At 72.4% G+C, this 56,091-nt stretch carries 49 protein-coding genes and 1 pseudogene; 25 read left to right on the top strand and 25 right to left on the bottom strand.

Annotation, left to right across the window (positions count from 1 at the left end):
- Nucleotides 1-646, bottom strand: a 646-nt coding sequence (locus tag JCO01S_RS07815) for a methyltransferase domain-containing protein (protein ID WP_068253362.1), incomplete at its 3' end; no start/stop codon positions are given.
- Nucleotides 647-728: 82 nt separating this feature from the next.
- Between JCO01S_RS07815 and JCO01S_RS07810 the strand changes: the two genes are divergently transcribed.
- Genes JCO01S_RS07810 through JCO01S_RS07800 form a run of 3 tightly spaced genes read left to right on the top strand, consistent with a single transcriptional unit; the run spans nucleotide 729 to nucleotide 5,263 of the window.
- Nucleotides 729-2,615, top strand: coding sequence for a Na+/H+ antiporter (locus JCO01S_RS07810; protein WP_068253360.1), 1,887 nt, complete (start codon nucleotides 729-731; stop codon nucleotides 2,613-2,615).
- Between the two features lie 46 nt (nucleotides 2,616-2,661).
- Nucleotides 2,662-4,350, top strand: a complete 1,689-nt coding sequence (locus tag JCO01S_RS07805) for a DUF885 domain-containing protein (protein WP_068253354.1) — start codon at nucleotides 2,662-2,664, stop codon at nucleotides 4,348-4,350.
- 43 nt (nucleotides 4,351-4,393) lie between these two features.
- Complete coding sequence (locus JCO01S_RS07800; protein WP_157074516.1) at nucleotides 4,394-5,263, top strand: hypothetical protein; 870 nt, start codon at nucleotides 4,394-4,396, stop codon at nucleotides 5,261-5,263.
- Between the two features lie 27 nt (nucleotides 5,264-5,290).
- On the opposite strand, the gene JCO01S_RS07795 is transcribed toward JCO01S_RS07800, so the two are convergent.
- The gene (locus tag JCO01S_RS07795; protein WP_068253348.1) at nucleotides 5,291-6,565 is read right to left on the bottom strand and encodes a lipase family protein; all 1,275 of its coding nucleotides are present in this window, start codon (nucleotides 6,563-6,565) and stop codon (nucleotides 5,291-5,293) included.
- Between the two features lie 98 nt (nucleotides 6,566-6,663).
- On the opposite strand from JCO01S_RS07795, the gene JCO01S_RS07790 reads away from it, so the two are divergent.
- Nucleotides 6,664-7,296, top strand: coding sequence for a Maf family protein (locus tag JCO01S_RS07790; protein WP_369407285.1), 633 nt, complete (start codon nucleotides 6,664-6,666; stop codon nucleotides 7,294-7,296).
- Nucleotides 7,297-7,304: 8 nt separating this feature from the next.
- Here JCO01S_RS07790 and JCO01S_RS07785 read toward each other — a convergent pair whose 3' ends face one another.
- The 3 genes from JCO01S_RS07785 to JCO01S_RS07775 form a co-directional block, all read right to left on the bottom strand.
- Nucleotides 7,305-8,375 (bottom strand): S8 family serine peptidase, encoded by a 1,071-nt coding sequence (locus JCO01S_RS07785; protein WP_068253341.1) that lies wholly within the window; start codon nucleotides 8,373-8,375, stop codon nucleotides 7,305-7,307.
- Between the two features lie 84 nt (nucleotides 8,376-8,459).
- Complete coding sequence (locus JCO01S_RS07780) at nucleotides 8,460-10,076, bottom strand: acyl-CoA carboxylase subunit beta (protein WP_084342738.1); 1,617 nt, start codon at nucleotides 10,074-10,076, stop codon at nucleotides 8,460-8,462.
- A 14-nt stretch (nucleotides 10,077-10,090) separates the two neighbouring features.
- Nucleotides 10,091-11,287 (bottom strand): acyl-CoA dehydrogenase family protein, encoded by a 1,197-nt coding sequence (locus JCO01S_RS07775; RefSeq protein ID WP_068253339.1) that lies wholly within the window; start codon nucleotides 11,285-11,287, stop codon nucleotides 10,091-10,093.
- Nucleotides 11,288-11,374: 87 nt separating this feature from the next.
- Here JCO01S_RS07775 and JCO01S_RS07770 point away from each other — a divergent pair, with 87 nt between their 5' ends.
- The 3 genes from JCO01S_RS07770 (at nucleotide 11,375) to JCO01S_RS07760 (ending at nucleotide 15,436) form a co-directional block, all read left to right on the top strand.
- The gene (locus JCO01S_RS07770; RefSeq protein WP_068253336.1) at nucleotides 11,375-11,797 is read left to right on the top strand and encodes a MerR family transcriptional regulator; all 423 of its coding nucleotides are present in this window, start codon (nucleotides 11,375-11,377) and stop codon (nucleotides 11,795-11,797) included.
- 90 nt (nucleotides 11,798-11,887) lie between these two features.
- On the top strand, nucleotides 11,888-13,894 hold the full coding sequence (locus JCO01S_RS07765) for a vWA domain-containing protein (protein ID WP_068253334.1): 2,007 nt from the start codon (nucleotides 11,888-11,890) through the stop codon (nucleotides 13,892-13,894).
- 267 nt (nucleotides 13,895-14,161) lie between these two features.
- Nucleotides 14,162-15,436 (top strand): hypothetical protein, encoded by a 1,275-nt coding sequence (locus JCO01S_RS07760; protein WP_068253330.1) that lies wholly within the window; start codon nucleotides 14,162-14,164, stop codon nucleotides 15,434-15,436.
- Here the strand turns inward: JCO01S_RS07760 and JCO01S_RS07755 are convergent.
- On the bottom strand, nucleotides 15,433-16,725 hold the full coding sequence (locus JCO01S_RS07755; RefSeq protein WP_068253328.1) for a serine/threonine-protein kinase: 1,293 nt from the start codon (nucleotides 16,723-16,725) through the stop codon (nucleotides 15,433-15,435). The genes JCO01S_RS07760 and JCO01S_RS07755 overlap by 4 nt on opposite strands.
- Entirely contained in the window at nucleotides 16,718-17,182 is a 465-nt protein-coding gene (locus JCO01S_RS07750; RefSeq protein ID WP_157074515.1) for a hypothetical protein, read from the bottom strand. Before JCO01S_RS07750 ends, JCO01S_RS07755 begins: the two co-directional genes overlap by 8 nt.
- Before the next feature lie 116 nt (nucleotides 17,183-17,298).
- Here JCO01S_RS07750 and JCO01S_RS07745 point away from each other — a divergent pair, with 116 nt between their 5' ends.
- The 5 genes from JCO01S_RS07745 (at nucleotide 17,299) to JCO01S_RS07725 (ending at nucleotide 24,878) form a co-directional block, all read left to right on the top strand.
- Nucleotides 17,299-18,219 (top strand): AAA family ATPase, encoded by a 921-nt coding sequence (locus JCO01S_RS07745; RefSeq protein ID WP_068253321.1) that lies wholly within the window; start codon nucleotides 17,299-17,301, stop codon nucleotides 18,217-18,219.
- Nucleotides 18,206-19,717 carry a VWA domain-containing protein gene (locus tag JCO01S_RS07740; protein ID WP_068253313.1) on the top strand — a complete coding sequence of 504 codons (1,512 nt, stop codon included), beginning with the start codon at nucleotides 18,206-18,208 and terminating at the stop codon, nucleotides 19,715-19,717. The genes JCO01S_RS07745 and JCO01S_RS07740 overlap by 14 nt, the downstream gene beginning before the upstream one ends.
- 82 nt (nucleotides 19,718-19,799) lie before the next feature.
- Nucleotides 19,800-20,513, top strand: coding sequence for a response regulator transcription factor (locus JCO01S_RS07735; protein ID WP_068253310.1), 714 nt, complete (start codon nucleotides 19,800-19,802; stop codon nucleotides 20,511-20,513).
- Nucleotides 20,510-23,041, top strand: a complete 2,532-nt coding sequence (locus tag JCO01S_RS07730) for a DUF4153 domain-containing protein (RefSeq protein ID WP_068253307.1) — start codon at nucleotides 20,510-20,512, stop codon at nucleotides 23,039-23,041. The genes JCO01S_RS07735 and JCO01S_RS07730 overlap by 4 nt, the downstream gene beginning before the upstream one ends.
- 73 nt (nucleotides 23,042-23,114) lie before the next feature.
- Nucleotides 23,115-24,878, top strand: a complete 1,764-nt coding sequence (locus tag JCO01S_RS07725) for an acetyl/propionyl/methylcrotonyl-CoA carboxylase subunit alpha (RefSeq protein ID WP_068253304.1) — start codon at nucleotides 23,115-23,117, stop codon at nucleotides 24,876-24,878.
- 43 nt (nucleotides 24,879-24,921) lie between these two features.
- Here JCO01S_RS07725 and JCO01S_RS07720 read toward each other — a convergent pair whose 3' ends face one another.
- Complete coding sequence (locus JCO01S_RS07720) at nucleotides 24,922-26,304, bottom strand: NAD(P)H-quinone dehydrogenase (RefSeq protein WP_068253302.1); 1,383 nt, start codon at nucleotides 26,302-26,304, stop codon at nucleotides 24,922-24,924.
- 51 nt (nucleotides 26,305-26,355) lie between these two features.
- On the opposite strand from JCO01S_RS07720, the gene JCO01S_RS07715 reads away from it, so the two are divergent.
- The 7 genes from JCO01S_RS07715 (at nucleotide 26,356) to deoC (ending at nucleotide 32,847) form a co-directional block, all read left to right on the top strand.
- Nucleotides 26,356-27,174, top strand: a complete 819-nt coding sequence (locus JCO01S_RS07715; RefSeq protein ID WP_068253300.1) for a purine-nucleoside phosphorylase — start codon at nucleotides 26,356-26,358, stop codon at nucleotides 27,172-27,174.
- Nucleotides 27,174-28,907: a phospho-sugar mutase gene (locus JCO01S_RS07710; protein WP_068253295.1), complete on the top strand. Its 1,734-nt coding sequence runs from the start codon at nucleotides 27,174-27,176 to the stop codon at nucleotides 28,905-28,907. Before JCO01S_RS07715 ends, JCO01S_RS07710 begins: the two co-directional genes overlap by 1 nt.
- A gap of 25 nt (nucleotides 28,908-28,932) precedes the next feature.
- Nucleotides 28,933-29,556, top strand: a complete 624-nt coding sequence (locus tag JCO01S_RS07705; RefSeq protein WP_245634366.1) for a uridine kinase family protein — start codon at nucleotides 28,933-28,935, stop codon at nucleotides 29,554-29,556.
- 87 nt (nucleotides 29,557-29,643) lie between these two features.
- On the top strand, nucleotides 29,644-30,327 hold the full coding sequence (locus JCO01S_RS07700; protein ID WP_068253290.1) for a hypothetical protein: 684 nt from the start codon (nucleotides 29,644-29,646) through the stop codon (nucleotides 30,325-30,327).
- A gap of 25 nt (nucleotides 30,328-30,352) precedes the next feature.
- On the top strand, nucleotides 30,353-31,438 hold the full coding sequence (locus tag JCO01S_RS07695; protein ID WP_068253287.1) for a DUF5937 family protein: 1,086 nt from the start codon (nucleotides 30,353-30,355) through the stop codon (nucleotides 31,436-31,438).
- Complete coding sequence (locus JCO01S_RS07690) at nucleotides 31,431-32,060, top strand: YigZ family protein (protein ID WP_068253284.1); 630 nt, start codon at nucleotides 31,431-31,433, stop codon at nucleotides 32,058-32,060. Before JCO01S_RS07695 ends, JCO01S_RS07690 begins: the two co-directional genes overlap by 8 nt.
- 10 nt (nucleotides 32,061-32,070) lie before the next feature.
- The gene (deoC, locus tag JCO01S_RS07685) at nucleotides 32,071-32,847 is read left to right on the top strand and encodes a deoxyribose-phosphate aldolase (protein ID WP_068253367.1); all 777 of its coding nucleotides are present in this window, start codon (nucleotides 32,071-32,073) and stop codon (nucleotides 32,845-32,847) included.
- 82 nt (nucleotides 32,848-32,929) lie between these two features.
- On the opposite strand, the gene JCO01S_RS07680 is transcribed toward deoC, so the two are convergent.
- The 10 genes from JCO01S_RS07680 to JCO01S_RS07635 all read right to left on the bottom strand — a co-directional run bounded on the left by JCO01S_RS07680 (nucleotide 32,930) and on the right by JCO01S_RS07635 (nucleotide 43,671).
- Nucleotides 32,930-34,084, bottom strand: coding sequence for an adenosine deaminase (locus tag JCO01S_RS07680; protein WP_068253277.1), 1,155 nt, complete (start codon nucleotides 34,082-34,084; stop codon nucleotides 32,930-32,932).
- Nucleotides 34,081-34,437 (bottom strand): cupin domain-containing protein, encoded by a 357-nt coding sequence (locus JCO01S_RS07675; protein WP_068253272.1) that lies wholly within the window; start codon nucleotides 34,435-34,437, stop codon nucleotides 34,081-34,083. Before JCO01S_RS07675 ends, JCO01S_RS07680 begins: the two co-directional genes overlap by 4 nt.
- A 1-nt stretch (nucleotide 34,438) precedes the next feature.
- Nucleotides 34,439-35,740: a thymidine phosphorylase gene (locus JCO01S_RS07670; protein WP_068253270.1), complete on the bottom strand. Its 1,302-nt coding sequence runs from the start codon at nucleotides 35,738-35,740 to the stop codon at nucleotides 34,439-34,441.
- Nucleotides 35,737-36,162, bottom strand: a complete 426-nt coding sequence (locus JCO01S_RS07665) for a cytidine deaminase (protein WP_068253268.1) — start codon at nucleotides 36,160-36,162, stop codon at nucleotides 35,737-35,739. The genes JCO01S_RS07670 and JCO01S_RS07665 overlap by 4 nt, the downstream gene beginning before the upstream one ends.
- A complete protein-coding gene (locus tag JCO01S_RS07660) occupies nucleotides 36,152-37,420 on the bottom strand; it encodes an ABC transporter permease (protein ID WP_068253266.1) in 1,269 nt (422 codons plus the stop codon). The genes JCO01S_RS07665 and JCO01S_RS07660 overlap by 11 nt, the downstream gene beginning before the upstream one ends.
- A complete protein-coding gene (locus JCO01S_RS07655; RefSeq protein ID WP_068253262.1) occupies nucleotides 37,417-38,520 on the bottom strand; it encodes an ABC transporter permease in 1,104 nt (367 codons plus the stop codon). Before JCO01S_RS07655 ends, JCO01S_RS07660 begins: the two co-directional genes overlap by 4 nt.
- Entirely contained in the window at nucleotides 38,517-40,043 is a 1,527-nt protein-coding gene (locus JCO01S_RS07650) for an ABC transporter ATP-binding protein (RefSeq protein WP_068253260.1), read from the bottom strand. The genes JCO01S_RS07655 and JCO01S_RS07650 overlap by 4 nt, the downstream gene beginning before the upstream one ends.
- Nucleotides 40,044-40,086: 43 nt before the next feature.
- Nucleotides 40,087-41,124 carry a BMP family lipoprotein gene (locus tag JCO01S_RS07645; protein WP_068253258.1) on the bottom strand — a complete coding sequence of 346 codons (1,038 nt, stop codon included), beginning with the start codon at nucleotides 41,122-41,124 and terminating at the stop codon, nucleotides 40,087-40,089.
- Nucleotides 41,125-41,334: 210 nt separating this feature from the next.
- Entirely contained in the window at nucleotides 41,335-42,531 is a 1,197-nt protein-coding gene (locus JCO01S_RS07640) for an amidohydrolase (protein ID WP_068253256.1), read from the bottom strand.
- Between the two features lie 48 nt (nucleotides 42,532-42,579).
- Complete coding sequence (locus tag JCO01S_RS07635) at nucleotides 42,580-43,671, bottom strand: mannose-1-phosphate guanylyltransferase (protein ID WP_068253250.1); 1,092 nt, start codon at nucleotides 43,669-43,671, stop codon at nucleotides 42,580-42,582.
- A 98-nt stretch (nucleotides 43,672-43,769) separates the two neighbouring features.
- Here JCO01S_RS07635 and JCO01S_RS07630 point away from each other — a divergent pair, with 98 nt between their 5' ends.
- Together JCO01S_RS07630 and JCO01S_RS07625 are read left to right on the top strand one after the other, a co-directional pair.
- Nucleotides 43,770-44,957 (top strand): glycosyltransferase family 4 protein, encoded by a 1,188-nt coding sequence (locus JCO01S_RS07630; RefSeq protein WP_068253240.1) that lies wholly within the window; start codon nucleotides 43,770-43,772, stop codon nucleotides 44,955-44,957.
- A 25-nt stretch (nucleotides 44,958-44,982) separates the two neighbouring features.
- Nucleotides 44,983-45,948 (top strand): UDP-glucuronic acid decarboxylase family protein, encoded by a 966-nt coding sequence (locus JCO01S_RS07625; RefSeq protein ID WP_245634365.1) that lies wholly within the window; start codon nucleotides 44,983-44,985, stop codon nucleotides 45,946-45,948.
- Here JCO01S_RS07625 and JCO01S_RS07620 read toward each other — a convergent pair.
- The 4 genes from JCO01S_RS07620 to JCO01S_RS07605 all read right to left on the bottom strand — a co-directional run bounded on the left by JCO01S_RS07620 (nucleotide 45,922) and on the right by JCO01S_RS07605 (nucleotide 49,366).
- The gene (locus JCO01S_RS07620) at nucleotides 45,922-46,461 is read right to left on the bottom strand and encodes a 2'-5' RNA ligase family protein (RefSeq protein WP_068253235.1); all 540 of its coding nucleotides are present in this window, start codon (nucleotides 46,459-46,461) and stop codon (nucleotides 45,922-45,924) included. The two genes, JCO01S_RS07625 and JCO01S_RS07620, sit on opposite strands and share 27 nt — an antisense overlap.
- A gap of 3 nt (nucleotides 46,462-46,464) precedes the next feature.
- The gene (gene trpS / locus JCO01S_RS07615; RefSeq protein WP_068253232.1) at nucleotides 46,465-47,478 is read right to left on the bottom strand and encodes a tryptophan--tRNA ligase; all 1,014 of its coding nucleotides are present in this window, start codon (nucleotides 47,476-47,478) and stop codon (nucleotides 46,465-46,467) included.
- 97 nt (nucleotides 47,479-47,575) lie between these two features.
- On the bottom strand, nucleotides 47,576-49,012 hold the full coding sequence (locus JCO01S_RS07610; protein ID WP_169796911.1) for a sugar transferase: 1,437 nt from the start codon (nucleotides 49,010-49,012) through the stop codon (nucleotides 47,576-47,578).
- 102 nt (nucleotides 49,013-49,114) lie between these two features.
- Nucleotides 49,115-49,366 carry a hypothetical protein gene (locus JCO01S_RS07605; RefSeq protein ID WP_068253226.1) on the bottom strand — a complete coding sequence of 84 codons (252 nt, stop codon included), beginning with the start codon at nucleotides 49,364-49,366 and terminating at the stop codon, nucleotides 49,115-49,117.
- A gap of 200 nt (nucleotides 49,367-49,566) precedes the next feature.
- Here JCO01S_RS07605 and JCO01S_RS07600 point away from each other — a divergent pair, with 200 nt between their 5' ends.
- From JCO01S_RS07600 to JCO01S_RS07585, 4 genes are all read left to right on the top strand, one after another.
- Nucleotides 49,567-51,786 carry an NADP-dependent isocitrate dehydrogenase gene (locus tag JCO01S_RS07600; protein WP_068253222.1) on the top strand — a complete coding sequence of 740 codons (2,220 nt, stop codon included), beginning with the start codon at nucleotides 49,567-49,569 and terminating at the stop codon, nucleotides 51,784-51,786.
- 100 nt (nucleotides 51,787-51,886) lie between these two features.
- A complete protein-coding gene (sigK, locus tag JCO01S_RS07595; RefSeq protein WP_068253363.1) occupies nucleotides 51,887-52,495 on the top strand; it encodes an ECF RNA polymerase sigma factor SigK in 609 nt (202 codons plus the stop codon).
- Nucleotides 52,492-53,208 (top strand): anti-sigma factor, encoded by a 717-nt coding sequence (locus JCO01S_RS07590; RefSeq protein ID WP_068253219.1) that lies wholly within the window; start codon nucleotides 52,492-52,494, stop codon nucleotides 53,206-53,208. The genes sigK and JCO01S_RS07590 overlap by 4 nt, the downstream gene beginning before the upstream one ends.
- A gap of 93 nt (nucleotides 53,209-53,301) precedes the next feature.
- On the top strand, nucleotides 53,302-54,297 hold the full coding sequence (locus tag JCO01S_RS07585) for a malate dehydrogenase (RefSeq protein ID WP_068253216.1): 996 nt from the start codon (nucleotides 53,302-53,304) through the stop codon (nucleotides 54,295-54,297).
- Between the two features lie 119 nt (nucleotides 54,298-54,416).
- Here JCO01S_RS07585 and JCO01S_RS07580 read toward each other — a convergent pair whose 3' ends face one another.
- The 3 genes and pseudogenes from JCO01S_RS07580 to JCO01S_RS07570 form a co-directional block, all read right to left on the bottom strand.
- The gene (locus tag JCO01S_RS07580) at nucleotides 54,417-54,737 is read right to left on the bottom strand and encodes a DUF3017 domain-containing protein (RefSeq protein ID WP_068253213.1); all 321 of its coding nucleotides are present in this window, start codon (nucleotides 54,735-54,737) and stop codon (nucleotides 54,417-54,419) included.
- Nucleotides 54,738-54,837: 100 nt separating this feature from the next.
- On the bottom strand, nucleotides 54,838-55,389 hold the full coding sequence (locus JCO01S_RS07575; protein WP_068253210.1) for a hypothetical protein: 552 nt from the start codon (nucleotides 55,387-55,389) through the stop codon (nucleotides 54,838-54,840).
- 223 nt (nucleotides 55,390-55,612) lie between these two features.
- Nucleotides 55,613-56,091 (bottom strand): annotated as a pseudogene (locus tag JCO01S_RS07570) (bifunctional methylenetetrahydrofolate dehydrogenase/methenyltetrahydrofolate cyclohydrolase); the annotation flags it as partial.

Genomic DNA, 56,091 nt, shown 5'->3' with positions numbered 1-56,091 from the left:
CCCGCCGCTGCCACTGCCCGCCCCACCACCGGCGGGCCTCGTCGTCCGCGTAGCACCACACCGAGGCGCTCGCCGCGACATCGGTCAGGCCGGCCTCGTGCGCCCAGCCAAGCAGGTACCGGCCGGCATCGGGCTCGGCGCCGGTCCCGCGTGCGGCCGCGCGGTAGAGCTCGAGCCAACGGGTCAGCCCCGGGTGCGCCGGGGCCCAGGTCATTGCCTCGTAGTCGGCGTCGCGGGCGGCGACGATCCCGCCGGGACGGGTCACCCGCGCCATCTCGCGCAGCAACCCGACCGGGTCGGCGACGTGCTGGAGCACCTGGTGCGCGTGCACGACGTCGAAGGAGTCGTCGTCGTGGGGCAGATGCATCGCGTCCGCCACCTCGAAGGTCACCTGCCCGATCCCCGCCTCCCGGGCGGCTGCCCGCGCCTGCTCGACCACCTCTTCCGAGGCGTCGACGCCGACGACCTCGCCCGGGGCGACGCGCCGGGCCAGGTCGAGCGTGACCGAGCCCGGGCCGCACCCGACGTCGAGGACCCGCTGCCCCGGCTGCAGGTGCGGGAGGAGGTAGCCGGCGGAGGTCTCGGCGGTGCGGGCCGCGTGCGCGGCGACGACCGGGGCGGCATGGCCGTGGAGGTAGCGCGTCACCCCTCGATCGTGGCACCGGGCGGCCACCGCCCACACCCGCCGTCGCATCCCGAGACGCCCCGGAGGAGAGGACAATGGGCCCGTGCAGCTCGCCCTCACCCTGCTCGCCATCGCCCTCGCCTCGCTGCTCGTCCACGGCATCGCGTCGCGACTGGGCCTGCTCACGCCCCTGCTCCTCCTGGCGGCCGGGGCCGCGATCTCCTTCGTCCCGTGGGTCCCCGACATCACGCTCTCCTCGGAGGTCGTCCTCATCGGGCTGCTGCCGCCCCTCCTCTACGCCACCGCGATCTCGACCTCGCTCGTCGACCTCAAGGCCCAGCGCGTGGCCATCGCCGGGCTGTCGATCGCGCTCGTGCTCGTCACGGCCCTCGGCGTCGCGGTCGTCGCGAGCGCGTTGCTGCCGATCTCCTTCGCCCTGGCCTTCGCCCTCGGCGCGATCGTCGCGCCGCCGGACGCGGTGGCCGCCACCGCCGTCGCCCGGGCCATCGGGCTGCCGCGCCGGGCGGTCACCCTCCTCGAGGGCGAGTCCCTCCTCAACGACGCCACCGCGCTCGTCTCGCTGCGCACCGCCATGGCTGCCGCGGGGCTGGCCGCCGGCCACGCCGGCGTCGGGGACACCGAGGTGACGATCGCCTCCGTCGGCCGGGACTTCGTGCGCGCCGCCCTCGGCGGCGTGCTCATCGGGTACCTCGCCTACAAGGCGCTGGCCGTGCTGCGCACGCACACCCACTCCCCGGTGGTCGACACGACGATCAGCTTCATCGCCCCCTTCGCCTCCTACCTGCCGGCCGAGCTGGTCCACTCCTCCGGCGTGCTCGCGGTCGTCACCACGGGGCTGCTCCTCGGCCACCGTGCGCCGGTCCTGCAGAACGCCCGCTCCCGGCTGTCGGAGCGGTCCAACTGGGCGAGCATCCAGTTCATCCTCGAAAACGCCGTCTTCCTCGTCATCGGGCTGCAGCTGAGCTCGCTCGTCGACGACGTCCGCGCCTCCGTGCTCGGTCTCGGCTCCACCCTGCTCATCGGCCTGGCGGTCCTCGTGACCGTGCTCGCGCTGCGCCCGGCGTGGATCTTCCCCCTGCGCTGGCTGCGCGCCCGCCTCTCCCGTCGGGAGCGGGACCGGCTGCGGCCGTGGCAGGAGAGCCTCGTCGTCAGCTGGGCGGGCATGCGAGGTGTCGTGACGCTCGCCGCGGCGCTGCTGCTGCCGCACGACACCCCGCACCGCCCGACCCTCGTCCTCGTCGCGATGACGGTGACGATCGGCACCCTGCTCATCCAGGGCACGACGCTGCCGCTGCTCGCCCGCACCCTCGGCGTCCACGGGCCGGACCCGCGCGAGGACGCCCTCCAGGAGGCCACGGTCACCCAGGCCGCCGTCGTCGCCGGGCTGCGCCGCCTCGAGGAGCTGCCCGACGTCGACGAGGACGCCGCCGCCCGACTGCGCCAGCAGGCTCGCCAACGTGTCAACCGGGTGTGGGAACGCTTGGGACGCAGCGAGACCGAGTCACCGAGCGATGCCTACCGCCGCATCCGGCTACCGGTCCTGCAGGCCGAGCGCGCCGAGCTGCTGCGCATCCGCGACTCAGGGCTGGTCGACCACCAGGTCCTCGCCCAGGTCCTCGGGGCGCTCGACGCCGAGGAGTCCACGCTCGAGTCGATCGGCGCCCGCACCGACGCGGTGCGCAGTGCGCCGCTGCTGGCCCCGGAGCGGATCACCGGCGAGTGCGAGCACCAGCGCGACCTTCCCGAGTCGGTCGTCCCCCGCGAACCCGACGGCTGCGAGGAGTGCCTCGCGAAGGAGCTCACCTGGCTGCACCTGCGCGTCTGCCTCAGCTGCGGTCACGTCGGCTGCTGCGACTCCTCCCACGGCCACGCGACCGCCCACCACGAGCAGACCGGGCACCCCGTGATGCGCTCCCTCGAGCCGGGTGAGGCGTGGCGCTGGTGCTTCGTCGACGAGACCCTCGTCTGAGGATCCCGCGGCGCATCGGGGCCGCGACGCGGGTACCGTCCACTGCGTGATCAGTGAGCAGAGCCGCCCGCAGACCGACGTCGACCGCATCGCCGAGGCACACTTCGACGCCGAGGTCGACCTCTCCCCCCTCGCCGCCACGTACCTGGGGATCCCCGGTCACGACACCGAGGTCGACGACTTCTCCCCGGACGGGTACGCCGCCGCCTCCCGGCTGCGACGCTCGACCCTCGCCTCGCTGGAGCAGGCGAGCCCCGTCGACGACGTGGACCGGGTGACGCTCGCGGCGATGCGCGAGCGTCTCGGCCTCGCCGAGGAGATCCACGAGGCGGGTCTGGACCTGGCCACGATCAACGTGCTCGCCTCCCCCATGCAGGAGGTGCGCGACGTCCTGGATCTGATGCCCACGGCGACGTCGGAGGACTGGGGGCGGATCGCCGGCCGCCTGGAGCGGATCCCGACCGCCCTGGAGCAGTGGACCGAGTCCCTCTCCGCCGCCGCGGCGAAGGGGGAGATCGCCCCCCTTCGTCAGTACGACCGGTGCATCGACCAGTGCGGTGACCTCACCGCCCCGGACGGCTACTTCGCGGCGCTGCTCTCCGGTGCCGCGCTCGAGGGCGGGGGCGCACTCCCCGACTCCGTCGCGGCGGACCTGCGGCGCGGTGTCGAGACCGCGGCAGCCGGTTACCGCGACCTCGCCGGACGGCTGGGGACGTTGCGGGAGAAGGCTCCGCAGGCCGATGGCTGCGGGATCGAGAACTACCGGCTGCACTCGCGCGCCTTCCTCGGCGCCGAGGTCGACCTCGAGGAGACGTACGCGTGGGGGCAGGAGGAGCTGGCCCGGATCACCGCGCAGATGCAGGAGGTCGCCGAGCAGATCCTCCCCGGCGCGGGCGTCGAGGAGGCCGTCGCCGCGCTCGACCGCGACCCGCGCTACCGGCTGCAGGGCACCGAGGCGCTGCAGGAGTGGATGCAGCGCACCGCCGACGAGGCCGTCGAGCTGCTCGGGTCCGGGCACTTCGCCATCCCCGAGCCGGTGCGCACCATCGAGTGCATGATCGCCCCGACCCAGACCGGCGGGATCTACTACACCGGGCCGAGCGACGACTTCAGCCGGCCCGGTCGGATGTGGTGGTCGGTGCCGAAGGGGGTCACGGAGTTCGGCACGTGGCGCGAGCTGACGACCGTGTACCACGAGGGCGTGCCCGGTCACCACCTGCAGATCGGGCAGACCGTGCACCGGCGCGAGCTGCTCAACCGGTGGCGGCGGCACTCCTCCTTCACCTCCGGCCACGCCGAGGGGTGGGCGCTGTACGCCGAGTGGCTCATGGCCGAGCTGGGCCACATGGACGACCCGGGCAACCGGATGGGACTCCTCGACGGGCAGAGTCTGCGCGCGGCGCGGGTCGTGCTCGACATCGGCGTGCACTGCGGCTTCGAGGCCCCGGCCGAGGTCGGCGGCGGCCACTGGGACCACGACAAGGCCTGGTCCTTCCTCAGCGCCCACGCGAACATGGAGGAGGGCTTCCTGCGCTTCGAGCTGGACCGCTACCTCGGCTGGCCGGGGCAGGCGCCCTCGTACAAGGTCGGCGAGCGACTCTGGCTGCAGCTGCGCGAGGAGGCCCGCCGCCGTGCCGGTGCGGCCTTCGACCTGGCCGACTTCCACCGGCGGGCGCTCGACCTCGGTGGGATGGGCCTGGACACGCTGCGGGGTGCCGTCCTCGGCGAGATCTGAGACCGCCGTTGTCCCGATCGCACGCCGGTCGTAACCTGCAGCCATGGGGACACCACGGATGGTGAGGGGATCCGCCGCGCTCGCCGCGATGCTCGCGCTCGGCATGTCGGGCTGCTCGTCCGACGCCGGCGCGTCGGAGGGCGGCGGGACGGTCACGGTGACGGAGACGTCCAGCCCGGCGGAGTCGAGCAGCTCGAGCACCTCCTCCGAGGAGAGCGAGGAGCCGGAGTCGAGCAGCACGAGCAGTACGAGCGAGACCTCCCAGGAGACCTCCGACGAGGGCTCGTCGGTCTCCGGGCTGCCGGGCGATCCGGGTGACTACGCGGACGCCTTCGTGCGCGCCTGGGGCATCGGGGACCGCCCCGCCGCGACCCGGTACGCGACCCCGGAGGCGGTCTCGGCACTCTTCGCCTACGACCCACGCGGCGGCTCGACCTGGCAGCGCGCCGGCAGCACCACGCAGGGCGAGCGGACCCAGGTGCGCTACACCGACGGCAACGGCAGCACGCTCTACGTGCTGCTCGACACCGCGACGGCGGGAGCGGGCAAGGGCGGCGCGATCGTCGCCGGCAACGTGGAGTGGACCGGCGACGTCGCCCCGGAGCCGGCCCCCGAGCCGACCGAGGAGGAGGCCCGCGGGCTGCCCAGCACCGTGGGTCCCTACTGCGACGCGCTCGTGCGCGCCTGGGGCGCGGACAACCGCACCTCGGCCGCGGACTACGCGACGAGCGGCGCGACGAGCACGCTCTTCGACTCCCTCACCCCGGGGCAGAGCGACTGGGCCCGCACCGGCAGCACGGACAGCTCGGCGACCTACGAGAACGGCGCCGGGGACCGGATCACGATCTTCGTCGACCCGGCCACCGTCTCCGCCGGGGTGGGCGACGCGGCCTACTACGTGGCCACGTCCTGACCACCGGGTGCACACACCCGGTGACCCTCAGAGGCGCCAGCAGCTGTTCGCGGTGCTCTTCCCGGCGAAGCGCTTCTCGAAGAAGTACATCGACTTCTCCACGTGCGGGACCATGCCGCCGACGTGCGTCGGGGTCAGGCCGGGGTTGAGGGTGACCCGGGCCCCCTTCGCGCACCAGTCGCGGCCCAGCTGCTTGCCGACCTCGTAGGGGATCACGTCGTCGGCGACAGCATGGTTGATCTCGACCGGGGCGTTCGGCGTCAACCTGCCGATGCGCTGCTCCTCGACGGCGGAGGCGAAGGGCTCCTCCTTCAGCAGCTCGGTGAGCTTCTTCCCGCTCTCGGTGTACTGCCCGCTGTCCTTGAAGGCGTAGTCGAAGAGGTTGTAGACGCAGGAGCCCTCGACCGAGGCGGCGAGCTCCTCCCCCTTGTCGTTGAGCACCGGCCCGGGGTCGATGTGCTCGGCCTGGGCCAGGCCGAGGGTGGCGAAGAGGGCGAAGGCGTTGTACAGGCCCCCCTCGATGTTCTGGGCCACCTTGCCCAGGTCGGCCGGCGGGGCGCCGATGGCCGACCCCTTGATCGGCAGCTCGGGCGCGTAGCTCTCGGCCAGCTCCGCGGCTGCCGCCGCGGCACCCCCACCCTGGGAGTAGCCCATGAGGCCGATCGGGTTCGAGGTGTCGACGTCGTCACCCGTCAGCTGCCGGGCGGCACGGGCCATGTCCAGGCTCGCGTGCCCCTGGGCCTCACGGACCATGTAGGTGTGGGAGCCGGGGGTCCCGAGGCCCTGGTAGTCGGACATGGCCACCGCGTAGCCACGGCTGACCGTCCGGGCGATGCCGATGCCCTCGTACTCCACGAGCTCGGACATCTGCCGGGACGGTGCACACGCGTCCGCCATTCCCTGGGTGCCGGCGGTGTAGGAGATCAGCGGGCGCTCCGAGGCCCCGATGTACTTCGTCTTCGGCACGAAGACGGTGCCGGTGACCGCGATCGGGTTGCCGTCGACGTCCGTCGAGGAGTACATGACCCGGGTGGCGGTGACGACATTCGAGGAGAGGCCCAGCGGGTCGAGCAGGAAGGTCGCCGGCTCCGTGCGGATGATCGTGCCCGGCGTGCTCGGGATCTGCTCCGGCGGTTCGTAGAAGTCAGGGCGCTCCGGCTCCGGGGTGTCGGTGAGCGTGGCGGCCCCTGCGGTCCCGGGGATGTCGTCCGGTCCGGCGGAGGCGGTGCCGGCCATGGGGATGACCAGTGCAAGGCTGAGGGCCCCGGCGAGGGCCACCCGCTTCGTCGTCGCTGACTTCATCGTCGCTGACATGGTGTTCCTGTCTGTGGTGTGGCGTGGGCTGCGCCTCGCAACCTACTCGCCGGTCACAACTTCGCAACCGGAAAGGAACTGTGCGCGTGCACACACTCACCCTCGCCTCGGCCTCCCCCGCCCGCCTGGGACTGCTCCGCGCCTGCGGGATCGAGCCCGCGGTGCTCGTCAGCGACGTCGACGAGACCGCCGTGGAGGCCCGGGCGCGGGAGGGGGACCCGGCGATCACCCCGGGCGAGGTCGCGCAGCTGCTCGCGGAGGCGAAGGGGGCGGACGTCGCCCCCCGCGCCGGGTCACCGGGGCCGGTCCTGGCCTGCGACTCGGTGCTCGAGCTGGACGGGGAGATCTTCGGCAAGCCCCACACGGCCGGGCGGGCGCGCGAGCGGTGGGCCCGGATGCGCGGCCGCACCGGCGTGCTGCACACCGGGCACTGGCTCACGATGACCGACGGCGCCGGTGGTGTCAGCCCCGCGGTGGGTCGCTCCGCCTCGGCCCGGGTGACCTTCGCCGACGTCGGCGACGCGGAGATCGAGGGCTACATCGCCACCGGCGAGCCGCTGCACGTCGCGGGCGGGTTCACGATCGACGGGCGGGGAGCCCCCTTCGTCGAGGGCATCGAGGGCCACCCGAGCACGGTGGTCGGGGTCTGCCTGCCGCTGCTGCGCACGATGCTCGCCGAGCTCGGCACGGCCTGGTGGGACCTGGCCGTGCCGAGCTGAGCGCGAGGTCAGCCCACCTTCGTGGCGACGGCCGCCTTGGCGTCGACGATGCCGCGACCGTAGAGGACGCTGAGGCCGCCACGGACCCCCGTCAGCGGGTTGCGTGCGGTCTCCAGCAGCGTCTGCTCGACCTGCTCGGCGTCCCGCCCCTGGGCGGCCAGCAGTGCGGCCACGCCCGCCACGTGCGGGGTCGCCATCGAGGTGCCGGCGTACGCGTCGTAGTCCTTGCCGTAGCACTCCCCGCTGCCGGTGCCCCGCGGCACCGTGGAGACGATGTCGTCGCTGCAGGGGCCGCCGAGGAGGCGCCCCGAGCCGCCCGGAGCGGCGACCCCGAGCTTGCCCAGCTGCACCGGCAACTCGGAGAAGTAGGACTTCAGCTCGTTGCGGTCGGTCGCCCCGACGCACAGCGAGTCGCTGCTGAAGGCGGGATCGTTGCACAGCAGGGTCGAGGTGTTGCCGGCCGCGGCGACGGTGAGGGTGCCCTTGTCACTGGCGTACTGGATCGCGTCCTTCATCGCCGTGTCCGAGCCGAGGATGGTGAAGATCTGGGTGCCCGGCAGGCCGCCGAGGCTGAGGTTGACGACATCGGCGCCGTGGTCGGCCGCGTACCGGATGCCCTCGGCGATGTCCTCGCTCGTGCCCTGGCCGTCCTCGAGGACCTTGACCGGCATGACCTTCGCGTCCGGCGCGACACCGGCGACCCCGGTGCCGTTGCCGGCCGCGGCGGCGATGGTGCCCGCGACGTGGGTGCCGTGGGAGTCGCTCTCCTGGCCCTTGCCGTCCTTGCCCTTCCAGCCCCCGTCGCCGCAGGAGCCGGCCTGCTCGCCGCAGACGAAGTCGGCCCCGGGCACGAGCTGGCCCTGCAGGTCCGGGTGGCCCAGGTCGACACCGGTGTCGACGACCGCGACGACGGCCCCCTCACCGGTGGAGGTGGACCACGCCTGCTCGGCATGGGTCTGGTCCAGGCCCCACAGGTCCTTGCGGAGCGGGTCGTCGGTCGCGGCACCTGCCGTGCCCGCGGTGGCCACGAGGCCGATCGCGCAGGCAGCAGCGGCGACGGGGGCAGTCCAGCACTTCATGGGGAATCCTTCGTCGGGAACGTGGTTACCCCACGGTAAGGATGAAGTGCTCCGCGTGCAGGACGAAGGGGGATCCGCCCCCGGTCACACCGGCGGGATGTCCCGTCGGCGGGTGGAGAAGGCGCGCTCCCGACCGCGGGCGTGGCGCAGCCGGGCGAGCAGCTCGCCGCGCAGGTCCTCGGGCTCGGTCACCTGGTCGATGACGAGGTCGCTCGCGAGGCGCTCGAGGTCGACGTCCTCGAGGTACTCCGCGCGCTTGGCGGCGATGAACTCCTCGCGTGCCTCCTCGCCCTGCTCGGCCTCGATCTGCGCGATCGTGTTGGCGTAGACCGCGTTGACCGCCGCCTCGGGACCCATGACGGCGATCCGCGCGGTGGGCAGCGCGATCGTCGCGTCCGGGGCGAAGCCGGGCCCGCCCATCGCGTAGAGGCCGGCGCCGTAGGCCTTGCGCACGACGACGCAGAACTGCGGGACGGTCGCCGAGGAGACCGCGGAGACCATCTTCGCGCCGTGGCGGATGATGCCGCCGCGCTCGACCTCGGAGCCGATCATGAAGCCGGGCACGTCCGCGAGGTAGATCAGCGGGATGGAGTAGGCGTCGCACAGCCAGATGAAGCGGGCCGCCTTGTCCGCGCTGTCGGTGAAGAGCACCCCACCCTTGGCCATCGAGTTGTTGGCGACGATGCCGACGGTCTCGCCGTCCATCCGGCCGAGGCCGACGACGAGCTCGGGGGCGAAGAGCTCCTTGACCTCGAAGAAGGAGTCCTCGTCGACGAGGCCGTCGATGACGTCGTGCACGTCGAAGGGCTCGGACTCCCGCTCCGGGACGGTCGCCTCCGTGAGGGGTACGGCAGGCGGCTCCGGCTGGTACGTCGGCAGCTCCGAGTGCCAGTTCTGCGGGAGGTAGCTCAGCCACAGTCGGGCGACCTCGATCGCCTCGGAGTCGTCCTCGACGAGGACGTCCCCGACGCCGCTCACGGTGCAGTGCATCCGGGCACCGCCCATCTCCTCGAGCGAGACCTTCTCCCCCACGACCATCTCGGCCATGCGGGGGCTGCCCAGGTACATCGAGGCATTGCCGTCGACCATGATGACCAGGTCGGTGAAGGAGGGGATGTAGGCACCGCCCGCCGCGCTCGGGCCGAAGAGGCAGCAGACCTGGGGGACCTTGCCGGAGAGGGCGACCTGGTTGTGGAAGATGTGCCCGGCGCCGCGGCGGCCGGGGAACATCTCGACCTGGTCCGTGATCCGCGCCCCCGCGGAGTCCACCAGCCAGCAGACCGGCAGCTCCTCCCGGAGCGCCATCTCGGTGGCGCGCACGATCTTCTCGACCGTCCGCTTGCCCCAGGAGCCGGCCTTGACGGTCGGGTCGTTGGCGATGACGATCACGGGCCGCTCGTCGAGCAGGCCCCGGCCGGTGACGACGCCGTCCGCGGGCAGGTTGCCTGCGGTGGAGTTCGCGTAGCGCCCGTCCTCGACGAAGCTGCCCTCGTCGAGCAGCAGCGCGATCCGGTCCCGCACGTAGAGCTTGTTCTGCGACTCCAGCTTCGCCGCGCCCCGCTCGGTGGGTCGCTCGGAGAGGGCGTGGGCGTTGCGCAGTCGCTGGCGCAGGTCCGCGACGCCGGAGTCCCCCTTCGAGGTGCCCACGCCGAACGTGGGACCCGCGTCGTCGCGCCTCGGGGATCGTGCATCGGTGGTCATGGCGCTCCCTTCGCTCAGGCCGGCAGGCCCAGGTGACGGGCGATGACCATCCGCTGGACCTCGGAGGTGCCCTCGCCGATCTCGAGGATCTTGGCGTCACGGTAGAAGCGTGCCACGGGGTACTCCTCCATGAAGCCGTTGCCGCCGAAGACCTGGGTGGCGATGCGGGTCGCGCTCACGGCGGCCTCGGAGGTGTAGAGCTTGGCGACGGAGGCGGCCCGGGCGACCTCCGCGCTCGAGCGCTGCCCGCGGTCGGCCTGGTCCTTCAGCCACGCGGCCTTGTAGGTGAGCAGCCGCGAGGTCTCGGCCATGACGGCCAGGTCGGAGACCTGGAAGGAGATCCCCTGGTTGGCCCCGATCGGCCTGCCGAAGGCGGTGCGGGTGCTCGCGTAGTCGGTCGCGAGCTCGAGCATCCGCTGGGTCAGGCCGGTGGCGAGCGCGGAGATCGCGATGCGACCGTCGTCGAGGGTCTTGAGGAACTGGCGGAAGCCCTCCCCCTCGCCGCCGAGGAGGTTGCTCGCGGGCACGCGGCAGTCGGCGAAGCTGAGCCCGTGGGTGTCGGAGATGTTCCAGCCGAGCTTGTCGTAGGGCTCCTCGACGGTGAAGCCGGGGGTACCGCTCGGGACCAGGATCGCTGAGATCAGCGGCCGGCCGGAGTCGCTCGTGCCGGTGCGGGCGGTCACGGTCACCACGGAGGTGATGTCGGTGCCGGAGTTGGTGATGAAGGACTTGGCGCCGTTGATGACCCACTCGTCGCCCTCGCGCTTGGCGCTCGTGCGCGTGCCGCCCGCGTCGGAGCCGGCGTCCGGCTCGGTGAGGCCGAAGCCGGCCAGGCGCCTGCCGGCCACGAGGTCGGGCAGCCAGGCGTCGCGCTGCTCGTCGCTGCCGAAGATGAGGATCGGGTTGATGCCCAGGCCGACGCCGGCGGAGAGGGTGATGCCGATCGACTGGTCGATCCGGCCGAGCTCCTCGATCGCGACGCACAGCGCGGTGAAGTCGGACTGCACGACCCCGTCGACGGTCTCGGCGGAGCCGCCCCAGGCCTCGGGGACGACGAGGCCGAAGAAGCCCATCTCGCCCATCTTCGCCACGACGTCGAGCGGCAGGTGGTGGTCCTTGTCCCACTGCGCGACGTGGGGGTCGACCTCCTTCTCGGCGAAGTCGCGGACCGCGGCGCGGAAGTCCTCGTGGTCCTTCGAGAGCTCGAACATGTGGGGCCTTCCCGGTGCCGCCGGGCGGTGGCCCGCGCCAGCACCTGTGCTTGACGTTGACGTCAACGTAAAGCATGATCCCGTGCCATGACAAGCCCGACGAAGGGAGCCCCCTCCCCCGCCACCGACGGCGGCCGGGAGCGCACCTGGACCATCCGCGAGATCGCGGACGAGTTCGGCGTGACCACCCGCACGGTGCGCTACTACGAGGACGTCGGGCTGATCTCCCCGGAGCGGCAGGGCACCGCCCGGATCTTCCACCGGCGGGACCGCACCCGCCTAGCCCTCGTGCTGCGCGGCAAGCGCCTGGGCCTGCCCCTCGACGAGATCGCCACGATCATCAACCTCTACGACGCTCCCCGCGGTCGGCGGAGCCAGCTGGAGTACCTCCTGGCCCAGATCGAGCAGCGGCGCGTCGACCTCGAGCAGCGCCGCCGGGACATCGAGGACACCCTCACCGAGCTCGCCGCGGTCGAGCAGGGCTGCCGCGAGGACCTCGCGAACCTCTGAGCGCCCGGGCGACGCCGGACGGTTGACATTCCCGTTCGCACACATGTAGTTTGCGACCGCAAATACACGCCACCCCGGGGGGGGCCTTCGATGCCCATCACCACACCCGCCCTGCGACGGACTCTGCTCGTCACCGGCCTCGCCGGCGCGCTGGTCCTCACCGGCGTCGGCACCTCCGGCGCGAGCGTGGGAGCAGCCTCCTCGGCACCCACCACGTCGGCTGCCGCGCCGGCCGCGAACACGGACGACGGCAAGCTGCTGCTCATGCTCGACGCGTCCGGCTCGATGAAGGAACCGGACCCCTCCGGCGGCACCAAGATGCAGGCCGCGAAGAAGGCCCTGACCGGGGTCGTGGACTCCCTCCCCGACGACGCCGACGTCGGCCTGCGCGTCTACGGGGCCACCGAGGAAGGCGGCACACCGACCAAGGCCGCCTGCAACGACACCCAGCTCGCCGTCCCCGTCGGCCCCCTGGACAAACCCGCCATGAAGAAGGCGGCCAACGGCTTCAGGGCCAAGGGCGAGACCCCCATCGCCCACTCCCTGCAGAAGGGCCTCGACGACCTCGGCGACACGGGCAAGCGCAACATCATCCTCGTCTCCGACGGCAAGGAGTCCTGCGTGCCCGACCCCTGCCCCACCATCAAGAAGCTCGTCGGCAAGGGCGTCGACCTGCGCATCGACACCGTCGGCTTCGCCGTCGACGACAAGGCCCGCAAGCAGCTGGAGTGCCTCGCCGACACCGGCAACGGCACCTACTACGACGCCGCGGACGCCGACGAGCTGGCCACGAGCCTGAACAAGATCTCCACCCGGGCGGTGCGCGACTTCTCCTTCAGCGGCCAGCCCGTCAGGGGGGTCGAGGTCGATCCCGACGAGCAGCTCCCCGCCGACCTGCCCGTCCTCAAGCCCGGCCTGTACACCGACGAGCTCACCGACCGACTCGCCGCCGGCGAGGGCCCCCAGCGCGCCTACAGCATCAAGCGCACCCAGAAGAAGTCCACCCTGCACGTCTCCTTCGCCACCAAGCCCTCCGACTACCGGGCGGGCGACGAACCGTCGGGGCTGGAGACCTTCGACCTGGAGATCATCGCCCAGGACGGCACCGAGTGCGTCAGCAGCCACGACGGGACCGGGGAGTACGACCAGGGGCTGAACCCGATCTCCACGGTCACCGCACGCCTCAGCGGCCAGTCGCCCGACGGCGACATCCCGCGCGCCTGCACCAAGAAGGGAGAATTCACCGTCCTGGTCACGCGGGACGGCGCCACGCAGACCACCCCGACCGAGATCCAGGTCATCGAGGAACCCCGCGTGACCAACCTGGGCGAGCTGCCGAAGGCGGCCGAGGACTACCCGGCGGAGAAGACGCTGAAGGCAGGCAGGACCAGGTCGATCACCGGCGGACTCTCCTTCGCCGACGCCCCCGAGATCACCGAGGGGTCCTGGGTCGACACCCTCGTGCCCGGCGAGACCCTCGTGTACCGGGTCTGGGTCGAGCCGGGCCAGACACCACGGTTCACCGCCAACGGACCCACCGGGGGCTTCCGCTACCCCGAGGGGTCCGAGCTGGACTCCCTCTTCGTGGACGGGCGCGCCTTCGGCCCCGACAGGCAGGCGCTCACCGACAACACCCTGATCACCGGCAACTTCAGCCAGACCTACGGGCGCTCTCCGAAGTCTGTCGCCGGGCCACCCGTGCGCTACCGGAACCGGTACGCCGACACCCACCTCAGGGACAACCTCGGCGCATCCAACATGGGCGGCTGGTACTACTACGCCGTCGGCGTCGGCGCGGGCGACCTCGGCCAGGAGCTCGCCGGGCAGCCGATCAAGGTGGCCTTCACCGTGGACCTCGAGGGCAAGCCCTCGGGCGGGCCGGAGTACGCCGGGGACGAGGACTGGCAGGCAGCGGCCATCGGGGAGAAGCCGGACCCCTCCGGCCCGGACGGGACGAGCGAGGAGGCCGGCGCCGCCGACAGCGACGAGGACGAAGGGGGCTCCCTCCTCCCCTGGGTCGGTGGCGGACTGCTCGCCGCGCTCCTCCTCGCAGCCGGGGCATGGTTCGGCATCCGTCGCATCCGCGGAAACACGTAACACCCGGCCGACCCCCGGCGAGCACGCCCCGAGGTTGACTTTTGCATACGCAAACCATTAGATTGCTATTGCAAACAGGGGAGCGGGAAGCCCCGGTCCTTGTCCATCGCAGGGGGGTGGACAGGGTCGCGGCCCGTCGTCCATCGCAGGGGGGTGGACGGCGGCGCCGGCCGGGGCTTCCCGACTGTGCTGGGTGTGGCAGGTGCTCGGGCCTCGGCCGCGGCGACTAGTATCCGGCGGGGCACCACCGGATCACCAGGACGGGGCATGAGCAGAAGGACCATCGCGGCACGAGCGCTCGTCGGCGCTGCCCTGATCGGCGGGCTCTCGCTGCCCGCCACGGCCCCGGCCGCGGCGGACGGGGACGGGACGTCAGCCCCCTTCGCCGGCACCCCGGTGCAGGGCGTCGATCTCAAGGGCGCCGAGCAGCTCCCCGACGACGCCCCCACGCTCTCCCCCGGGGTGTACCGCGACAAGATCACCTCCAGCGAGGAGGGGTGGCGGGCCTACCGGGTCGAGCGCACCGCCCCGGGCTCGACGCTGCACGTCTCGCTGACCACCCGGCCCACCTCCTACGGCGACCCGGACGACTACAACACCGAGGACCTGCGCCTGCGCCTCCTCGCCCCGGACGGCACGGAGTGCTTCGACGACGAGACCTACCTCGGCGACTCCAGCAGCGGCACCACCCCGTTCGTCACGATCTCCGGCGTCGTGTGGGGCAAGTGGCCGGCCTCGGACACCTCCGGAGAGCCCTCCTGTCGCAACACCGGCACCTTCACCGTCCTCGTGGGCAGGGACGGGCCGACCAAGACCCTGCCGGCCGAGATCCAGGTCCTCGAGGAGCCTCCGGTGGGCGACCTGAAGGACCTGCCGAAGGGGGTCGAGGAGGCTCCCGACATCAAGGACCTCAAGGCATCGGACCCGACGCCGGTCGAGGGCGGCACCGGCTTCACCGACGCCCCGGAGATCACGTCCGGCACCTGGACCGACACCATCGCGCCGGGCCAGACCCGGGTCTACCGGGTCCGGGTCGACTACGGGCAGACCGCCCGCTTCACCGTCAACGGGCCCACCGGAGGCTTCCGGTACCCCTCGGACGGGCTGGACTCCCTCAACATCGCCGGCGTCCTCTACGCGCCGGACCGGACCCTGGTCGAGGACCCCAACACCGGCAGCTACGGCGGCGGCTACAACATGCTGTCGTCGGTGAACACGGCCGAGGTGCGCTACCTCAACCGCTACGAGGACTACACGTGGTCCTCGCACATGGGCGGGTGGTACTACTACGCCGTCAACGTCGGGACCGCCGGCCTCGGCAAGTCCCTCAAGGGGCAGAAGATCAAGGTGGCCTTCACGGTCGAGGTCGACGGGTCCGCCTCGAAGAAGGTGGACTACGACCTCACCGCCGGTGACTGGGGCGATTCCGCCGAGGGGTCGTCGACGGACATCGGCGCGGTGCTCCCGTGGCTGGGCGGGGGCGTGGTGCTCCTCGTGCTGCTCGGCGGCGGCATCTGGCTGGTGATCCGGCGCCTGAGCTAGTCCTGCTCGGTCCCGCTCTCCCAGGAGTAGGTGCCGTCCTCGGCCCGGGTGCACAGGACGGCGTCGCCCCCTTCGGTCGCGCCGCGCAGGCCGACCTCGGTGAAGTCGCACTCGTCCCCCACGTCCTGGGTGACGGTGGGCAGGTCCGTGGCGTCCTCTCCCCCGCCGCCGGACCACGGTGCCCAGACGACGACGAAGGAGAGCGCGACGAGCACGGCGAGGACGGTCACGACTCCGAGCGGGACGAGCACGCGGCCTCGTCGCCGGGACGCTCCGGCGCCCGGCTCGGGCGTCGTGGGGCCGGGGGCCGCGGGCTGGGTCGGGCCGGGACCCGCCGGTTGCGTCGGCCCGGGGGGCGCAGGCTGCCCGGGAGGAGGCGAACCGGCCTGGGCGGGGACGTTCGGCGGTGGCGGGTAGGGCCGCGCGGACTCCGGGCGCAGCGGTGGGGGCGGGCTCTCCCCCTCGGACTCGGGCGCCTCGACCTGGCGCAGCACCGTGACCTCACCCGAAGCCTCCGGGGTCCAGGCGAGCTCGGGGATCTCCAACCGCTGCCGGGCGACGGTCGCGGAGACCGGGCGCTGCGCCGGGTGCTCCGCGAGCAGCTCCATGATCAGCCCCCACATCGGGTCGGGTACCCCCGGGGGCCGGGCGAAGGCCGTGGGGCCGACCCCGGTCGGTGACTGCGCCGTGAGCATGTAGCCCGCGACCGCCCCGACGGCGTAGAGGTCGCTGGCCGTGGCCAGCTCGCCCCGGCTCTGCTCCGGTGCCATGTAGCCGCGGGTGCCGAGCGCCATGTGGGTCTCGGTCAGGCGTGGGCCCTCCAGCTCCGAAGCGATCCCGAAGTCGGTGAGGTAGATGTGCGGCCGGTCGCTCCCCGTCGCCGCGAGCAGGATGTTCGCCGGTTTGACGTCCCTGTGGACGATCCCCGAGGTGTGCACCGCGGCGAGCGCGTCGAGGAGCTGACGCAGGATCTCCGCGACGAAGGGGGCCGGCAGCGGCCCGTGGTCCCCCACGAGGGTCGAGACCGACCCGCCGTCGACGACCGGCATCGTGAAGAGGACCCGGTCGTCCTCCCCCACCCAGCCGAGCGGGGTGACGACGTGCGGGTGCTGGACCCGGAAGGCGGTCTCCCGCACGAAGCGCAGCAGCGAGGCGGCATCGGACTGGCGCAGCACCTTGGCCGCGACGATCCGGTCGGTGCGGCGGTCGTGGACCCGCCACACCGAGCCCATGCCGCCCTGCCCGATGAGCTCGAGCAGCTCGTACCTGCCGGCGAAGACCTCACCCACCTGCAGGCCCCGCCTCCCGCAGCAGCGCAGCCAGCCGGGGGTGCTTCTCGTCGAGCAGGCGGGCGGCGTCGAGCAGCTCCGGCCCGCTCGCCGTGGCACGCAGGACGTCCAGGGCCCCGGCGCGCCGTTCGTCGCGGGTGGTCATCCCGGTCGTGAAGGTCCCCTGCACGTCGTGGGCGGCCGCCACCCGGGAGGCGACCTGCTCCCGCGTCAGGGACGGCGCCTCCTCGGCGAGCTCGAGCAGCGCCTGCAGTCGCGGCACGACCGCCGGGTTGCCGATCTTGACCCGCCGCCCCGAGAGGAGCTGGGAGAGCATCGGCGCGGACAGGCCGAGTGCCTCCGCGAGTCGCCCCTGGGTCAGGTCGAGCGCGGACATCACGCGGTCCGCGAGATCGCGCAGCGTCTCGCCGTACAGCTCGCGCTGCCGGTCCAGGTTGCTCTCGAGATCGTCGGCCACGGATTCTTCCCCTTCGTTCGCGGCCATCCTAGATGTGGTCCGTGCCGGGGCGCGGAGCGCCACCGGCCCGCGGGTCTCCCTCCGGGGCCGCCGGTCGCGTCCGGCAGACTGCGGGCATGACCCACTCCCCACGTTTCGCCTCCGTCGAGGACGTGCGCGACCGGCTGGCCGAGCACGGATACCTCGCCTCCGACGCGATCGCGACCACGGTCTTCCTCGCGGACCAGCTCGGCAAGCCGCTGCTCATCGAGGGACCGGCCGGGGTCGGCAAGACCGCCCTCTCCGGCGCGGTGGCCGCGGCCACCGACAGCGGGCTGGTGCGCCTGCAGTGCTACGAGGGGGTCGACGAGGCCCGGGCGCTGTACGAGTGGAACCACGCGAAGCAGCTGCTGCGCATCACCGCCGCCGGCGCCCACACGGACCCCACCGGGGAGGACGGGGCCGACTGGGCCTCGGTGAAGGAGGACATCTTCACCGACGAGTTCCTCCTGTCCCGGCCGCTGCTCACCGCGATCCGTACCGAGGAGCCGACCGTCCTGCTCGTCGACGAGCTGGACAAGGCGGACGTGGAGATCGAGGGGCTGCTGCTCGAGGTGCTCTCGGACCACCAGGTGACGGTGCCGGAGCTCGGCACGATCAGGGCGCGGCAGACCCCCTTCGTCGTCCTGACCTCGAACGCCACCCGGGAGCTGTCCGAGGCACTGCGGCGACGCTGCCTGTACCTGCACATCGACTACCCGGAGGCGGAGCTGGAGCGGCGCATCGTGCGCCTGAGCGTGCCCGGCCTCGAGGAGAGCCTCGCCGATTCGATCGTGCGGCTGGTCGGCGCGCTGCGGGAGATGCGGCTGCGCAAGTCACCCTCGGTGGCGGAGACCATCGACTGGGCCCGCACCCTCCTCAGCCTCGGCGCGGACGAGGGACCGCAGGGCGAGCTGGACCCGCAGCTGGTCCGCGAGACCCTCGGCGTGGTGCTCAAACACCGCGAGGACATCGCGGTGGCCGCCGAACGCCTGGACCTCGGCCGTGCCCTCGTCTGATCCGCTCGGCGCGCGGCTGGTCGACCTCGGCCGGTCGCTGCGGGGCCACGGGCTGAACGTCGGCACCACCGAGGTGACCGACGCGGCGGCCGTCGCCCGCACGCTCGGGCTGACCGACCGTGAGCGGCTGCGGGCGGGGCTGGCCGCGGCGATGCTGCGCCGCTCGGCCGACCGGGACACCTTCGACCAGCTCTTCGACATCCACTTCCCCGCGGCCGTGGGTGAGCGCACGGGTCAGGACCCGCCCGACCCGGCGGTGGACACGAGGGAGGCCCGGGAGCGGGCCGAGGCGATCCGACACGAGCTCGTCGCGGCCCTCGCCGACGGTGACGAGCAGGCGCTGGAACAGCTCGCGACACGGACCGTCGCCGAGCTGGGGCGGCTGGCCAACCAGGCCACGACCGGCGGCTACTCCGCGCACCAGGCGCTGGACCGGCTCGCGCCCCGGACCGCGATCGCCGCTGCGCTGCAACGAGCCCGGGACGCCGGCGACGTCGTCGGCGGCTCCGGTGAGGGCTCGGGCGGCTCCGGTGAGGGCTCGGGCGGGTCCGGCAGCGGGCCGGGCGGGGCGACCGGCTCGGGCAGCGGTGGCGGCCCCGGGAGCGGCTGGCGGCCGGAGCGGCTGACCGACCGCTTCGACCGGGACGAGATCCGGGCGCGGGTCGGGGCCTTCCGGCGGCGCGTGGAGACCGAGGCGACCCGACGCAACTCGCAGGTGCGCGGGCGGGACCGGATCTCTCGGTACGGGGTGCGTGATCCCTTGGAGCGCAAGGACTTCCTGCTCACGGGCACCACCGAGGCGGCCGAGCTGCATGCCGCGGTCCACCCGCTCTCGCGGAAGCTCGCCGCGCGGCTGGCCGCCCGGCAGCGGCGGCAGAGCCGGGGTGCGATCGACATCCGCCGCACGCTGCGCGCTGCGATGTCCACCGGGGGCGTACCGGTGCGGCCGGCCCACCGGCGCCGGACCCGCAGCCGGGCCGACGTCGTGCTGCTCTGCGACATGTCGGGGTCGGTCTCGGGCTTCTCGCGCTTCACGATCCTGCTGCTGCAGTCGCTGGCGGGGCAGTTCCGGCGGGTGCGGTTCTTCGGCTTCGTCAACACGGTGGACGACATCACCGAGCTGGTCCGCGGCAGCCGCGTCGGGGAGGACATCAGCGAACGCATCACGAGCGAGGCGACGCTGACCCGGTGGCACGGGAGCAGCGACTACGGGTCGGCGATGCGGGACTTCGTCGAGGAGCATCTCGACGCGGTGGGCCCGCGCTCGACGGTGCTGGTGCTCGGGGACGCCCGGACCAACGGCACCGACCCGCGCACCGACGCCCTGCGCGAGATCGTCTCCCGCGCCCGCCACGCGGTCTGGCTCAACCCGGAGCCGGCCCGGCAGTGGGACACCGGCGACTCCGTCGCCGGCCGCTACGCCGAGCTCATCGACATGCACGAGGTCCGCAACATCGACCAGCTGCGTGCCTTCGTCTCCCGCCTGCCGGTCATGTGAGTCCTCCGGAGGCACGGGATCTTCAGAGGAACTCCAGATCTCGCCCCGGAGATCCCCCGACCCGGCTGCCTAGATTGGGTGCATGGCAACCGCCCCACCTCCGCCCCCGGCCCGGGTCCTGGTCGTCGAGGACGACCCGACGATCAACCAGGCACTCACCGACCGGCTGCACTCGGAAGGCTTCGACGTCGTCCGGGCGAGCGACGGCCCCGGCGCCGTGACCGTCTTCGCCGAGGAGCGCCCCGACCTCGTGGTCCTGGACCTGATGCTCCCCGGCGTCGACGGCCTCGAGGTGTGCCGGCGGATCCAGGCCGAGCGCCCCGTCCCAGTCCTCATGCTCACCGCGCGCGACGACGAGAGCGACATCGTCGTCGGCCTGGGCGTCGGCGGCGACGACTACCTGACCAAGCCCTTCCGGATGCGCGAGGTGATCGCCCGGGTGCGCGCCCTGCTCCGCCGCGTCGAGCGGGCCGCCGAGCTCGCCAGCGACTCCGCGGGCGACCCCATCGAGCACTCCGGTCTCCTCCTCGACGAGCGCACTCGGTGCTGCACCGTCGATGAGCACGCGGTCCACCTCACCCCGACGGAGTTCGACCTGCTGGCGCTCCTCGCCCGCCGGCCCGGCACCGTCCTGCGACGCGAGCGCATCGTCGCCGACCTGTGGGGCTGGGACGACGGCCTGGGACGCGGCAGCCTCGACACGCACGTGAAGTCCCTGCGCGCCAAGGTCGGTCACGGCCGAATCCGCACCGTCCACGGCGTCGGCTACGCCCTCGAGGACGGCGACGGGCGATGAACCGCACCGCCCCGCTCGTCGGGATCAACTCCATCCGCACCCGCCTCGCCGTGCTCGTCGGGGCGAGCGTGCTCGTCGCGGCCGTGGTCGGCTCCGTGGGCACCGACGCAGGGGTCCCCCTGTGGATCGGCCTGCCGGTGACCATCGCCGTCGCCCTCGTCGTCACCCGGTGGCTCGCTTCGGGCATGACCGGGCCGCTCCTGGAGATGACCGGGGCCGCCGAGCGGATGGCGAAGGGAGACTACTCGACACCGATCACCACGACGGGCCAGGACGAGGTGGGCGTCCTGGCGCGTGCGTTCACGAGCATGGCCGGCGAGCTCGCCGAGGCCGAGGAGCACCGACGTCGGCTGGTCGCGACCGTCGCGCACGAGCTGCGCACCCCCCTCAGCGCCCAGCAGGCGCTGTTGGAGAACCTCGCCGACGGGGTCACCACCCCGGACGAGCAGGCGCTGCGGGCCACGCTCGCGCAGTCCGAACGCCTCGGCTCCCTCGTCACCGACCTGCTCGACCTCTCTCGTCCCGACGGCCGGGGAGTCCCTCTCTCCCCCAGCCGTATCGGCGTCCACGACCTCCTCGAGGAAGCCATCACCGAGGCGGCGCTCCAGGACCGCGGGATCGCCCTGCTCGCCGACGTCCGGCCCACCGATCTCACGGTCACGGGCGACCGGCCCCGCCTGACCCAGGTCACCGCGAACCTGCTCGACAACGCCATCCGGCACAGCCCCTCCGGCGGCACGGTCACGCTCACGGCGCGCGCCGACGACGAGCAGTGGTCGCTCACCGTCGCCGACGAGGGCCCGGGGCTCTCCCCGGAGCGGGTCGAGCGGCTGTTCCACCGCTTCGGCCCCGGCGGGGACGAAGGGGGTGGCACCGGCCTCGGCCTCGCGATAGCCGCCTGGGTCGCCTCCATGCACGGGGGCACCATCCGCGCCCTGCCCGGTGACGAGGAGTCGACGGGCGCCCACATCCGGATGACCCTCCCCCTGGCCCCGCCGGCCTCCCCGCCCCCCGCGCCGCTGACCACGCACGACACGGCTCCCACCACGGTGGCCGCCAACGGCGCGCCGGCGGCGACACCCCCTTCGTCCTCGGTGTCGCGGTGGTGGCCGGAACGGGTCGCCGAGGGCCGTCCGCGCCTGCTCCTGGCCGCCCTGGCCGTCGGCGTCCTCGCCGCGATCCTCCTGCCCGGCAACGCGATCGGGCTCGGCCTGCTCATCGTCCTCATCGCCGGCGGTGCCTCGCTGTGGCTCGCCTCGCCGCGCCGCGGTACTCCGTGGTCGTGGTTCACCGCCGCGCTCGCCCTGCCGCTCGGACTGAGCACGGTCCTGCGCGACGACCCGGTGGTGAGCTTCTTCGCCGTCGCCGTCGCCGGGGTCCTCGCCGCTGCCGCCTGCACCGGTGCCCGTACGGTGCCCGGCATCGCCGCCTCCGTCATCGCCTGGCCGCTCTCCGCGCTGCGCGGACTGCCGATGCTCGACCGGACCATCCGGGTCGTCGCCCGACAGGGCACCGCGTGGTCGGTCCTGCGCACCGGCGCCGTGAGCCTGGTCCTGCTGCTCGTCTTCGGTGGGCTGCTCGCCTCCGCCGACGCCGTGCTGGGCTCCTGGGCGTCCGCGCTCGTGCCGGACATCAGCGACATGACCGTCTTCCGGGGCTTCGTCCTCGTCTTCTTCGCCGGGGTCACGCTCGCCGGGCTCTACCTCGCGATCAACCCGCCGCTCGTCGACGGGGCCCGGCTGACCGCCCGCATCCCCGAACGCGAGTGGCAGGTGCCCCTCGGGGTCGTCATCGCGATCTTCCTTGCCTTCTTCGCTGCCCAGGGCGCGGCTGTCATCGGGGGCCACGACTACGTCCTGCGCACCGCCGGGGTCACCTACGCCGAGTCGGCCCGGCAGGGCTTCGGTCAGCTGACGGTCGCGACGGCACTGGTCCTCCTCCTCATCGGCGGGGTTCGTGCCCTCGGCCGCGCACGCACCGCGCGTGACCGGCGGGTCATGCAGGTGATGAGCGCGATCCTGTGCCTGCTCACCCTCCTCGTCGTGGCCTCGGCCCTGCGCCGGATGGCCCTGTACCAGGAGGCGTACGGGTACACGACGCTGCGGGTGAACGCCGACCTCTTCGAGATCTGGCTCGGCCTCGTCGTGCTCGCGGTGCTCGTCTCGCTCTTCACCTCGAGCCGCTGGTGGGTGGGCCGGGTCGTGCTCGTCACGGCCGCTGCCCTCACGATCGTCGGAACGGTCGGCAACACGAGTGCCCGGGTGGCCGAGCACAACATCGAACGGTGGCAGGCGACCGGCAAGCTCGACACCTTCTACCTCGCCACGCTGCCGGAGGACGCGGTGCCCGCGATCGAGGACAGCCCCCTGCCGGAGGGGGTCACGACCTGCATCCTCGGCGCCGACCGGAGGACCCACTCCCCGGGCGGCGAGGGCTCCCTCGCCGGGTGGAACCTCGCCCGGCAGCGCGCCGAGCAGATCCGGGCGCACCACCCGCCCCCGACGGACTGCCGGTTGGCGACCCGCTGAGACCAGCCCCGGGTGAAGATGGTCACGAGCGGCGGCGCAGAGCTCACGGGCGCGACGCAGTAGTCTGCCGCCCATGGCCATCAGCAAAGTCCTCATCGCGAACCGCGGCGAGATCGCCGTCCGAGTAGCCCGAGCCTGCCGTGACGCCGGCCTCGGCTCCGTCGCCGTCTACGCCGAGCCCGACCGCGACGCCCTCCACGTGAAGGTCGCCGACGAGGCGTACGCCCTGGGCGGCTCGACGCCGGGCGAGAGCTACCTCGTCCAGGAGAAGCTCCTCGAGGTCGCGAAGGAGGCCGGCGCCGACGCGGTCCACCCCGGGTACGGCTTCCTGTCCGAGAACGCCGAGTTCGCCCAGGCCGTCATGGACGCCGGACTCACCTGGATCGGCCCGCCGCCGGCCGCCATCGACGGTCTCGGCGACAAGGCCAAGGCCAAGCACATCGCCGCGAAGGCGGACGCCCCGCTCGCCCCCGGCACCAAGGATCCCGTCGAGAACGCCGACGAGGTCGTGAAGCTCGCCGAGGAGTTCGGTCTGCCCATCGCCATCAAGGCCGTCTACGGCGGTGGCGGTCGTGGCCTGAAGGTCGCCCGCACCATGGAGGAGATCCCCGACCTCTTCGAGTCCGCCGTCCGTGAGGCCGTGGGCGCCTTCGGTCGCGGCGAGTGCCTCGTGGAGAAGTTCCTCGACAAGCCGCGCCACGTCGAGACGCAGTGCCTCGCCGACCAGCACGGCAACGTCGTGGTCGTCTCCACCCGCGACTGCTCGCTGCAGCGCCGCAACCAGAAGCTCGTCGAGGAGGCCCCGGCCCCCTTCCTCACCGACGAGCAGAACGCCGAGCTCGTCCGCGCCTCCAAGGCCATCCTCAAGGAGGCGGGCTACGTCGGCGCCGGCACCTGCGAGTACCTCGTCGGCCAGGACGGGACGATCTCCTTCCTCGAGGTCAACACCCGGCTCCAGGTCGAGCACCCCGTGAGCGAGGAGGTCACCGGCATCGACCTCGTCCGCGAGATGTTCCGCATCGCCGACGGCGAGGAGCTGGGTTACGACGACCCGGTCGTGCGCGGCCACTCCTTCGAGTTCCGCATCAACGGTGAGGACGCGGGCCGCAACTTCATGCCCGCCCCCGGCACCGTGACCTCGATGCACGTGCCGCACGGCCCCGGCGTGCGCTGGGACGCCGGCATCGAGCAGGGCGACACCGTCGCCGGTGCCTTCGACTCGATGATCGCCAAGCTCATCGTGACCGGCTCCAGCCGGGAGCAGGCCCTCGAGCGCTCCCGCCGCGCCCTCGACGAGCTCGTCGTCGACGGCATGCCGACCGTCATCCCCTTCCACCGCGTGGTCGTGACCGACCCGGCCTTCGCGCCGAGCGACGGCAGCCCCTTCTCGGTGCACACCCGCTGGATGGAGACCGAGTTCGACAACCAGATCGAGCCCTACGGCGGCGAGAGCGGTCAGGCCGAGGACGACGAGGAGCGCCAGCGCATCACCGTCGAGGTCGGCGGGCGCCGGCTCGAGGTCGTACTGCCCGGCGAGCTCTCCCTCGGTGGCGGTGGTGGCGCCAAGAAGAAGAAGGCGCCCAAGCGCTCCGGTGCCGGCGGCGGCAAGGCCGCGGTCTCGGGCGACAGCCTCGCCGCGCCGATGCAGGGCACCGTCGTCAAGGTCGCCGTCGAGGAGGGCCAGGAGGTCGCCGAGGGCGACACCGTGGTCGTCATCGAGGCGATGAAGATGGAGCAGCCGATCAACGCCCACAAGTCCGGCACGATCACCAACCTGGACGCCGAGGTCGGCGCGACCGTCAACAACGGCGCCGTCCTGGCCGACATCAAGGACTGACGCCCCCGCGCCGGGGGGCGGAGGGCGCGACCCCCTTCGCTCCTCAGCGCTGGGTCGGGTGCAACCGGCGGGCCGACTCCGCAACGGTGCCGGTGAGCGAGGGGTAGACGGTCGAGGTCGAGGCCACCTGGTCCACGGACAGGCGGTTCTGCACCGCGATCGCGACGGGGAAGATCAGCTCCGAGGCGCGCTGGGCGACGATGACGCCACCGAGCACGGTGCCGGTCCCCCGGTAGGCGAAGAGCTTGACGAAACCCTCGCGGATCCCGAGCATCTTCGCCCGCGGGTTGCGCGAGAGCGGCATCATGACCGCCTCGATGTCCGAGTTGGCCTCGGCGTCGGCGGCGCTGACCCCGACCGTGGCGATCTCCGGGTCGGTGAAGACGTTGCTGGAGACCGCGGACATGCGAAGGGGGGTGACCGCGTCTCCCAGGGCGTGGGCCATCGCGGTGCGGCCCTGCATGGCCGCGACCGAGGCCAGCGGGAAGACCCCGGTGCAGTCGCCGGCGGCATAGACCCCGCGCACCGACGTGCGCGAGACCCGGTCGACGTCGACGTGGCCGCTGCCGGTCAGGTCGATCCCGACCTCCTCGAGCCCGATGCCCTCGGTGCGCGGGACCGCCCCGACCGCGATCAGCACATGGCTGCCCTCGACCTCGCGGCCGTCCTCGAGGGTCACGACGACCCCGTCGCCGCGCCGCTCGGCGGCGGCCATCCGGGAACGATTGAGGATCGTCATCCCCCGGCGGCGGAAGACGTCCTCGATGACGGCGGCCGCGTCCTGGTCCTCCTGGGGCAGGACGAGCTCGCGGGAGGAGACGAGGGTGACGTCCGAGCCGAGGCCGAGGTATGCCTGGGCGAGCTCGGCCCCGGTGACGCCGGAGCCGACGACGATGAGCCGCTCCGGGAGCTCGGGCAGGTCGTAGAGCTGCTTCCAGGTGAGGATCCGCTCCCCGTCCGGCTGCGCGGTCGGCAGCACCCGTGGGGTGGCGCCGGTGGCGACGAGCACGACGTCGGCGTCCACGGTCTCGGTGCCCGCGTCGGTCTCGACGAGCACCCGGGTGGCACTCACCAGCCGCCCACGGCCGCGCACCACCCGCACGCCGACCTCGCCGAGCCGGGTGGCGATGTCACTGGACTGGGCCTCGGCCAGGTCCCGGATGCGGGCGTTGACGGCGCCCAGCTCGGCCCGGGCGCGGGTCAGCTCATCCCCTTCGTGGTCCTCGAGGCGCACGCCGAGGTGCGCGGCGGTCTCGAAGCCGCCGAGGTAGTCGGCGGTCCCGATGAGGGTCTTGCTCGGGACCACGTCGGTCAGGACCGCCGCCCCTCCGAGGCCGTCGCAGTCGACGACCGTGACGTCGGCGCCGAGGTGCGCGGCGACGAGAGCCGCCTCGTAGCCTCCGGGGCCGCCTCCGAGGATCACCACAGATGTCGCGTGTGTCACGGTCCCATCCAATCATCCTTGTAGATTGCGGGCGTGAGTCAGCACAGCACCGACAGCACGGACCCCTTCGACCTGGCCCGGGAGGCGGCCGCGGAGATCGCGCGGCGCACCGACGTGGAACGCCACGACGTCGCCCTCGTCCTCGGCTCCGGCTGGGGCAGGACCGCCGACCTCGTCGGCGAGACCGTCACCGGCTTCGACCAGGCGGACGTCCCCGGCTTCGCGGGCGCCTCGGTCGCCGGACACTCCGGGACGATGCGCTCGGTCGACATCGCCGGGACCGGTCGGCGGGCGCTCGTCTTCGGCACCCGGACCCACTACTACGAGGGGCGGGGCGTGCGCTCCGTCGTGCACGCCGTGCGCACCGCGGCCGCCGCCGGCTGCCGCGCGGTCGTCCTCACCAACGGGTGCGGCGGCCTGCGACCCGAGTGGGGCCCCGGCACCCCGGTCCTCATCAGCGACCACATCAACCTCACGGGCACCTCGCCGATCGAGGGGGCGAACTTCGTCGACCTCACCGACCTGTACTCCCCGCGGCTGCGCGACCTCGCCCGCGAGGTCGACCCGGGCCTGGGCGAAGGGGTGTACGTCCAGTTCCCCGGGCCGCACTACGAGACCCCCGCCGAGATCCGGATGGTCCGCACGATCGGTGGTGACCTCGTCGGGATGAGCACGAGCCTCGAGGCCATCGCCGCCCGCCAGGCGGGCCTGGAGGTGCTGGGCATCTCGCTCGTGACGAATGCGGCCGCCGGCATGGACGCGCCGCTGGACCACGCGGAGGTCGTCGCCGCGGGGAAGGCCTCCGCCGACCGCATCGGCCAGCTGCTCGCGGCGATCGTGGAGCGCATCTGATGGACGTCCGGCTCCTCGAGACCGCCCGCGCCTGGGCCGCGGAGGACCCCGACCCGGCCACCGTGCGGGAGCTGACCGACCTCATCGCGGCGGTCGAGGGCGGGCACGCTGCCGCCGAGGAGGCCCTCGCCGACCGCTTCAGCGGGATGCTGCAGTTCGGGACCGCCGGACTGCGCGGCCAGCTCGGCGCGGGTCCCAACCGGATGAACCGCGCCGTCGTCATCCGGGCCGCCGCTGGCCTCGTGGCCCACCTGCGGGCCCTTCGAGGCTCCTCCGTCGCACCTCAGGACGCGGCCCTTCGAGGCTCCTCCGTCGCACCTCAGGGACCGGCGAGCGAGGCTCCCTTCGTCGTCATCGGGCGGGACGCCCGGTACGGGTCGGCGGACTTCGCCACCGACACCGCCGCCGTGGTCACCGCCGCCGGTGGGCGGGCCGCCCTGCTGCCCGGGCCGCTGCCCACCCCCGTGCTCGCCTTCGCGATCCGCCACCTGGGCGCCGACGCGGGCGTCATGGTCACCGCGAGCCACAACCCGCCGCAGGACAACGGCTACAAGGTCTACCTCGGCGACGGCAGCCAGATCGTCCCGCCCAGCGACCGGCAGATCGCCGACCGGATCGCCGAGGTGGGCAGCCTCGCCGACGTGCCGCGCGCAGACTCCGGCTGGGAGGTGCTCGGCGACGAGGTCCTCGAGGCCTATCTCGACGCGGTGGCCGGCGTCGTCGCCGCGGACTCCCCGCGCGAGCTCTCGGTGCTGCACACCTCGCTGCACGGGGTCGGGGACGGCACCCTGCGCGCCGCCTTCGCCCGGGCCGGCTTCCCCGAGCCGGCGACCGTGGGCCGTCAGGCCGAGCCGGACCCGGACTTCCCGACCGTCACCTTCCCCAACCCCGAGGAGGACGGCGCCCTCGACCTGGCTCTGGAGCAGGCGCGGACGGCCCCCTTCGACGTCCTCGTCGCCAGCGACCCGGACGCCGACCGCTGCGCCGTCGCGGTCCCCGACGCAGCGGCGGAGGGCAGCTGGCGGCTGCTGCGCGGGGACGAGCTGGGCGCCCTCATCGGCGCCCACCTGCTCGCCCGCGGCGTCGAAGACGGGCGCGGGATGGCCAACTCGATCGTCTCCTCCCGGCTGCTCGCCGCGATGTGCCGCGACGCCGGGATCCCGCACGAGGAGACCCTCACCGGTTTCAAGTGGATCGCCCGCGTACCGGACCTCGCCTACGGCTACGAGGAGGCGCTCGGCTACTGCGTCGCACCGGAAATCGTGCGCGACAAGGACGGGGTCTCCGCGGCCCTGCTCATCGCCGAGATGGTCGCCTCCCTCAAGGCGGAGGGCCGCACGCTGCTGGACGTGCTCGACGACCTGGACCGGCGGTTCGGAGTCCACACGACGGATGCCTTCTCGGTGCGGGTGAGCGACCTGTCCGACCTGGACGTGCTCATGCAGCGGCTGCGGCAGGACCCACCGTCGGACCTCGCCGGCACGGCGGTGGCCTCCGCCCTGGACCTGGCGAAGGGGGCCGACGGCCTCCCCCCGACCGACGGGCTGCGCTTCCTGCTCACCGACGGCTCCCGGATCATCGTGCGGCCCTCCGGCACCGAGCCGAAGCTCAAGGCCTACCTCGAGGTGATCGAGCCGGTGCCCCGCCCGGACGCACTCACCTCCGCCCGCGCGGTAGCCGCCGAGCGGCTCGCTGCGGTGCGGGCGAGCACCGAGGCGCTCACCGCCCTGTGAGGGCGCCCTCGTAGACTCTTGCTCCGTGCCCACTCCCCACCCCCTGCCCGGCGACGGGGGTACCGGTCGCGTCGTCGTCCTCTCCGGTCCGAGCGGCTCCGGCAAGTCGCGGCTCGCCGAGCGGCTGCACCGCCGCCACGGCTGGCCCATCGTGCGGCTGGACGACTTCTACAAGGATCTGGACGCCCCCGACCTGCCCCGCAGCGAGGAGCTCGGGATGGTCGACTGGGACCACCCGGACAGCTGGGACCGCGAGGCGGCGGTTGCCGCGCTCGCCCGGCTGTGCCGGTCCGGGTCGGTGGAGCTGCCCGTCTACGACATCTCCGTCTCCCGGGCCATCGACCGGCACGCCGTCACCGCCGGCCCCACCGACCTCGTCCTGGCCGAGGGGATCTTCGCCGCCGAGACGATCGCCGGGCTGGCCTCGACGGGGCTGCTCCACTCCGCCTGGTGCATCCGCCACCACCGGCTGCACACCTTCGGTCTGCGACTGGTGCGCGACCTGCGGGAGCGCCGCAAGCCCCCGCTGACCCTGCTGCGCCGCGGAACGGTGCTCATGCGGCGCGAGCCCGAGGTCATCGCCCGACACCTGGCGCTCGGCGCCCGCTGCGCCACCCCGCGCGTGGCCGAGCAGGCACTTTCCCGGTAGCGAAGGCGGCTTTCGACCCCCTTCGAAAGGCTGGTGGACTGCCCGGCCGGCCCGAAGAGTGGACCCTCCCAGACACCAGGAGGATCCATGGACCACCCCACCGCACCCACCCGGAGCACGATCGCCCGCCGCGGCGTCCTCGGCACCGGCCTGGCCGCCTCTCTCGCCGCCGCCGGCTCCCTCGTCGCCGGACCGGCCGCCGCCGCTTCGTCCCGCACCACGAGCGACCCGGCCGACCGCGACGTCGTGCTCATCGGTGCCAACCCCGGCTTCCAGCTCTTCGACGGCGACCGGGTCACCGCCTACGTCTCCGCGTGGCGCGTGGACTGGTCGCCCCACGGCAGCGGGACCGCGGTCATCTGCTGGTACCGCGAGCAGGTGCACGTCTACAGCGGTGACCACGCGCTCGCCTCCTGGCTGGAGCGGGACTTCACCCGGCACTTCCCCGAAGTGGAGGGGCTGCCCTGGCCGGCCCCGATCCTCCACCGGGCACCGGCGCACATCGACATCGACATGGCCTCCGGAGCCCGGGTGCGCGCGGGCGAGCTCAGCCTGGCGATGGGCGACGTGCGCGACCAGCGCAGCTTCACGACCGACGACTTCCCCCTCGGCGGGGTCGACCACTCCCTCCACCTCGTCCTCGGGCCGTGCTTCCGCGGGCGCGGGCGCATCGGTGGGTCCATGATGGAGGGAGGGATCGTCACGAGCGGGACGCCGGAGCGCCCCAGCTCCTCGGCCTTCATCACCGAGGCGGAGGTGTGGCGACGCTGAGATCCACCGATCGGGAGGCGGCCGGGTGAGCATCCACATCCTCGTCGACGGCGTGGTGCTCGCCCGGTCCCGCTTCGCCTTCTCCCCCGCCTTCGAGGTGCTCGGCACGCTCCGCTCGCGGGACTGCGCGCCGGTCACGCCGACCGGCGCGCTGCACCACGTCGCCCGGTGGAACGAGCGCGCCCGCACCGCCCTCGACCCCGCCACGAGGGAGCTGCTGCACGCGCTCTACCCCACCGACCACGACTACACACCGGACTTCCTCACCCCGCGGCCCACAGGGACCCGGGAGGGCATCGAGCAGGTGACCGAGACCATCGCGACGACGCCCGAGGAGGTCGTCGAGTACCACCTCGACATCGCCCTCGACGGGCGCACCGTCCGGCCCGAGGTCGCCGAGCAGTTCCCCTCGGAGGCTGCCTACCGTGCCTGGCGCAGACCGGTACCACCGGCCCTCGCGCGGCTGGTCGACGCCGGTCCGCGCGCCGTCGCCGAGGAGGCCGCCCGCGCGGTCGGGGCCTGGTACGCGGCGGCGATGGCCGAGGAGTGGCCGGAGGTGCGTGCCGTGCTCGAGGCCGACATCGCCCACCGGGGAGGGCAGATCTCCTCCCGCGGCTGGGCGGCCATGCTCGCCGACCTCGGCGACCTGACGTGGACCGGCGCGGAGCTGCTCGTCGAGCGTCCTTACGAGGGGGTGGTCGACTGGGCCGACGACGGCGTGCTCTTCGTGCCCTCGGTCGCCCACTCCGGCCGCGTGCAGTTCTGCGCCGAGCGCCCCGACAGCCCCGTGATGACCTACACCGCGCGGGGGACGGCGCCGCTGTGGTCCGGTGGACGGGAGCCGACGCGTGCCGGAGCCGACGTCGTGGGTCTCATCGGCCGCGGCCGTCGCGAGATCCTCGTCCGGCTCGACCGGCCCCGCACGACCCGCGACCTCAGCCGCCTCGACGGGCGCTCGGAGTCGACCATCTCCTACCATCTCGGTGTGCTCGCGAATGCCGGTCTCGTCGACAAGCGACGCTCGGGGGGCTCCGTGGCCTACCGCCGCACCCCACTCGCGGACTCGCTGGTGGCCGCGGGCCGAGGCGCCACCGAGGTGGCCGGTGACTGACGCCTCGTACCGCACGATCGCCCGGGACGGCGAGGCCGAGATCGAGGTCAGGCGATCCCGCTTCCGGTGCACGCTGGAGCGGGTCGAGACCGAGGAGGACGCCCGCGCCGTCGTGGAGCGGCTGCGCAAGGAGCACTGGGACGCCCGGCACCACTGCTCGGCCTTCGTGCTCGGTCCCGACGCGTCGGTCCAGCGCTCCTCGGACGACGGCGAGCCCTCGGGCACCGCCGGTGCCCCGATGCTGGAGGTGCTGCGCGGTCACGAGCTGAGCGACGTCGTCGCCGTGGTCACCCGGTGGTTCGGGGGCGTGCTGCTCGGCACCGGCGGGCTCGTCCGGGCCTACGGTGACGCGGTCCGGGCCGGCGTGGAGTCGGTGGGCACCCTGGAGCGTTCGCTGCTGACGGAGCACGAGCTCGTCGTCCCCCACGCCGAGGCCGGGCGGGTGGAGAACGAGCTGCGCTCACGGGGCGTGCGGATCCTCGACACCGGCTTCGCCACGCAGGTCACCCTGCGCCTCGGCGTGGCCGCGGGCGAGGAGAGCGCCCTCGCCGCCGCCGTCGCCGAGCTGACGGGCGGTGCGGCCACGCCGCTCGAGGTGGGCTCGCGCTGGGTGGACTCGTAGGGTGACGGACATGACTCGTCCCCCCTTCGCCCCCGGCGCCCGGCTGACCGTCCAGGATGTCGCCGACCTCTTCGACCACGCCCTGCTGAAGCCGGAGCTGACCCCGCAGGAGGTGACCGAGAGCATCCGTGGGCTCGCCGCCGAGCGGATCTGGAGCGTGTGCGTGCGGCCGAGCGACGTCGCCCTCGCCGCGGCCACCATCGCGCAGGTCGAAGGGAGCCCCACCCGCGTGTGCACGGTGCTCGGCTTCCCGCACGGTACGACGTCGACCGCCGGCAAGGTCGCCGAGGCGCGCCAGGCCCTCGCCGACGGGGCGGTGGAGCTGGACATGGTGCTCAACATCGGCCGGCTGCTCGGCGGTGACCTGGACGCCGTGCGCGAGGACGTCGCGGCGGTGGTCGAGGTCGGCCACGGGGCCGGGGCCCTGGTCAAGGTGATCTTCGAGACCGCGCTGCTGGACGAGTCGGCGAAGCTCGCCGCCTGCCGGGTCAGCGCCGAGGCCGGTGCCGACTTCACCAAGACCTCGACCGGCTTCGCCGGTGGCGGTGCCACGCTCGAGGACGTCGCGCTCATGCGGGCCAACACCCCGGAGCGCATGGAGGTCAAGGCCTCCGGCGGGGTGCGGGACGTCCCGACGCTGCTCGCGATGCTCGCCGAGGGCGTCACGCGCATCGGGACCTCGAGCACCATGAAGCTGCTGCAGGAGGCGCGGGACCTCGGCGAGGACGCGCTGGTCGTCCCCGAGCCGGGCACGAACGCACCCGCGGCCCCCGGCGGCGGGTACTGACCCGCACCTCGACCGGTTCGAGGTTCCAGCGACCGACTATCCGCGCGCAGGGACCTCGACCGGTGGTACCTCGAATCAGGGTTCAGGCTCGAGCGGCAGCGGCGTAGGCGGGCTTGATCGTCCCGTCGATGAGCTCCAGTCGCTCGTCGAAGGGCAGGAAGGCCGACTTCATCGCGTTGGTCGTCACCCACCGCAGGTCCTCCAGTTGCCAGCCGGCATCGGTGACCAGGGCGGACATCTCCTTGGTCATCGAGGTGTCCGACATCAGCCGGTTGTCGGTGTTGAGGGTGACGCGGTAGCGCAGCCGGGTCAGCAGGGTGATCGGGTGGCTCGCGATCGAGCGGGCGGCCCCGGTCTGGACATTGCTGTGCGGGCACATCTCCAGCGGCACCCGGGTGTCCCGGACGAAGGCGGCCAGCCTCCCGAGGCGCAGCCGGGAGGGGTCCTCGTGGACGGCGGCGAGCGCGGCGTCGGGGTCGTCGGTCACCGTGGCCCCGCCGATGCCGATGTCGTCGACGATGCGCACGCCGTGCCCGAGCCGGTCGGCACCGCACCACTGCAGCGCCTCCCAGATGCTCGGCAGCCCGAAGGCCTCCCCCGCGTGGATCGTGAAGTGGGCGTTCTCCGTCCGCAGGTACTCGAAGGCGTCGAGGTGCCGGCTCGGCGGGTACCCCGCCTCGGCGCCGGCGATGTCGAAGCCGCCGACGCCGTCGTCGCGGTAACGCACCGCGAGCTCGGCGATCTCCCGCGACTTCGCAGCGTGCCGCATCGCCGTCAGCAGCGCCCGCACCACGATCGGACGACCGGCCTCGGCGGCCAGCCGCTCCCCCTCGCGGAAGCCGGCGAGCGCGGCCTCGACCACCTCCGGCAGCTCCATCCCGCCGCGCAGGTGCTGCTCGGGCGCGAAGCGGGACTCGGCGTAGACGACCCCGTCCTCGGCCAGGTCGAGCACGCACTCCCGCGCGACCCGGGCGACCGCCTCCGGCGTCTGCATCACCGCGACGGTGTGCGCGAAGGTCTCCAGGTAGCGCTCCAGCGAGCCGGAGTCGGCGGCCTCCCGGAACCACGCGACCAGCCCCTCCGGTGTGGCGCCCGTACCACTCACCGGCAGCTCGTGCCCCTGCTGCTCGGCGATCTCGAGCACGGTCGAGGGGCGTACCCCGCCGTCGAGGTGGTCGTGCAGCAGGACCTTGGGCAGGGACCGGATGGCCTCGCGGCTCGGTTGCGCGGTGCTCATGCCTCCTCCCGGTGCACGGTCTCCGGGGAGAAGGCGGGCGTGCAGACGGCGACGTACTCGGCACCGTCGGGTCCCGTCGAGTAGCGCACCCGCTCACCGGCCCGGGTCACGATGCTCTGCCCGGCGCCGACCTCGGTCCTGCCCCCGTCGTGCTCGACGACGACGGTGCCCGCGACGACGAGCGTCACCTCCTCGAAGTCCGGGGTCTGCGCGGGCTCGCTCCAGTCCGGCGGCGCCGTCATGTGCGCGACCGACATCGCCCGGCTGCCCGTGGCGACCCGGCCGACGTGCTCGGCGATCACCTTGCCGCCGGGGACGTCGATGATCGACGGTGCGGTGTTGACCTCCGGCATCTCAGGCCCCCTCCGGCGCGATCCGGTCGAGCACCACGGAGCGCTCCTCCGGCGGCAGGCCGCCGACGCTCCAGGCGCCCTCGAGGGCCGCCTCGGCGTGCGCGAAGCGTTCCGGGGTGTCCGTGTGCAGGGTGATCACGGGGTCGCCCGCGCTGACCTGCTCCCCCGGCCGCACGTGCCACTCCACGCCGGCTGCGGCCTGCACGGAGTCCTCCTTGCGGGCCCGCCCCGCGCCGAGTCGCCACGCGGCCACGCCGACGGCATAGGCGTCCAGCGCCTCGAGGTGGCCGCTCGTGTCCGCGCGCAGCACGTGGCTCTCCTGCGCCGTCGGCAGCGCCGCGTCGGGGTCGCCCCCCTGCGCCGAGATCATCCGGCGCCACACGTCCATCGCCCGACCGTCGGAGAGGGCGGCCCGCAGCTCGTCCGGGCCGACCTCGACGCCCGCGGCCCGGGTCATCTCGTCGGCCAGGGCCACGGTGAGCTCGACGACGTCCTCCGGACCGCCGCCGGCGAGCACCTCGACCGACTCGCCCACCTCGAGGGCGTTGCCGGCCGTGAGGCCGAGCGGCACCGCCATGTCGGTCAGCAGCGCGACCGTGCGCAGCCCGGCATCGGTCCCGAGGTCGACCATCGCGGAAGCCAGCTCGGTGGCGTCCTCCCGGGTCTTCATGAAGGCACCGGAGCCGACCTTGACGTCGAGCACGAGCGCGCCGGTCCCCTCGGCGATCTTCTTGCTCATGATCGAGCTGGCGATCAGCGGGATGGACTCCACGGTCCCGGTGACGTCGCGCAGCGCGTAGAGCTTCTTGTCGGCGGGCGCCAGACCGGACCCGGCGGCGCAGACGACCGCGCCGACGTCCTCGAGCTGGCCGAGCATCGCCGCAGTGTCCAGGTCGGCCCGCCAGCCGGGGATCGACTCGAGCTTGTCCAGGGTGCCCCCGGTGTGTCCGAGGCCGCGGCCGGACAGCTGCGGCACGGCCACGCCGAAGGTCGCCACGAGCGGCGCGAGCGGAAGCGTGATCTTGTCGCCCACCCCGCCCGTCGAGTGCTTGTCGCTCGTGGGCCGGCTCAGGCCGGAGAAGTCCATCCGCTCTCCGCTGGCGATCATCGCCGCGGTCCACCGGGCGATCTCCTCCCGGGACATCCCGCCCATGAGGATCGCCATCGCGAGGGCCGACATCTGCTCCTCGGCGACTCCGCCGCGGGTGTAGGCGTCCACGACCCAGTCGATCTGGCCGTCGGAGAGCTCACCCCGATCGCGCTTGGTCCGGATGATGTCGATGACGTCGTAGGTCTCGGTCACTGCGCTCCCTTCGCCAGGTCCTCGGCCCCGAAGGCCATCGGCAGGATATCGGCGAGGGACCGCTCCCCCTCCGGGGTCCGGATGCGGCAGCCGGCTCCGCCGTGCTCCCAGAGGAGCTGTCGGCACCGGCCGCACGGCATGAGCGTCTCACCTGCGGAGTCCACGCACCAGACCGCGACGAGGCGGCCGCCCCCGGTGCGGGCCAGATCGCTCACCATGCCGCACTCGGCGCACAGACCCACGCCGTACGAGGCGTTCTCGACATTGCAGCCGCTCACGACCCGGCCGTCGTCGGCGTAGCCGGCGACCCCGACCGGGTAGCGGGAGTAGGGCGTGTAGGCGTGCCCCATGGCCTCGACGGCGGCGGCGTGCAGGCGCTCCCACGCCGGAGCGTCGAGGGTCGGGGTCAGATCAGTGTCCATCTCCTCGACGGTAGACCTTCCCGTTGGCTGCCGGCATCCGCAGCCGCTGACTGGCCAGCGCGAGGACCAGGAGGGTGGTCAGGTGCGGGGCGAAGGCGGTCACGTCGCCGGGGATGGTCTCGGTGAGCATCCAGAAGACCGCGACGAGGATGCCGCACGCGAGCGCGATGGCGCCCTGGACCGTGCGCCCCGTGCGCAACAGCTGCCAGAGACCGAGGGCCAGCAGCAGGATCGCGACGAGCAGCAGCAGGGCGTGGATGGCGGCGCCGCCACCGCGCAGCTGCAGGGCGTCCATGTACCCGAAGAGGCCGGATCCCATGAGCACGCCGCCGGGCCGCCAGTTGCCGAAGATCATCGCCGCGAGACCGATGTAGCCTCGGCCGCCGGTCTGACCCTCGCGGTAGGCGTTGGAGGCCACCATCGAGAGGAAGCCGCCGCCCAGCCCGGCGAGACCGCCGGAGGCGGTGACGGCGATGTACTTGTAGAGGTAGACGTTCACGCCGAGGGACTCCGCGGCCGCCGGCGACTCCCCGCAGCTGCGGATGCGCAGGCCGAAGGGGGTGTGCCACAGCACCCAGTATGTCCCCACGAAGAGCAGCAGGGCGATGATCGTCAGCAGCGAGAGGTTCGTCGTGACGGCCCGGATGATCGCGGCCAGCTCGGAGACGAAGAACCAGCCCTTCTCCTCCACCGCCCCCAGCGGTTCGGAGATCCCCGGGATGCCGACCTTCGGCAACGACGGGAGCGGCGGGGACTGCACGTCGCTGCCCCCTTCGAGCTCACCGAAGAAACGGGAGGCCAGGTAGCTGGCGGCGCCGAGCGCGACGATGTTCAGGGCGACGCCGGAGACGATGTGGTCCACGCCGAAGGTGACCGTGGCCAGCGCGTGGACGAGCCCGCCGATCGCCCCGCAGACGATCGCGCCGAGGACCCCCGTCCAGGGCCCGCCGTGCAGGCCGCCGAAGGCCGCGCCCCAGGTCCCGAGGATCATCATCCCCTCGAGGCCGATGTTGATCACGCCGGCCCGTTCGGACCACAGGCCGCCCAGACCCGCCAGGGCCAACGGCATCGCCCAGGCCAGCGCGGCGCTCAGCGTCCCGGAGGCGGAGACGTCCCCGCGCCCGGTGACCAGACGCACGACCGAGAGCAGGACGATGACCGCGGCGAGACCGATCGGCCAGGACCAGAAGGGCAGGCGGCGCCGCGGCGCCTCGGACTCGGTCTCGGTGACCGTCCCGACGCTCAGTGCCGAGCTCATGCCCGGGCTCCTTCCCGGGCGGAGCCGACGTCCAGCTGGCGGGCGACCTGCCGCTGCTCCAGCTGCCGCTCCGTGCGGGCCACGACCTCGTAGGCGATGACGACGGCCAGCAGGATGACTCCCTGGATGATGTAGACGAGGGCCGGCGAGACGTCGGCCTGCAGCTGCAGCGCATCGCTGGACTTCTCCAGCCAGGACCACAGCAGCGCGGCGAAGGCGATGCCGACCGGGTGGTTGCGGCCGAGCAGCGCGACGCCGATGCCGACGAATCCGACGCCGGACTGGATGTTCAGCCCGTAGTTGTGGTCGGCGCCGAAGAAGGCCGGCATGCCGATGAGACCCGCGACCGCACCCGAGGCGACCATCGCGAGGGCGACCATGCGCCCCACCTTCACCCCGCTGGCGACGGCCGCGGACTCGGACTCGCCGGTGGCACGCACGTCGAAGCCGAACCGGGTCCGGCTCAGGACGAACCAGTAGGCCACCCCGAGCAGGACCGCGAGGACCACGAGGGTGTACACACGGTTGGTGGCGTCCGGGACGAGCGGCAGCCCCTCGAGCTGGTTGGACAGCGGGATGTCGGTGGTCTGGCGCGTGTTGCTGCCCTCCGGACGCTCGCCCCAGGACCGCAGCGCCCAGCCGACGAGGCCGAGCGAGATCGCGTTGAGCATGATCGTCGAGATGACCTCGGAGACGCCTCGGGTCACCTTGAGGTAGCCGGCGATCCCGGCCCAGAAGCCACCGACGAACATCGCGACGAGCATCGCGACGACGACGTTGAGCATCCCGGGGAGCCAGGCCTGCCCGGCGAAGAGCGCGGCAGCGAAGGTGGCGATCCGGTACTGGCCGTCGACGCCGATGTTGAACAGCTTCATCTTGAAGCCGATGGCCACGGCCACCGCGGAGACGTAGTACGTGACGCTGCTGTTGAGGATGTTGACGATCGTGCGCGGGCTCGGCTCGGAGAGCAGGGTCGACCAGACCTGACCGACCGGATCCCCCACGGCGAGCAGGACGAGGGAGGTGACGACGAAGGCGACGAGGACCGCGAGCAGCGGGGCCGCGAGGACCAGTCCCAGGCGGCGCGCGCCCCGGGTCATGACGCGTCCTTCCCGGCGCCGGTCATCGCACTGCCGAGCTCCTGGCTGGAGACCGACTCGGGGTCGAACTCGCCGACCAGCCGGCCACGCAGGATCACCTGGATGGTGTCGGAGAGGCCGATGAGCTCCTCCAGGTCGGCGCTGATGAGCAGCACCGCGAGCCCCTCGCGGCGTGCCCGGCGCACGAGGTCCCAGATCGCGGCCTGGGCACCGACGTCGACGCCGCGCGTGGGGTGGCTCGCGATGAGCACCTTGGGCGCGTGGCTCATCTCGCGGCCGACGACGAGCTTCTGCTGGTTGCCTCCCGAGAGCGACCCGGCGGTGACGTTGATGCCGGGGGTGCGCACGTCGTACTCCTGCACGATCCTCTCGGTGTCGGACTTCGCGGCCCGGACGGTGAGCAGCCCGCTCCGGGAGGCCGGCGCCTGGGTCTGGTGCCCGAGCATCCGGTTCTCCCACAGCGGGGCGTCCAGCAGCAGACCCTGGCGGTGGCGGTCCTCGGGGATGTAGCCCACGCCCGCCTCGCGGATGCGGCGCACGTCCCAGCGTGCGGTGTCCTCGCTCTCGAGGAGCACCCGGCCCGACGTGGCCGCGCGCATGCCGACGAGCACCTCGACCAGCTCGGCCTGGCCGTTGCCCTCGACACCGGCGATGCCGACGACCTCGCCGGCGTGGATCGACAGCGTGATCCCCTCGAGGACGTTGCGCGCCCCGCTGCCGGAGGCGAGGGTGAGCCCGTCGATGTCGAGGACCACGTGGTCGGTGACCGTCGACTCCTCGGTCTCCGGGGTGGGCAGCTCGGAGCCGACCATGAGCTCGGCGAGCTCGTGGGCGGTGACCTCCCGCGGGTCGACGGTCGCGACCGTGGTCCCCCTCCGGACCACGGTGACCGAGTCCGCGACGGCAAGGACCTCGTCGAGCTTGTGGGAGATGAAGAGCAGCGTGATGCCCTCACGCTTCAGCTCCCGCAGGTTCCCGAAGAGCTCGTCGACCTCCTGCGGCACGAGCACCGCCGTCGGCTCGTCGAGGATGATCGTGCGGGCACCGCGGTAGAGCACCTTGAGGATCTCGATGCGCTGGCGCGCGCCGACGCCCAGGTCGGCGACGAGCGCCTCCGGGTCGACGTCGAGCCCGTACTCCTCGGAGATGCGGCGGATCTCGGCCCGGGCGCGGGCCCCGATGCCGTGCAGCTTCTCCGCCCCGAGCACGACGTTCTCCAGGACGGTGAGGTTGTCCGCGAGCATGAAGTGCTGGAAGACCATGCCGACGCCGTGCTTGATCGCATCCGCCGGCGTGTGGAGGGCGACCTCCTCGCCACCGATGCGGATCGTGCCCTCGTCCGGGCGCTGCACGCCGTAGAGCATCTTCATCAGCGTCGACTTGCCGGCGCCGTTCTCACCGACGACGGCGTGCACCGTGCCGCGGCGGACCGCGAAGGTGACCTCGTCGTTGGCGACGACGCCGGGGAAGCGCTTGGTGACGCCCTCCACCTCGACGGCGAAGGGGGGATCGTCCGTGGTCATGGCAGCTCCCTGGGTACCGGGTGGGTCACGGGGACCTGCGAGCTCACTTCGACGGGACGGTGATCTTCCCGTCGACGATCTGCTTCTTGTACTTGTCGAGCTTGTCGGTGATGTCGTCGATCTTGCCGCCGGTGGTGGAGTAGGTGACGCCACCCTCCTTGAGACCGAAGGAGATGTTGCCGCTCTGGTTCTTGCCCTCGGTCGCGGCCTGGATGTACTCGTAGACCGCGACGTCGACGTTCTTGATCATCGAGGTGATGATCGTGTCGCGGACCTTCTCGTTCGCGGTCTTGGCCTGGTCGGAGTCGACACCGATGGCCATCTTCTTCGCCTGCGCGGCCGCCTCGAACACGCCGGCGCCGGACCCGCCCGCCGAGTGGTAGATGACGTCGACACCCTTGTCGTACATGCCGTCGGCGGCGGTCTTGGCCTTCGCCGGGTCGTTGAAGCCCGAGTCGTCCGGGGCCAGGTACTTGACCTGGACGTCGATGTCGGGGTTGACCTCCTTGGCACCCGCGACGTAGCCCGCCTCGAACTTGTTGATCAGCGGCACGTCGGTGCCACCGATGAAGCCGATCTTGTCGCTCTTGGTCTTCAGCGCGGCGGCCGCTCCGACGAGGAAGGAGCCCTCCTGCTCGCGGAAGGTCAGCTGGGCCACGTTGTCACCCTTGGACGCCGCCGAGGCGTCGTCGACGATCGCGAAACCGAGGTCGGGGTTGGCCTTGGCCACCTGGCCGATCGCGGGCGCGTACAGGTAGCCGACACCGATGATGTTGGTGCAGCCGGCGTCGATGAGCTGGTTGAGGCGGTCCACGCGGGCGGAGTCGTTCTCGTTCTGCGAGGCCTCGACCTCCTCGGTCTGCACGCCGAGCTCCTCCTTGGCGCGGTCCAGGCCCTTCGCCGCCGAGTCGTTGAAGGACTGGTCACCCCGGCCGCCCACGTCGAAGGCGAGGCAGGCCTTGACGTCGCTCCCGCTGCTGCTGGAGCCGCCGTCGCCGCCGCCGCTGTCGCTGCCGCCGCAGCCGCTCAGGGCCAGCGCAGCCACGGACATGATCGATGCGGCCTTGGCGATGTGACGCAAAGCGCTCTCCTTCGGGACAGGGGTTTCAGGGGGAGGGCAGGCCGAAGCCGAGCCAACCCGGGATGCTACGTGGGGCGGGTGCCCGGCACCCACGTTGCGGGACGGATGGGATCAACCGTTATGAGACCGCGATGCGGATGTGACCCTCCCGTCTCCCGGCGACACCCCACGAGGGATAACCCTCGCCGCGGGACACCGGAGGAGGCCCGCTCAGTCCGGATCCACCCTGGTCCACTCCCCCGCGGCGACGAGGGCCAGCACGGCGGCGCCACTGCGCACCGCCCGCTCGTCCACGACGAGGTCACCCTGGTGCAGGTCGAGGGTGCGCCCGCCCGGGGTGCGCGTGCCGAGTCGCGCCAGGGCTCCCTCGGCCTCGTGCAGCATCCAGGCGAAGTCCTCCCCGCCGAGGCTGTGGGGCGCCGGCACGGGTCGCAGGCCGGCCGTCATCGTCGCGCGCTCCAGGGCGGCGACGGCGGCCTCGTCGTTGACCACCGGGGGCACCCCCCGGGTGTGCTCGACGGTGGCCTCCGCCCCGTAGGGCGCGACGACCTCGCCGACGACCTCGCGCAGCAGCGGACCGATCCGCTCCCACAGGGCGACGTCGAGCATCCGCAGCGTGCCCTCGGCCAGCCCTGCGGAGGGGATGACGTTGATCGCATCGCCGGCCTCGATCCGCCCCCACACGAGCACGAGGCCGGCCCGCGGGTCGACCCGGCGCCCCAGGACCGCGGGGACGTCCGTGACGACCTTGGCCAGGGCGTAGGTGAGGTCCTCGGTGAGGAAGGGCCGGGAGGTGTGGCCCCCCCGGCCCCGGAGGGAGACCGTCACCTGGTCCGCGGCCGCGGTGAGGGGCCCGGTGCGCAGACCGATCTCGCCGACGTCGAGCGAAGGATCGCAGTGGAGGGCGTAGGCAGCGTCGACCCCCTTCATGATCCCGTCCGTGACGAGCCGGGAGGCGCCGCCGGGCATGACCTCCTCGGCGGGCTGGAAGATCAGCCGGACGCCGAGGTGTCGGCGGGCCAGCTCCTCCTCGATCTCACCGAGCGCCAGGGCCGCTCCGAGGAGCGCCGTCGTGTGGACGTCGTGACCGCAGGCGTGGCACACCCCCTCGGTCGTGGAGCTCCAGTCCAGACCGGTGCGCTCCCGCACCGGAAGCGCGTCGATGTCGGCCCGCAGCGCGACGCGGCGGCGCGGGGCGGGATCACCGAGCTCGAGGACCAGCCCGGTCTCGAGGGCGGGGCGAGGCCGCAGGCCGGCGGAGCGGAGCCGCTCGCGCAGCCGCTCGGTGGTCCGGTGCTCCCGGTAGGAGAGCTCGGGGTGGCTGTGCAGGTCCCGCCGGAAGTCGATCAGCTCGTCGTGGAGTCCGTCGATGACGCGCATCAGCGTCGGGGCGAGTGGAGCAGTCATGTCGAGTGCACCTTATCCAGCGACGGCCAGCGAGTGGGGCGACCGCGCTCAGACCAGGTCGGAGCGCCCGGACCGCTTGAGCTCCTCGACGACCTGCTTGACGTCCTGTGCCCGGTCCCGGCTGGCCACGAGCAGGGCGTCGTCGGTCTCGACGACCACGACGTCCTCGAGTCCGACGACGGCGACGAGCCTGCCGGAGGCGGAGAGCACCAGGCCGCCGGCATCGACACCGACGACGTTCTCGTCGCTGCCGACGACGGTCATCCGCCCGTCCCGGCTCGGCAGCAGGTTCGACAGCGAGCGGAAGTCGCCGACGTCGTCCCAGTCGAAGCTCGCGGGGACCACGGCCACGAGCCCCTCGTCGGCTGCCGGCTCGGCGACCGCGTGGTCGATGGCGATCTTCTCCAGCGTCGGCCACACCGACTCCAGCCGGTCGGGGTCGCCCGCGATGGCACGCAACCCGTCGGCCAGCTCCGGGTGCCAGCGGTGGAGCAGGTCCAGCAGCACCCGTGCCCGCACCACGAACATCCCCGCATTCCACCGGAACTCACCGGTGGCGAGGTAGGAGGCCGCCTTGGCCGCGTCGGGCTTCTCGACGAACTGCCTCACCCGGGTGGCGCTGCGGTGCTCCGGAAGCCTGGGCCCGAGCTGGATGTAGCCGAAGCCGGTCGCCGGGTAGGTCGGGCGGATCCCGATCGTCACGAGCCGCTGGCTGGAGGTGGCCACCTCCAGTGCCTCGTGGACCGCGTCGGCGAAGGCCTCCTCGTCGGTGATGACGTGGTCGGCGGCGAAGGAGCCGATCACCGCCTCCGGGTCACGGCGCTCGAGGACGGCGGCCGCCAGCCCGATCGCGGCCATCGAGTCCCGCGGCGAGGGCTCAGCGAGCAGCAGGTCGGCGGGCACGTCCGGGAGCTGCTCGGACACCGCGGCGACGTGGGCGGCACCCGTGACGACGACGAGGCGCTCCCCGACGAGGCCCCGGAGCCGGTCGGTCGTGCCCTGGAGCAGCGACCGGCCGCTGCCGGTGAGGTCGTGGAGGAACTTCGGGGAGCCCGCTCGCGAGACCGGCCACAGCCGGGTCCCGGCGCCACCTGCGGGGACGACGGCCCAGAATCGGTCGGTGTGGGGCGGGCTGGACATGGTGGGCACGCTACCGCGGGTCCGGAGATCACCCACTGCTCACCCGCCACCCGTCTTCCGGTCACCTCTCGGCATCCTGGCCCGGCCACGCTGGCGGCGTGCGAGTTGCCATTGCGACCGAGTCCTTCCTCCCGAGTCTCAACGGCGTGACCACGAGCGTCTGCCGGGTGGCCGAGTGCCTCCGCGAGCAGGGTCACCAGGCGGTCATCATCGCCCCCGGGCCGGCTCCCGCGACCTTCGCCGGCCACCCCGTGCGGACTCTTCCCGGTTTTCCCGTGCGCGGCTTCCGCGCCGGGCTGCCCACCCGTGAGCTGCGCCGCACGCTGCGCTCCTTCCGCCCCGACGTCGTGCACCTGGCCTCCCCCTTCCTCGTCGGTTCCGGAGGAGCGAGCCGGGCCGACGAGCTCGGCCTGCCGACGGTGGCCATCTACCAGACCGACATGCCCTCCTACGTCCGCCAGCACGGGTCGGGCGTCCTCGGTCGAGGTGCCTCGTCGGTGACCTGGGAGTGGATCCGCCGGCTGCACTCCCGGGTGGACCTCACCCTCGCCCCGAGCCGGCCGACCCTCGCCGACCTGCGGGCGCACCGGATCCCCCGGACGGACCTGTGGGGCCGCGGCGTGGACACCCGTCTCTTCCACCCGTCGTGGCGGGAGGACCCCGACACCGCGGCGCTGCGAAGGGAGCTCGCCCCCGGCGGCGAGGTCCTCCTGGGGTACGTCGGCCGGCTGGCGCCGGAGAAGGAGCTGCACCGCCTCGCGGAGCTGGCCCACCTGCCGGGCACGCGGCTGGTCATCGTCGGCGAGGGCCCCTCCCGCAACGAGATCGGCGCCCGCCTGGCAGATGCCGTCGCACGGCGACTCGGCCGCCCCAACCGCCCCCCGGTCTTCCTCGGCTCCCGCACCGGCACCGACCTCGCCCGCGCCTTCGCGGCCCTGGACGTCTTCGTGCACACCGGGACGCGGGAGACCTTCGGTCAGACCCTGCAGGAGGCGGCGGCGACCGGCCTGCCGGTCGTGGCCCCGGCCGTCGGCGGTCCCGTGGACCTCGTCGGGCACGGGAGCACCGGCTTCCTCTTCGACCCGGAGGCCCCCGGCGACCTGCACCGGCACGTGCGTGAGCTGGTGGCCTCACCCTCCCTTCGCGCCACCATGGGTGCCGCCGGCAGGGAGGCGATCCGGGACCGGTCGTGGAGCAGTCTGACGGAGCAGCTGGTCCGCCACTACGAGAGGGTCGTCACGACACCCGCCGGGATCTCCCCCGCGGCCTATACCCTGCAGCGGTGAGGCCCGTGCGAGGAAGGAAGCTGGCGTGACGCCGAGGCGTGTGATGGTGACGGGCGGTGCCGGGTTCATCGGTTCGCACCTGACGGAGCGACTCCTGGACCACGGGCACGAGGTGCTCGTGGTCGACAACTTCTACTCCAGCACGAGGCGCAACCTGACCCATCTGCTGGACCACCCGAACTTCGAGCTGATGCGTCACGACGTGACCTTCCCGCTGTACGTGGAGGTCGACGAGATCTACCACCTCGCGTGCCCGGCCAGCCCGATCTTCTACCAGCGCGACCCGGTGCAGACGACGAAGACCAGCGTGCACGGGTCGATCAACATGCTCGGCCTGGCCAAGCGCACCAAGGCCAAGATCCTGCTCTCCTCCACCTCGGAGATCTACGGCGACCCCGAGGTCCACCCGCAGACCGAGGACTACTGGGGCAACGTCAACCCGATCGGGATCCGCTCCTGCTACGACGAGGGCAAGCGGTGCGCCGAGACCCTCTTCTTCGACTACCGGCGCCAGCACGACCTGGACATCAAGGTCGCCCGGATCTTCAACACCTACGGCCCCCGGATGCAGCCCGACGACGGTCGGGTGGTCTCCAACTTCATCGTCCAGGCGCTCGCCGGCGAGCCGCTGACGATCTACGGGGACGGCGGTCAGACGCGTTCGTTCTGCTTCGTCGACGACATGGTCGATGCGCTGATCGCGCTCATGGGGACCCCCCACGAGGTCACCGGCCCGATCAACGTCGGCAATCCCGTGGAGTTCACCATGCTCGAGCTCGCCGACCTGGTCATCGAGCTGACCGGGAGTCGCTCACGGGTCGAGCACCGGTCGTTGCCGCAGGACGACCCCGCCCGGCGCCGTCCGGACATCAGCCGGGCCGGCGAGCTCCTCGGGTGGGAGCCACGGACCGCCCTGCGGGAGGGGCTGGAGCGCACGATCGCCGACTTCGCGAGCCAACCCGTCTCAGGGTCCGGCAGGCGTTCCGGGTAGCCCCTCCGCGAGGGGGAACTCCCTCACGGGGCGCCAGACCTCGTCCTCCCCGTGCTCGTAGAGGTGGAAGCGGTCGACCGGGAAGACGGCCTCGAAGCCCGCGAGCTCGTCGAAGGCGCGGTCCAGCCCCGGGGTGTCGATCCCGTGGGCGATCGTCACGTGCGGGTGGTAGGGGAACTCGAGGGCCCTGGTCACCGGACCGCCACGCACCGCCTGCTCGAGCCGTTCGCACTCCGGGATGCCCCGGGCGACCTGGACGAAGACCACGGGACTCACCGGGCGGAAGGTCCCGGTGCCCCGAAGGACCATGGTGAAGGGCGCCTGCGCCGAGGCCACTGCCCGCAGATGGCGGACGAAGGGCGCCAGCTCATCGGTGGGGATGTCCGTGGGCGGCAGGAGCGTCACGTGCGGCGGGATCGCGTGCGCGAGCCGGTCACCCACCGCCGCGCGGTGTTGCTGCAACTGCGTCCCCCAGGGTTCGGGGACCGCGACCGAGACACCGTGCACGGGCACGGGTCAGCGCCCTGCCGGCAGCAACCCGACGCTCTCGTAGACCCGATCGCGGGTGGCAGTGGCCACCTCGGAGGCGCGGGCCGCCCCCTTCGCCAGGATCCGGTCCAGCTCCGCCGGGTCCGCCATCAGCTCGGTCATCCGCTGCTGGTACGGCTCGGCGGCGCCCACCACGACCTCGGCGACCTCCTTCTTCAGGTCGCCATAGCCGCGTCCGGAGAACTCGGCCGCGACGTCGACGGCCGGACGACCGGAGAGAGCGGAGTGGATCGAGAGCAGGTTGGACACGCCCGGCTTGGCCTCGGGGTCGTAGCGGATCTCGCCGTCGAGGTCGGTGACGGCCGAGCGGATCTTCTTCGCGATCCGCTTCGGGTCGTCCATCATCGAGATCAGGCCCTTGTCGGAGGAGGCGCTCTTGCTCATCTTCCCCTCCGGCTCCTGCAGGTCCATGATCCGCGCGGAGCTGCTGAGGATGTGGGCGTCCGGCACGACGAGGATCTCGCCGAAGCGAGCATTGAAACGCTCCGCCAGGTCACGGGTGATCTCCAGGTGCTGGCGCTGGTCGTCGCCGACGGGCACCCGCTCGGCGTCGTAGACGAGGATGTCGGCGGCCATGAGGACCGGGTAGGTGAAGAGGCCGACGTTGGCGCCGAAGCCCTTGGTCGTCTTGTCCTTGAACTGCGTCATCCGGCTGGCCTCGCCGAAGCCCATCTGGCAGGCGAGGACCCACATCAGCTCGGTGTGCGCCGGCACATGGCTCTGGCAGAAGATGGCAGAGCGCTCCGGGTCCACCCCGGCGGCGATGTACTGCGCGGCGGTGATGCGGGTGCGGCGGGTGATGTCGGCCGGGTCCGTGGGGACGGTGAGCGCGTGCAGGTCGGCGACGAAGTAGTAGGCGTCGAAGTCCTCCTGCAGCGGCACCCAGTTGACCAGTGCTCCGAGGTAGTTGCCGAGGTGCAGGGAGTCACTGGTGGGCTGCATCCCGGAGAGGATGCGGGAGTGGTGGGATGCGCTGGTCATGCGCGACATTCTGTCAGCCGGGCCACCGCGGCCCGCAGCCACTCGACGAAGTTCTCCGCCGGGACGGCGTCCGGGTGCCACGGATCGCCTGGGCGCGTCAGTACGCGCCGTCCTTGGAGAGCACCGCCGCCGCGGTCCGCCACAGGATCACCAGGTCCTGCGCCACCGACCAGTTCTCCACGTAGTACAGGTCGAATCGCACCGACTCGTCCCAGGAGAGGTTGCTGCGGCCGTTGATCTGCCACAACCCGGTCATCCCCGGCTTGACGAGCAGCCGGCGATGGACGTCCTCCTCGTACCGGGAGACCTCCTCCGGCAGCGGCGGACGCGGCCCGACCAGGCTCATCCGGCCGGCGAGGACGTCGAAGAGCTGGGGCAGCTCGTCGATGGAGTAGCGACGGATGAAGCGGCCCACGCGGGTCACCCGTGGGTCCTCCTCCATCTTGAACAGCACGCCACGGTCCAGGACCCGGGTCTCCAGTGCCGCTCCACCGTCGGTGAGCATCGACATCCGTCGCTCCTCCTGCTGACGGATCTTGAGCTCCTCGAGCTGCTCCTCGGCGTGCATGCCCATCGAGCGGAACTTCGTCATCTCGAAGGTCTGGCCGTCGAGGCCGACCCGCGCCTGCCGGAAGAAGACCGGTCCCCCGTCCTGGAACTTGATCGCCACGGCGGTCACGAGCAGGAGCGGAGAGAAGAGGAGGACGAGGCCGGCCGCACCGATCCAGTCCAGCGTCGCCTTCACCACGAGCTTGGGGCCGGAGAAGGCGGGCGCCTCGACGTGCAGCAGCGGCAGTCCGGCGACCGGCCTCGTGAGCACGCGCGGTCCGGCGACCTCGGTGAGGCCCGGTGAGACGACCAGCTTGATGTCACTGTCCTCGAGGGCCCACCCGAGCCGGCGCAGCCCGGCGCTGCCCAGCCGGTGCACCGCCCCGCAGGCCACGACGTCGACACCGATCTCGATGGCGAGCTTGGCGACCTCGTGCTCGCTACCGAGGACCGGGACGCCGTGCACCTCCGCCTCATCGGTCGTCGAGGTGCACACGCCGACGACTCGGTAGCCCGCCTCGGGCACGCTGTCGAAGGCCTCGATGAGGTTGGCCGAGTGGGCCGCCTCCCCGACCACGATGACGTCGTGCGTCATCCGTCCGGCGGTCCGCTGGGCGCCCAGCCACCGGCGCCACAGCCGCCTGGCCAGATAGAGACCGACCAGCCCGGCCGGCAGCGCGAGCAGGATGTAGCCGCGGGCGATCTGCAGCTGGAGGCCGAAGCCGACGAGCGCGACGCCGGCGAAGATCCGCAGGGTCGCGCTCCCGAGCAGGCGGTACTCGGCCGTGCCGTGCCCGAGCAGGTGCGGTGAGTAGAGACCGTGCAGGCGAAGGGAGAGCCACCAGATGACGACGAGCAGCAGGCTGAACGTCGTGTAGTCCAGGGAGACCAGATCCTCTGGCGACCTGATGCCCTGTCCGTCGACACCGAAACGAATGAGCTGCGCCCCGAAGGTGGCCCAGACGATGACGAGCAGGTCCGTCACGGCCATCCACACCCGTAGACGACTGGTGCCCGCCGGGCCCTCCCCACTCGCGTCATCCCCACTCTCGCCGACAAGGGGCTGCGCGCGACGGTGGAGCACGGCTCAGCCTCCCGCGTGGAACGAGGTGCCGGCCCCGGGGGCCGCCTCGGCCAGGCGCAGCGCCTCCGCCATCCGGCCCCGGTGCGGCTGCCGGGCGCTCTCCCGCCGCAGCTCCTCCAGTCTCGCCGCAGGTCGGGCCGGCGGGCCGGCGCCCCACCCACGACGCACCTGCCTGCGGACAGCGATCCCACCGATGACGAAGACCAGCAGTGGCGTCATGGCCCACCCGGCCATGACGAGGAATCCACTCACCATGTTGCTCGAACCTCCCCCGGATCAAACTGCTATGACCTTACCAATTCCTTACCATCGGTGACCAGATGCCGGACCCTCTTTTTTGACGTCGCGGCGAACGGAGGGTGACAGCGGACCATCGGATCGGCACGTCCCCCTTCGTGGGAAGATCGGGGCGACGCACCCAGCCCATGCCCATGCACCCCACGGAAGGGACTTTCATGACCGCGAAGATCATTTGGACCAAGATCGATGAGGCACCGGCACTGGCCACGCACTCCTTCCTGCCGATCGTCCAGGCCTTCACCTCCGGCACCGGCGTGGAGCTCGAGACCAGCGACATCTCGCTGGCCGGGCGCATCCTCGCCCAGTTCCCCGACCGCCTCACCGAGGAGCAGCGGGTCCCGGACCACCTCGCCCGGCTCGGCGAGCTGACCCAGTCCCCCGAGACCAACATCATCAAGCTGCCGAACATCTCCGCCTCGGTGCCGCAGCTGCGCGCCGCCATCGCCGAGCTGCAGCAGCAGGGCTACGACCTGCCGGACTACCCGGGCGAGCCGAAGACCGAGGAGGAGCAGGCGGTCCACGCCGCCTACGCCAATGTGCTCGGATCCGCGGTCAACCCCGTGCTGCGCGAAGGGAACTCCGACCGCCGCGCCCCGCAGTCGGTCAAGGAGTTCGCCAAGCGGCACCCGCACAAGCTCGGCCCGTGGACCGCGGACAACAAGGCCCGCGTCGCGTCCATGACCGAGGGCGACTTCTACGGCAACGAGAAGTCCACGACGATGTCCGCCGACGACGACCTCACGATCACCCACGTGGCCCAGGACGGCACCGAGACCGTCCTCAAGGAGTCCGTGCCGGTGCTCGCCGGTGAGATCGTCGACGCCACCTTCATGTCGGTCTCGGCGCTGCGGGACTTCTACTCCCGGCAGATCGAGGCCGCGAAGCAGGAGGACCTGCTCCTCTCGCTGCACCTGAAGGCCACGATGATGAAGGTCTCGGACCCGGTCCTCTTCGGGCACGCCGTCTCGGTGTGGCTCGGCGATGTCATGGACAAGCACGCCGACGCCCTCGCCGAGGCCGGCGTGAACCCGAACTTCGGTCTCGGCTCGCTCTACACCTCGATCGAGTCGCTGCCCCGGGAGAAGCAGGAGGAGATCCGCGCCGACATCGACGCGGTCTTCGCCGAGCGCCCCGCCCTGGCGATGGTCGACTCGAGCAAGGGCATCACCAACCTGCACGTCTCCAGCGACGTCATCATCGACGCCTCCATGCCGGTCGTCATCCGCGACTCGGGCCAGATGTGGAACGCCGACGACGGCCAGTCCGAGACCCTGGCGATGATCCCGGACCGGTCCTACGGCCCGATGTACGCCGCCGTCATCGAGGAGCACAAGAAGCACGGCGCGCTCGACCCCGCCACCATCGGCAGCGTCCCCAACGTCGGTCTCATGGCACAGAAGGCCGAGGAGTACGGCTCCCACCCGACGACCTTCGTCGTGCCCGCCGACGGCACCGTCAGGGTGACCGACCGCGCCGGTGGGACCGTCCACGAGCACCGCGTGGAGGCCGGGGACATCTGGCGGATGAGCCGGGCGAAGGACGTCCCGATCCGGGACTGGGTGGGGCTCGCCGTCACCCGCGCCCGCGCGACCGGCGCCTCCGCGGTCTTCTACCTGGACAAGGAGCGCGCCCACGACGCGCAGGTCATCGCCAAGGTCGAGCAGTACCTGCCCGAGCACGACACCGAGGGCCTGGACATCAGGATCCTCCCACCCGTCGAGGCGATCACCTGGACCCTGGAGACCATCCGCAGGGGCGAGGACGTCATCTCCGTCACTGGCAACGTGCTGCGCGACTACCTGACCGACCTCTTCCCCATCCTCGAGCTCGGCACGAGCGCGAAGATGCTCTCGATCGTCCCGCTGCTCGCCGGCGGCGGGCTCTTCGAGACCGGTGCCGGTGGCTCCGCGCCGAAGCACGTCCAGCAGTTCCTCAAGGAGGACTACCTGCGCTGGGACTCCCTCGGTGAGTTCTCCGCGCTCGGCGCCTCGCTGGAGCACCTGGCCAAGACCTTCGAGAACCCCAAGGCGCAGGTGCTCGCCGACACCCTGGACACGGCGATCGCGACGTTCCTCGAGGAGAACAAGTCCCCGGCCCGCAGGATCGGCCAGATCGACAACCGCGGCAGCCACTTCTACCTCGCGCTGTACTGGGCCGAGGCCCTCGCCGCCCAGCAACAGGACGCCGGGCTGGCCGAGCGCTTCGCGTCGGTCGCCGGCTCCCTCAGGGAGAACGAGGCGAAGATCAACGAGGAGCTCATCGGGGTGCAGGGCAACCCGGTCGACCTCGACGGCTACTACCGCCCCGACGAGGCGAAGGCCGCCGCGGCGATGCGGCCCAGCGCCACGCTGAACGAGATCCTGGGCACCCTCTAGGCCCGGACGCTCCGCCCGAAGGGGGTCTGCGGCACCGGCCGCGGACCCCCTTCGCCCGTCCGGACCCATCCGCGTGCGGGTGCGGCTCCGAACCACCATCATGGACGGTGTGCGCCCACTCCCCGACCGTCCCGGCGGACGTGCCGGGGCCGACAGTGGTGCCCGGACCGCTCTCGCCGAGATCCTCCGGGGCGTGGCGAAGGGGGATGACGCCGCCTTCGCGCGGTTGTACGACGAGACCGCGCCGAGGGTGTACGGCCTGGTGCTGCGCGTCCTGCGCGACCCGGCACAGGCGGAGGAGGTGACCCAGGAGGTGTACCTGGAGGTGTGGCGCACCGCCGCCCGCTTCGACCCGGCCCGTGGTTCGGCCCCCGGCTGGCTCATGACGATCGCCCACCGCCGGGCGGTGGACCGGGTGCGCAGCAGCCACGCCGAGGTGCTGCGGGACCGGGCATACGAGGCCCGCACCCACCTGGCCGAGGCGGACACCACGGCCGAGCAGGCGACCGGTCGGCTCGAGGCGCGGCGGGTGCACGTGGCCCTGGCGGCACTCACCGAGCACCAGCGCGAGGCGGTGACGCTCGCCTACCTCGGCGGGTACACCCATCGCGAGGTGGCCGGCCTGCTCGAGCTGCCGCTCGGCACCGCCAAGACCCGGATCCGGGACGGCCTGATCCGCCTGCGGGACCAGCTGGGGGTGACGTCATGAGCGAGGAGCTGCACAGCCTGTCCGGGGCCTACGTCCTCGACGCCCTCACCGACGAGGAGCGCCGTGACTTCGAGCGCCACCTGGAGCGGTGCTCGTCCTGCCGGGACGAGGTCGCATCGCTGCGCGAGGTCACTCCCCTGCTCGCCGAGACCACGGCCGCCGAGCCACCGGCTGCGCTGCGCGACGAGGTGCTCGCCCGGGCCCGCACGACGCGGCAGGACCCACCGCCGGTCGAGGAGCCCGACGCCGGGGAGACCGTCGGCCGCCACCGCGCCGTCCCCTTCTCCCGGCGTGGGCGCACCTGGGTGGCCCTCGCCGCCGCGGCCACCCTCGTGGTCGGCGGAGGCCTCGCCTGGCAGCAGCTGCGCCAGGATCCCGACCCCGTCGAGCAGGTGGCCGATGCCCCGGACGCGCACAGCTGGTGGGCCGAGGCCAGCCACGGCGGGACCGTCACGGTCACGCGCAGCGACCACCTCGACAAGGCGGTGGTCCGGCTCGAGAACCTGCCTGAGCCCGGGCAGGGGCATGCCTACCAGGCGTGGCTGCAGCGCGCGGACGGGTCGCTGGTCTCCGCCGGCGTGGTGCCGGGCGACGGCGAGGCGGTGCTCGAGGGCGACATCGAGACCGCGGTCGGCGTCGGTCTGTCCGTGGAGCCGGCCGACGGGTCGAAGCAACCGACGACGGACCCCGTGGCACTCATCGAGCTGGGGTGACCGCACGGCGACCTGACTGCCGGGCGGAGGGCACACGCTGCTAGCGTCGATGACGGCAGTCTTCATACTCCCAAGCCACGAAGGGGTACCCCAGTGAGCAACACTCCCGTCAAGGTCGCCGTCACCGGTGCGGCCGGTCAGATCGGCTACAGCCTTCTCTTCCGCATCGCCAGCGGCTCCCTGTTCGGGCCCGACACCCCCGTCGAGCTGCGCCTCCTGGAGATCACCCCCGCGCTGAAGGCCCTCGAGGGCGTCGTCATGGAGCTCGACGACTGCGCCTTCCCGACCCTCGCCGGTGTCGAGATCGGCGACGACCCGGAGAAGGTCTTCGACGGCGTCAACCACGCCCTCCTCGTCGGCGCCCGCCCGCGCGGCCCGGGCATGGAGCGCGGTGACCTGCTCGAGGCCAACGGCGGCATCTTCGCCCCGCAGGGCGCCGCCCTGAACAAGGTCGCGGCCGACGACGTGCACGTGACGATCACCGGCAACCCGGCGAACACCAACGCGCTCATCGCGATGAGCAACGCCCCGGACATCCCGCGCAACCACTTCTCCGCGCTGACCCGGCTGGACCACAACCGCGCGATCGGCCAGCTGTCCTCGAAGCTGGATGTCCCGGTCACCGAGATCACGAAGATGACGGTCTGGGGCAACCACTCCGCCACCCAGTACCCGGACATCTTCCACGCCGAGGTCGCGGGCAAGAACGCCGCCGAGGCCGTGGGCGACCAGGAGTGGCTGGAGAAGACCTTCATCCCGACCGTCGCCAAGCGCGGTGCGGCCATCATCGAGGCCCGTGGTGCCTCCTCCGCCGCGTCGGCCGCCTCCGCGACCGTCGACCACGCCCGCGACTGGGCCCAGGGCACCCCCGAGGGCGACTGGGTCTCGATGTCGGTCTGCTCCGACGGCTCCTACGGCGTGCCCGAGGGCCTCATCTCCTCCTTCCCCGTCACCGTCAAGAACGGCGAGTGGGAGATCGTCCAGGGCCTGGAGATCAACGACTTCAGCCGCGGCAGGATCGACGCCTCCGTCGCCGAGCTCACCGAGGAGCGCGAGGCCGTGACCAAGCTGGGCCTCATCAAGGGCTGACGCGCTCCCTTCGTCACCGATTCTCGGGTGACCCGAGAAACCGCCGCTCGGCATGAGTTCGAAACTCGTGCCGAGCGGCGGTTTCTCTTGTCCAGCCGGGGAAAGATGCGCGGGTGGTCTCAGCGGGCGGTGAGGTCCAGCGAGAAGCCCGAGATCAGCACGAGGACCCCGAGGGTGACGAGCACGGCGACGTCGACGACCTTGCTGCGGGAGGCCACCCCGCCGGCCTGCTCGGGGGTGAGGACGAGTCGGAAGGCCGCCGCGAGCAGCAGCGTCCCGGCCAGGCTCGCGGTGGCCCGCAGCATGTGGTCGGTGAGGATGAAGAGCGCGGCCACGAGCAGCCCCGCGAGGACGATCCACCAGGCCCGCAGCGGCGCCACGGCGATCGGCGGTCGAGGCGAAGGGGGCTGCCCACCGCTCTCGTGCTGCTCCGACTCCACGGGGCCAGTGTGCACCACGACGCCGGCCGAGCTGCCGGGACACGGCGAGAGGCCCGCACCCCCGACGGGGTGCGGGCCTCTCGTGTGGACGCGAAGGGCGTCAGTCGCGGCGGCCGGTCACCCCCGCCCCGACGGCGACGAGCGTCGCCCCGCCGGCGAAGAGCATCCCGATGCCCAGCGCGGCGAGCATCGAGTTGTCCTCGGCGACCGTGCCGTCGGTCTGGACGACCTCGGGCGCCTGGGCCTCGGCGTCGTCGCCCTCGTCCTCGGCCGGGGGCGCCTCCTCGGTGCCCTCGCCCTGGTCGTCACCGGTCTCGTCGTCGCCGGTCTGCTCCTCGTTCGGGTCGTTGCACCCGTTGTTCCAGATGTCGCGGCCTTCGCCGTCGTAGTTCTGACCGTCGAACGTGTACCCCTCCCCGTCCTCGGTGTACTCGAAGGGCGGGATGATGTCGTCCGCGTGCCCGACGTGGTCGTTCGTGATTTCCTTCAGGGGGATGTTGACCCGCTCGTACCCGTCCCCGGTGGCGTGACAGACGATGCCCTCACTGTCCCCGGTGTCGGCCGGAGCGGCGACCGCGCCCGACGCGCCGACGGCCAGCAGGCCGCCCGCCGCGAAGACGGTGCTGATGATCCTCGTGTGCTGCTGCTTCACGCAGTCCCTCCCAAATCTGCGCAGGTTCCCCGCGCTGTCGTAGTCCCCCGGAGGCCATTGCTCGAACTCGTCCGAAAGGACTCCCCCGGGGATGCCTCTGCAATTTACCATCGCAAACTTATTCGCACAAGCAAACGCCGAGGAAATTCTCGACGAACCAGGATCACCGAGCGAGGCCGGCGCGCCCGATCCCTCAGGCGCGAAGGGCGCCCGCGATCTCCTCCTAGAGGGCCCGCTCCGCCGCCTCGACGACATTGCGCAGGAGCAGCGCCCGCGTCATCGGCCCGACACCGCCGGGGTTCGGGCTGACCCAGCCGGCCACCTCGGCCACCTCGGGCGCGACGTCGCCGGCGATCCTGCTCTTGCCGTCGGGCCCCTCGACACGGCTCACGCCCACGTCGAGCACCGCTGCGCCCGGCTTGACCATGTCGGCGGTGATGATCCCGGGCCTGCCGGCAGCAGCGACGACGATGTCGGCCTGGCGCACCTCAGCGGCGAGGTCGCGGGTCCCGGTGTGGCACAGGACCGGCGTGGCGTTCTCGCTGCGACGGGTGAGGATGAGTCCGAGCGGACGCCCCACGGTGAGGCCGCGCCCGACGACGGCGACCCTGGCCCCCTCGATCGGCACGTCGTGCCGGCGCAGCAGCTCGAGGCAGCCCATCGGCGTGCACGGCAGCGGCGCCGGCTCGCCGAGCACGAGCC

The organism is Janibacter corallicola NBRC 107790, from assembly GCF_001570965.1.
GTDB classification, from domain to species: Bacteria; Actinomycetota; Actinomycetes; order Actinomycetales; family Dermatophilaceae; genus Janibacter; species Janibacter corallicola.
The sequence above is the reverse complement of the archived record's forward strand: the minus strand, read 5'-3'. Positions and strand labels throughout refer to the sequence as shown.

Coding starts and splice junctions, on each gene's coding strand:
- JCO01S_RS07800 (WP_157074516.1), top strand. CDS start 4,394: ATGGGGACACCACGGATGGTGAGGGGATCCGCCGCGCTCGCCGCGATG.
- JCO01S_RS07795 (WP_068253348.1), bottom strand. CDS start 6,565: ATGAAGTCAGCGACGACGAAGCGGGTGGCCCTCGCCGGGGCCCTCAGC.
- JCO01S_RS07785 (WP_068253341.1), bottom strand. CDS start 8,375: ATGAAGTGCTGGACTGCCCCCGTCGCCGCTGCTGCCTGCGCGATCGGC.
- JCO01S_RS07780 (WP_084342738.1), bottom strand. CDS start 10,076: ATGACCACCGATGCACGATCCCCGAGGCGCGACGACGCGGGTCCCACG.
- JCO01S_RS07775 (WP_068253339.1), bottom strand. CDS start 11,287: ATGTTCGAGCTCTCGAAGGACCACGAGGACTTCCGCGCCGCGGTCCGC.
- JCO01S_RS07770 (WP_068253336.1), top strand. CDS start 11,375: ATGACAAGCCCGACGAAGGGAGCCCCCTCCCCCGCCACCGACGGCGGC.
- JCO01S_RS07765 (WP_068253334.1), top strand. CDS start 11,888: ATGCCCATCACCACACCCGCCCTGCGACGGACTCTGCTCGTCACCGGC.
- JCO01S_RS07760 (WP_068253330.1), top strand. CDS start 14,162: ATGAGCAGAAGGACCATCGCGGCACGAGCGCTCGTCGGCGCTGCCCTG.
- JCO01S_RS07745 (WP_068253321.1), top strand. CDS start 17,299: ATGACCCACTCCCCACGTTTCGCCTCCGTCGAGGACGTGCGCGACCGG.
- JCO01S_RS07735 (WP_068253310.1), top strand. CDS start 19,800: ATGGCAACCGCCCCACCTCCGCCCCCGGCCCGGGTCCTGGTCGTCGAG.
- JCO01S_RS07730 (WP_068253307.1), top strand. CDS start 20,510: ATGAACCGCACCGCCCCGCTCGTCGGGATCAACTCCATCCGCACCCGC.
- JCO01S_RS07725 (WP_068253304.1), top strand. CDS start 23,115: ATGGCCATCAGCAAAGTCCTCATCGCGAACCGCGGCGAGATCGCCGTC.
- JCO01S_RS07710 (WP_068253295.1), top strand. CDS start 27,174: ATGGACGTCCGGCTCCTCGAGACCGCCCGCGCCTGGGCCGCGGAGGAC.
- JCO01S_RS07700 (WP_068253290.1), top strand. CDS start 29,644: ATGGACCACCCCACCGCACCCACCCGGAGCACGATCGCCCGCCGCGGC.
- deoC (WP_068253367.1), top strand. CDS start 32,071: ATGACTCGTCCCCCCTTCGCCCCCGGCGCCCGGCTGACCGTCCAGGAT.
- JCO01S_RS07680 (WP_068253277.1), bottom strand. CDS start 34,084: ATGAGCACCGCGCAACCGAGCCGCGAGGCCATCCGGTCCCTGCCCAAG.
- JCO01S_RS07675 (WP_068253272.1), bottom strand. CDS start 34,437: ATGCCGGAGGTCAACACCGCACCGTCGATCATCGACGTCCCCGGCGGC.
- JCO01S_RS07665 (WP_068253268.1), bottom strand. CDS start 36,162: ATGGACACTGATCTGACCCCGACCCTCGACGCTCCGGCGTGGGAGCGC.
- JCO01S_RS07660 (WP_068253266.1), bottom strand. CDS start 37,420: ATGAGCTCGGCACTGAGCGTCGGGACGGTCACCGAGACCGAGTCCGAG.
- JCO01S_RS07655 (WP_068253262.1), bottom strand. CDS start 38,520: ATGACCCGGGGCGCGCGCCGCCTGGGACTGGTCCTCGCGGCCCCGCTG.
- JCO01S_RS07650 (WP_068253260.1), bottom strand. CDS start 40,043: ATGACCACGGACGATCCCCCCTTCGCCGTCGAGGTGGAGGGCGTCACC.
- JCO01S_RS07640 (WP_068253256.1), bottom strand. CDS start 42,531: ATGACTGCTCCACTCGCCCCGACGCTGATGCGCGTCATCGACGGACTC.
- JCO01S_RS07635 (WP_068253250.1), bottom strand. CDS start 43,671: ATGTCCAGCCCGCCCCACACCGACCGATTCTGGGCCGTCGTCCCCGCA.
- trpS (WP_068253232.1), bottom strand. CDS start 47,478: ATGACCAGCGCATCCCACCACTCCCGCATCCTCTCCGGGATGCAGCCC.
- JCO01S_RS07605 (WP_068253226.1), bottom strand. CDS start 49,366: ATGGTGAGTGGATTCCTCGTCATGGCCGGGTGGGCCATGACGCCACTG.
- JCO01S_RS07600 (WP_068253222.1), top strand. CDS start 49,567: ATGACCGCGAAGATCATTTGGACCAAGATCGATGAGGCACCGGCACTG.
- sigK (WP_068253363.1), top strand. CDS start 51,887: ATGGACGGTGTGCGCCCACTCCCCGACCGTCCCGGCGGACGTGCCGGG.
- JCO01S_RS07590 (WP_068253219.1), top strand. CDS start 52,492: ATGAGCGAGGAGCTGCACAGCCTGTCCGGGGCCTACGTCCTCGACGCC.